Raw genomic sequence first — 56,884 nt, forward strand, 5'->3', positions numbered from 1 at the left:
ACAGTACGGCCGCGGCCACCAGGACCCGCAGGCGGGACTGTCCGCGTCGGGCCGCGAGCAGGGCGCCGGCCAGGGAGCCGGCCGCGATCAGGGTGTTGAAGAGCCCGTAGGTGCCCGCGTCCCCGTGGAAGACGTCGCTGACGTACGCCGAGAGCCAGATCGGGAAGTTGAAGCCGAAGGTGCCGATGAAGCCGACGAGTGCGATCGGCCAGATCAGCTCGGGGCGGCCGGCGACGTAGCGCAGGCCTTCGCGCAGCTGTCCCTTGGCGCGGGGTCGCGGCTCGACCGGGTGCAGTTCGTGCGTCCGCATCAGCAGCAGGCCGGCGAGGGGTGCGGCGAAGGACAGTCCGTTCAGCAGGAAGGCCCAGCCGGAGCCGACGGCGGTGATCAGTACGCCGGCGATCGCCGGGCCGACCAGTCGCGCGGACTGGAAGTTGGCCGAGTTCAGGCTGACGGCGTTTGCCACCTGGTCCTTGCCGACCATCTCGGAGACGAAGGTCTGGCGGGCCGGGTTGTCGACGACGGTGACCAGGCCGATGGCGAAGGCGGCGACGTAGACGTGCCACACCTGGACGTGTCCGGCCAGGGTGAGGACGGCGAGGGCGATGCCGGTCAGGCCCATCGCGCTCTGGGTGGCGAGGAGCAGGGGCCGCTTGGGCAGCCGGTCGGCGAGTACGCCGCCGTAGAGGCCGAACATCAGCATCGGCAGGAACTGCAGGGCGATGGTGATGCCGACGGCGGAGGCGGAGCCGGTGAGCGAGAGGACCAGCCAGTCCTGGGCGATGCGCTGCATCCAGGTGCCCGTGTTGGACACCACCTGGCCGGTGGCGAAGAGCCGGTAGTTACGGATCTTCAGCGAGCTGAACATGGAGCCCTTGCTCGCGGGTGCCGCGACGGGCGCGGCGGTAGCGGGGGTGGATATGTGGCCGGGTGCGGAATCTGCTCCGGTTCCCGTACTCAAAAGCGTTCGCCTCCTGGCGTCGTTCCTTACAGGTGCGCGAGCTTCTCCAGGACGGGGGCGGCCGCGCGGAGCTTGGCCCATTCGTCCTCGGTCAGCTCGGCCGCGAGCCCGGCCAGGAAGGCGTTGCGCTTGCGGCGGCTCTCTTCGAGCATCGCTTCGGCCTCCTCCGTCTGGCGGACCACCTTCTGGCGGCGGTCGTCGGGGTGCGGTTCCAGCGTGACCAGTCCCTTGGCTTCCAGCAACGCGACGATGCGCGTCATCGACGGCGGCTGGACGTGCTCCCGCCGCGCGAGCTCGCCGGGTGTGGCCTGGCCGCAGCGGGCGAGGGTGCCGAGGACCGACATCTCGGTCGGGCTCAGCGACTCGTCGACGCGCTGGTGCTTCAGGCGCCGCCCCAGCCGCATGACGGCGGAGCGGAGGTCGTTCACGGCGGCTGCGTCGTCGCCATGGGAAAGGTCATGCATGTATTTAGAGTAACTCATTACTCTCGCTAAGGAACACCACTTTTCCGGCTCACACCTGGGGTCACTCGTACGGGTGAGTCGGCGGCTGAAAGTGACACGCGCGCGCACCCTGTGCCCCGACCCTTTCGCCATGGGGACACATGTGCTGAGCATGCGCATAGACGGGGAGCTGCTCGACAGGCTCCGGATCCATGCCGCCAAACGCGGAATGAGCGTCCAGGACTATGTGGTCCGGACGCTCATTCGCGATGACTTCGACGAGCGCTTCAAGGCGGCCGTCGACGAGACAGAGAAGTTCTACGGGCTGACGTGAGCTACTGCGCGAGGCCGAGGGCGGGCATCGCGTAGTAGAAGACGAACACCGCCGACACCACGTACATGGCCACCGGGACCCCACGTCCCCGGCCGGTCGCCAGGCGCAGCGCGCAGAAGCTGATGAAGCCGATGCCGATGCCATTGGTGATCGAGTAGGTGAAGGGCATCATCACCATGGCCAGGAAGGCCGGGACGGCGATGGTGTAGTCGCTCCAGTCGATGTCCTTGACCGAGCCCGCCAGGATCATGAAGCCGACCGCCACGAGGGCGGGTGTGGCCGCCTGGGACGGGACCATGGTGGCGAGCGGGGTGAGGAACAGCGCCACGGCGAAGAGGCCGCCCGTCACGATGTTCGCCAGGCCCGTACGGGCACCCTCGCCGACACCGGCCGTGGACTCCACGAAGCAGGTGGTCGCGGAGGAGGAGGTGGCGCCGCCCGAGGCGACCGCGAGACCGTCGACCAGCAGGACCCGGTTGATCCCGGGGAACTCGCCGGTCTTCTTGTCGATCAGCTTCGCCTCGTCGCCGACGCCGAGGATCGTGCCCATGGCGTCGAAGAAGCAGGACAGCAGCACGGTGAACACGAAGAGGACGCCGGTGAGCATCCCGACCTTCTCGAAGCCGCCGAACAGGCTGACCTGACCCACGAGCCCGAAATCGGGCGCGGCCACCGGGTTGCCGGGCCACTGGGGAACGGTGAGGCCCCAGCCCGAGTCGGGCACCTTCGCGATCAGCTGGACCACGACGGCGACCAGGGTCATCGCCACGATGGAGATCAGGATCGCGCCCGGGACCTTGCGGATCAGCAGGGCGAACGTGAACAGCACGCCGATCGCGAAGATCAGGACCGGCCAGCCGTCCAGGTGACCGGTGCCGCCGAGCTGGAGCGGGACCGTGGTGTGCGCGGCGTCCGGGATCCGGGAGACGAAGCCCGCGTCGACCAGGCCGATCAGCATGATGAACAGGCCGATGCCGATGGCGATGCCCTTGCGCAGGCCCAGCGGGACGGCGCTCATCACCCGTTCGCGCAGGCCGGTGGCGACGAGCAGCATCACCACGAAACCGGCCAGGACCACCATGCCCATGGCGTCGGGCCAGCTCATGCGCGGGGCGAGCTGGAGCGCGACCACCGTGTTCACGCCCAGGCCGGCGGCGAGGGCGATCGGGACGTTGCCGATCACACCCATGAGGAGCGTGGTGAAGGCGGCCGTCAGGACGGTGGCCGTCACCAGCTGGCCGGAGTCGAGCTGATGCCCGTACATGTCCTTCGCGCTGCCCAGGATGATCGGGTTCAGCACGATGATGTACGCCATGGCGAAGAAGGTCGCGAGGCCGCCGCGGACCTCGCGGGCGACGGTCGAACCGCGCTCGGAGATCTTGAAGTAGCGGTCCAGCGAGCCGGAGGGTTCCTGGGCGGAAGGCTCCGGGGAGGTGGCTTCGGGGGCGGGGGCCGGGGTACTCATACGGTCCTCATTGGGTGGTTCATACGAAGAAAATGGGCCGCGCCCAAACCGTTTCAGTATGAACACATGAACGAAAGGGCGTCCATCTCCGCGCGTAGATGGCGTTTCGCGACGCCTAGACTTGCCGCATGGCGAAATGGACTGCGAAGCACGAGGCGCCCGAGCCCCTGGAGGGCCCGGTCGTCGCCACCGTCACAGGTGGCACGATCCTGTGGTTCGCCCTCTTCCTGGTCCAGCTGCCCTTCTACGGGTGGTTCGCCGACCGGGGCCAACTGTGGTGGGTCTGGACCTGCGCGGCCGGCGGCTTCCTCGGCCTGATCGGCATCTGGTACGTCCGCGGTCGCGACGCGGCCCTCAAGCGTCACGCTGAGGCTGCTGCGCAGGCCGAGGTCGCTGCGCGGGCCGAGGTCGCTGCGCGGGCCGAACGGGACGGGCAGACCGGGCAGCCGGGCTCGGGACCGCAGGCCTAGCGGCGGCGCGGGCGCGGGTCCGCGGGCTTCGGGGTGGGGCGGTGCCCCTCCGGGACGTCTCCTCGGCTCGCGAACCCTTGGCCGGGTCGGCCCGTGGTTCGGCGGTGGGTTCGCTCGACCTGCGGGGACGTCCCGGAGTGTCCCCGCCCCACGCGCGGTCGCCCGGCCTGCTGGACGTCCCCGAGTTGCGGGATGTCCCCGAGCGGGTCGGCCCCGCGGCGCTACCAGGGGACGATTCGGGTCATCCCGAAGTCGGATCTTCGGGCTTCTCGGCGGGTGAACAGTTCGAACCGCGCTTAACGTCGGAGGCATGACGCAGCGGGCTGGAACCGAATCCGACGGGCCGGAGCCGGGTGGCGGCACGGCCGCCCCCGCCATCGACGCGGGAGCGGAGCTGGACCCCGTACACCCGATGCGGCCGCCCGCGCCCCGCTTCAAACCGGGCGGGCTGAGCACCGCCGAGGTCGCCGAGCGGGTCGCGCGGGGCGAGGTCAACGACGTTCCCGTGCGCAGCAGCCGTTCCACCACCGACATCGTCCGCGCCAACGTCTTCACCCGCTTCAACGCGATCATCGGCGTCCTCTGGGTGATCATGCTCGTGGTCGCACCCATCCAGGACAGCCTCTTCGGCTTCGTGATCGTCGCCAACACCGGCATCGGCATCATCCAGGAACTGCGGGCCAAGAAGACCCTCGACAGCCTCGCCGTCATCGGCGAGGTCAAACCCAGCGTGCGCCGCGACGGCCGGACCGCCGAGATCTCCACCTCCGAGATCGTCCTCGGCGACGTCATCGAACTCGGCCCCGGCGACAAGGTCGTCGTCGACGGATCCGTCGGCGAGGCCGACGGCCTGGAGATCGACGAATCCCTGCTCACCGGCGAGGCCGACCCCGTCCTGAAGAAGCCCGGGGACCCGGTCATGTCCGGGTCCTTCGTCGTCGCCGGCGGCGGCGCCTTCACCGCCACCAAGGTCGGCCGCGAGGCCTACGCCGCCCAGTTGGCCGAAGAGGCCTCCCGCTTCACCCTCGTCCACTCCGAGCTGCGCTCCGGCATCTCCACCATCCTCAAGTACGTCACCTGGATGATGATCCCGACCTCGATCGGCCTGATCATCAGCCAGCTCCTCGTCAAGGACAACAACCTCAAGGACTCCATCGCCCGGACCGTCGGCGGCATCGTCCCGATGATCCCCGAGGGGCTCGTCCTGCTCACCTCCGTGGCCTTCGCGATCGGCGTCATCCGCCTCGGCCGCAAGCAGTGCCTGGTCCAGGAACTGCCCGCCATCGAAGGCCTCGCTCGCGTCGACGTGGTCTGCCTCGACAAGACCGGCACCCTCACCGAGGGCGGCATGGACGTCACCGAGCTCCGCCCGCTCGGCGGCGCGGACCCGGCCTACGTCAAGAAGGTGCTCGGCGCCCTCGGCGAGTCCGACCCCCGCCCCAACGCCAGCCTCCAGGCGATCATCGACGCCTACCCCGACATGGCGGAGTGGCGCTGCACCGAGTCCCTGCCCTTCTCCTCCGCCCGCAAGTACAGCGGCGCCAGCTTCAGCGAGGGCGACGGGGAGAACAACACCTGGCTGCTCGGCGCCCCCGACGTCCTGCTCCCCGCCGGGGACCCGGCCCTCGACGAGATCAACGACCTCAACGAGCAGGGACTACGCGTCCTGCTGCTGGCCCGTTCCGCCCGCGAACTCGACGACGCGGCCGTCGCCACCGGGGTCCGGCCGACCGCCCTGGTCGTCCTGGAACAGCGGCTGCGCCCCGACGCCGCCGACACACTGCGCTACTTCGAGGACCAGAACGTCAAGGCGAAGGTCATCTCCGGCGACAACGCGATCTCCGTCGGCGCGGTCGCCGGCAAGCTGGGTCTGCCGGGCGCGGAGAACACCGTCGACGCGCGGGGGCTCCCCACCGACCAGGCCGACATGGCGCAGGTCCTCGACGACAACTCCGTCTTCGGGCGGGTGAGCCCGCAGCAGAAGCGGGACATGGTCGGAGCCCTCCAGTCCAAGGGCCACACGGTCGCCATGACGGGCGACGGGGTCAACGACGTCCTCGCCCTCAAGGACGCGGACATCGGCGTCAGCATGGGCTCGGGCTCGGAGGCGACCAAGGCGGTGGCCCAGATCGTCCTCCTCAACAACAGCTTCTCGACCCTGCCCTCGGTGGTCGCCGAGGGCCGCCGGGTCATCGGCAACATCACCCGCGTGGCCACCCTCTTCCTCACGAAGACGGTCTACTCGGTGCTGCTGGCCATCCTGGTGGTCTGCTCGCAGGTCGAGTACCCCTTCCTGCCCCGCCACCTGACGCTGCTGTCCACGCTCACCATCGGCATCCCGGCCTTCTTCCTGGCCCTGGCCCCGAACAAGGAACGGGCGAAACCGCACTTCGTGAAGCGGGTCATGCGTTACGCGATCCCCGGTGGCGCCATCGCGGCCGTGGCCACCTTCGTCTCGTACCTGATCGCCCGCCACCACTACACCGGCCAGGGAGCCCTCGAAGCCGAGTCCAGCGCGGCCACGTTGACGCTGTTCCTGACGTCCATGTGGGTACTGGCGATCATCGCCCGCCCCTACACGTGGTGGCGGGTGGCCCTGGTCGGCGCGATGGGCGGGGCGTTCCTGATCGTCCTCCTCGTGCCGTGGCTGCAGACCTTCTTCCAGCTCAAGCTGGTGGGCGTCGTGGTGCCGTGGATCGCGGTGGGCGTCGCCGTGGGCGCGGCCGTGCTGATCGAGTTCACCTTCCGGTGGGTCGACCGCAAGTTCCCGGCGTAGGTCGTCTCTTTCGGATCTTGTCGGGCGGGCCGGGCCCGGCAAGATCCGAAAGAGACGGCCTAGCGGTCCCGGCTCCGCCGCCGGGTCCGGGGCGGCCCGGGCGGCGGAGCCGCGCCCGGACGGCGCGCCGGGCCCGTCAGTCGAACCAGCGGTCCCGGGCCAGTTCCGCGGTGCGCGACGGGTCCTCCAGCAGGGCCGCCACCTCGAAGCGGCGCGGCCACTGGCCCGCCGACCATGCGAGGCCGGCCGCGACGCCCTCCAGCGTCGACGCGTGGAGCGTGCCGTCGGGGGTGCGGCGCCAGTCGAGTTCCGTGCCGCCCGCGACCAGCTCCTCGTGCTCGACGTACGTCACCGGAGTGGCCGGACCCAGCAGCACGAGCACCGACTCCGGGACCTCGTGCTCCTCGCCGGGCGTGGTCACCTCCGCCGGAACCGTCTCCGAGAGGCGGCGCACCTGGAGCAGGTCCGCGAGATCCGCCGCGCGCGACGGAGGGACCGGCAGCAGCGGCAGGCCCGCCGTCAGCGGGAGCAGGTCCGGGGCGTCCGCGATCACCGCGTCCGCCGCGTCCACCACGAGCACCTCGCCGTCCACCACCGCGCGCAGCTCGTCCGGGAGGGTGACCTGCTCGGGGTCCAGATCGGCCAGCGCGCCGTACAGGCCGTGCAGCTGGTGGCCGGTGACCTCGCGGTCCGGATCGGCGAGGCGGCCCAGCAGTTCGGCGGCGCCGCCGGGCTCGTCCAGCAGGGCCGCCACGGAGGTCCGTACGCCCAGCGCCCGCAGGACCTGCTCGTCCTCGAAGCCCGTGGCGTCCGCCGAGGTGTAGAGGCCCGCCAGCAGCGGGTCGCCGCCCGCCGCGCGCAGGCCCGCCGGGCGGCGGCCGTCGAGCACCGGGTGGTCGCGCAGCCACCAGGCCGTGTACGGGCGCACCGACTGCGTGGTGCCGTCCGGCAGCAGGATCCGCACGGGCTGGGTCAGGGCGTCGCGCAGCGGCGGCTGCGCGAGCAGGGCCAGCGCCTGCGGCCAGCAGTCGTCGTCGACGAGGTCGAGGTCCCGGACGGCGACCAGCTCGGTCGCCACCGGCGGGACCGGCAGCTCCGGCAGCTGGTCCAGGACGTCCTCGCACCACACGTCCACCGCGTCCAGCAGGCCCGCGTCGTCGGGCTCGGCGAAGTCGCCCTCGCGCGGTTCCAGCTCGTCCGGGTCGAGGACCACGTCGGTGGCACGGACCAGCTGGAAGGTGGCCAGGACCCCGCACGCGGTGAGTGGGCCCGCGCCCCACCGCTCCGCGAGGTCCGCGTCCACGTACGGGACCTCGTCCTCGCGGATCACCGAGGCCAGCGGGCTGCCCGGCAGCAGGAGCTCGCCCGCCGGGACCAGTTCCCCGTCCTCGTCCGGCAGGGCCAGCGCGCCGAGCCAGGGCTCGTCGCCCGGCGCCAGATCGGCGTCGCGGACCAGCCCCAGGACCACCTCGGCCAGCTCGTCGGCGTCCAGGGTGTCGGCGTCCTCGTCCCAGATCTCCCCCGCGTCGAGGGAGGCGGCGACGGCCGCCCGCACCTGCGGGGTCGTCAGGACCGCGCGGGCCGTGGCCGGGAGGGCGCCGAGCTTCTCCAGCAGCGGGTGCGCCGCGTCCGGATGCGCCACCTTCAGCCCCAGCCGGGCCAGGCTCGTCGGCGTGTCCGCGCCGGGCAGCAGGATGTGCCGGGGGCCGATCGACGTACGGCCGTCGGCGAGCGGCACGGGCAGCCCGGACAGCCGGTCGGGGTCCACCCCGGCCAGGCTGTCGTACAGCCGGTGCCACCACTCGGGGGTCCGCTCGATCCCCGCGATCCGCTCGATGGCATCGCCCAGCGGCAGCCGGCCCACCCCCAGGGTGCGCAGCTCGGCCCGGCGCTCCAGGCCCGCCGGCAGCAGGGTCGGCAGGACCTCGGCGAGGACGCGTACGGTGTCGGCGCCCGCGCCCTCCACCACCTCGGCCTCGAAGGGGCGCAGGGCGTTGCGCTCCTCCGCGTGCTCGGGCGGAGCGGCCGGCGCGAGGAACGCCGTACGGGGCAGCCGCCGGAGGACGGCCGCGCGCAGGGCCCCGTCCAGCTCGCCCTTGCCGAGCGGGCCGGGCACCAGGTCCACCAGAGCGGTCGTCACCGGGTCCCAGGCGCCGAGGAGTTCGGCGTAGGCGTCGGCGGCGCGCTCCACGAGGAAGTCGAGCAGCGGACCCGGCGCGGGGTGCCGGCGGGTGGTGTCCAGCGGCAGGGTCGCGATGAGCAGCGCCGGAATGCCCAGCGGCTCGTCGGTGGGGGTCGGCGCGTGCACCACCGGGGCGGTGACCGGGCGCACCGGGGCGCCGTCGGAGTCGACGGGCACGGCCCAGGACACCGCCCAGGCGGGCCGCAGCCGCTCCTCGACGGGCCGGTCGGCGAGCAGCTCCCGCTCGATGGGGCCGCCGTGCCGGACGGTGCGCCAGCGGTGGGTGACCGTGCCGGAGGCGGTGGTGTCGTCGATGACCGTGTACGGGCCCTCGTCGCGCCGGTACAGGGTCCGCGTGCCGTCCGCCGGGGTCTCCACGACGACCTCGCGCAGACCGGGCAGGGTGAGCAGCAGGGCGTCGTCGACGCCCGCCAGCAGCCGCTCCACCAGACCCTCGGCGGCGGCGTCGCGCAGCGGGAGGACCACGACCGTGTCGTAGCCCTCGGGGGCGGTGCCCTCGGCGGGCAGTGGGAGGCGCAGCAGCGGAACGTGCCCGTCACGGCGGCGCAGTTCGTCGCCGAGGCCGGGGCTGCCGACGGCGGCGCCCCGGGCCAGCTCACGGGCCTCGGCCAGCGACCAGCGCACCCCGCCGTGCCGGCCGAGCACCGCCGGTTCGTCGGAGACGGCCAGGACGGCCGCGAAGCCGACGCCGAACCGGCCGACGCTGTCGCCGGACGGTTCCCGCTTGGCGGAGGCGCGCAGGGTGCTCAGCGACTCCACGCCCGTCGCGTCCAGCGGGGCACCGGTGTTGGCGACGGCCAGCAGCGCGTGCCCGCCCTCGGTCTCGTGCAGGGTGAGCCGGAGCCGGCCGGGCACCTTGGCCCGGGCCGCGGCGTCGGCGGCGTTCTGCGCCAACTCGATGACGAGCCGGTCCCGGTAGCCGCCGAGCGCGAGGTCCTCCTCGGCGTTGGCGTCCTCGCGGAACCGGGCCGGGCCCGCCCCCCACGCGTCGAGCACCCCGCGCCGCAGCCGGGCCGTGCCGAAGGGGTCCACACCGCTCTGGGCCGCCGTCACTCGCACGCTCACGCCGCTGCCTCCAAGAATCGCCGCCGGAGCCCTGAAGGTACCGCGTGCGGGGAAGCCCCCACGCCGGTGGCCTCGCGATGTCCGGGGAACGCCGAAGCCCCCGGCGACAGCAGGTCACCGGGGGCTTCGCGTCGTATCGGGCGGGCGATGGTCAGAGCTTCTCGATCACGTGGTCGATGCAGGCCGTCAGCGCCTGCACGTCCGCCGGGTCGATCGCCGGGAACATCGCGATGCGGAGCTGGTTGCGGCCGAGCTTGCGGTACGGCTCGGTGTCCACGATCCCGTTGGCGCGCAGCACCTTGGCGACCGCCGCCGCGTCGATCTCGTCCGAGAAGTCGATCGTGCCGATGACGGACGAGCGCTTGTCGGCGTCCACGACGAACGGGGTCGCGTACTTGGACGCCTCCGCCCAGCCGTACAGGTTGCGCGCGCTGGCCGCCGTACGGCCGGTGGTGAACTCCAGGCCACCCTGGCTGTTCATCCACCGCAGCTGCTGGTCCAGCAGGAACAGGGTCGACAGCGCCGGGGTGTTGTACGTCTGGTTCTTCAGCGAGTTGTCGATCGCCGTCGGCAGCGAGAAGAACTCCGGGATGTGCCGGCTGCCGGACGCGTGCACGCGGGCGGCGCGCTCCAGGGCGGCCGGGGAGAACGCGGCCAGCCACAGGCCGCCGTCCGAGGCGAAGGACTTCTGCGGCGCGAAGTAGTAGACGTCCGTCTCGGTGATGTCCACCGGCAGACCACCGGCGCCCGAGGTCGCGTCCACCAGAACGAGGGATCCGGCGTCGGCGCCCGCGACGCGCTCGATCGGCGCCGCCACACCCGTCGAGGTCTCGTTGTGCGTGTACGCGTACACGTCCACGCCCGCCTCGGCCACCGGCTCCGGGTGCGTACCCGGCTCCGAGGAGATCACGGACGGCGCGTCCAGCCACGGCGCGAGCTTCGCGGCCGTGGCGAACTTCGAGGAGAACTCGCCGAAGGTGAGGTGCTGGGACTTCCGCTCGATCAGACCGGCGGTCGCGATGTCCCAGAAGGCGGTGGAGCCGCCGTTGCCCAGGATCACCTCGTACCCCTCGGGGAGGGAGAAGAGGTCCCGGAGGCCCTGGCGCACCGAGCCGACCAGGTTCTTGACCGGGGCCTGGCGGTGTGAGGTTCCGAGCAGGGAGGTACCGGTGGCGGCGAGGGCGTCCAGCGCCTCGGTCCGCACCTTGGAGGGGCCCGCGCCGAAGCGTCCGTCGGCGGGCTTGATGTCAGCGGGAATCTGGATCTCAGCCACGAGCGGAGCGTATCGGGTCCCGGTCCGCGGCTCGGAAGCGCGTCCACCCGATGAGACGGCTCCGGCCGGTGGCAGGGTGGGGCCGTGACGTCACCCGGTGAACTCGAACGGACATTGCGGGAGAACCTGCGCGGGGAGATCGACTTCGGCGCCGCCGCCCGCGCCCTGACCACCATGGACGCCTCGAACTACCGGCGCGTCCCGGTGGGCGTGGTCGCCCCGCGCGACGCCGACGACGTGGCCGCCGCCCTGACCGTGTGCGCCGAGGCCGGCGTCCCGGTCCTCCCGCGCGGCGGCGGGACCTCCATCGCCGGCCAGGCCACCGGCGTCGGCGTCGTCCTCGACCTCACCCGCCACATGAACCGCCTCGTGTCGGTGGACCCGGTGGCCCGGACGGCCGTGGTCCAGCCCGGAATGGTCCTCGACCGACTGCGCGACGCCGTACGCCCCTACGGGCTGACCTTCGGACCCGACCCCTCCACCCACTCCCGCTGCACCCTCGGCGGCATGATCGGCAACAACGCCTGCGGGGCCCACTCGGTCGCCTGGGGCACCACCGCCGACAACGTGACCGAACTGGCCGTGACGACCTACGGGGGCACCTCCCACCGGATCGGCACCGGCTGGGCGGGCGCCCCCGACGGCCTGCGCGAGCTGATCACCGGACACCTCGGACCACTGCGCACCGACATGCCGCCCGGCTTCTCCCGGCGGATCTCCGGCTACGGCGGCCTCGACGCGCTGCTGCCCGAGCACGGGGTGCAGGTGGCGCGGGCCTTCTGCGGCAGCGAAGGCACGCTCGGGGTGGTGACCGAAGCCGTCGTCCGCCTGGTGGAGACACCCCGGGCGCCGGTCCTCGCGGTCCTCGGATACGCCGACGAGAGCGCGGCGGCCGAAGCGGCGGCCGGGCTGCTGCCCCACGGGCCACTCACGGTGGAAGGCATGGCCCAGGACCTGGTGGGCGACACCGCCGCGCGACTGCCCCGGGGCGGCGCGTGGCTGTTCGTGGAGATGCCGGACGCGGGCGCGGCCCGCACCCTGCTGCGAGCCGCCGACGCCGTGGACCGGGCGCTCGTCACCGACCCGGCCCAGCAGCGAGCCCTGTGGCGGATCCGTGAGGACGCGGCCGGCACCGCGACCCGGATGCCGGACGGCAGCATGGCCTGGCCGGGATGGGAGGACTGCGCGGTACCGCCCGCCCGGCTGGGCGCCTACCTGCGGGAATTCCGGGCGCTGCTCGCGGCGCACGGGCTGCGCGGATCCCCGTACGGGCACTTCGGCGAGGGCTGCGTCCACGTACGGATCGACTTCGACCTGGTGTCGGCGCCGGGCATCGCCCGCTTCCGGACCTTCTCCGAGGAACTGGCCGACCTCGTCGTCGCGCACGGCGGATCCCTGTCGGGCGAGCACGGCGACGGCCAGGCGCGCGCGGAACTCCTGCCCAAGATGTACGGGCCGGAGCTGATCCGGCTCTTCGGCGCCTACAAGGACGTGTGGGACCCGGCGGGCGGCATGAACCCCGGGACCCTGGTCAGACCGGCACGACTCGACGAGAACCTACGCTTCGCGGTGCTGCCCGCCACCCCGTTCGCGGGCGAGATCGCCCGCTGCGTCGGCGTCGCGAAATGCCGGACCACCGACCCCGGCGGCGCCTCGGTGATGTGCCCCTCCTACCGGGCCACGGGCGAGGAACGGCACTCCACCCGCGGCCGGGCCAGGCTGCTGCACGAGATGCTCGCCGGGGAGATCGTCACGGACGGCTGGCGCTCCACGGAGGTCGCCGAGGCGCTGGACCTGTGCCTGGCCTGCAAGGGCTGCCGCAGCGACTGCCCGGTGGGCGTGGACATGGCCACGTACAAGGCGGAGTTCCTGCACCACCACTGGGCGGGCCGGATCCGCCCGCTGTCCCACTACACCCTCGGCGGCCTACCGGAATGGCTCCGCCTCATCGCCCGCCTCCGGGCGGCGGGAACGGTCAACGCCCTGGCCCGACGCGTCCCCGTACCGGGACTGGACCGGGAGCGGGGCTGCCGACTGCCGGAAGTGGCCCGCGAACCGTTCACACGCTGGTGGGCGCGACAGCCGGGCCCGGCGCAGGGGGCGAAGGAGGTGAAGGGGGTGTCGGGGTCCGGGGGAGCCGTCACCCTCTGGCCGGACACCTTCACCCAGTACCTGAACCCCGCGGCGGGCCGGGCGGCCACCCAGGTGCTCAACGCGGCGGGGCTGAGCGTCCGGGTACCCACCGCCGGCCGGGTGTGCTGCGGCCTCACCTACGTCTCCACGGGCCGCCTCGACCGCGCCCGCACCGTCCTGCGCCGAACCCTGGACACACTGGGCGAGCCGGCAGGACCCGTCGTGGTCCTGGAACCGAGCTGCGCCGCGGCCCTACGCGCCGACCTGCCCGCGCTGCTCCCCGACGACCCCCGCGCGGCCCGCCTCGCAAGGGCGGTACGGACCTTCGCCGAGACCCTGGAGGAGTACGCCCCGGCCTGGCAGCCGCCGCACCTGGACCGCAAGGTGGTCGGCCAGACCCACTGCCACCAACACGCGGTGCTCGGGGACGGCCCCGACCGCAGACTGCGCGAGCGAGCCGGCCTGACCGGCGAACTCAGCGGGGGCTGCTGCGGCCTCGCCGGGAACTTCGGCTTCGAACCCGGACACCACCAGGTGTCGGTGGCCTGCGCGGAGGAACAGCTGCTCCCGGCCCTGCGCGCGGCCCCGCCGGACGCCCTGGTCCAGGCGGACGGATTCTCGTGCCGCACGCAGATCGCCCAGCTGGGCGGGGCCCGGGCCCGGCACCTGGCGGAACTCCTCGCGGAAGGGTTGTGACCGCCCGTCGCAAGAGCAGACAGTGGTAAGGAAGGACATACGGCAACACCCCTTACTGCCCCTTAGGCTGGAGAGATGCCCGCACCTTCCTCTTCGTCCTCCCCGGCAGCCTCGCCGGCCGTCGCCGCAACGGCGCCGGACCCGTCGCCCACCCAGGGCTCCGGTTCCGCTTCCGGCTCCGGCCTCCGGTCCGGCCTCGGTCCCGTCGCGCTGGTGATATCGGCGGGGATCTCGGTGCAGTTCGGCGCCGCCCTCGCGGTCATGATCATGCCGAGGGCGGGCGCGGCCGGCGTGGTCACCCTGCGCCTCGCGGCCGCCGCGATCGTGCTGCTGCTCCTGTGCCGCCCGAAGGTGCGCGGCTACTCCCGTGCCGACTGGGGCACGGTGCTCGCCTTCGGCGTCGCCATGGCCGGCATGAACGGCCTCTTCTACCAGTCCATCGACCGGATCCCGCTCGGCCCGGCGGTCACCCTGGAGGTCCTGGGACCGCTCGCCCTCTCCGTCATCGTCTCCCGACGTCTGGTCAACGTCCTGTGGGCGGGCCTCGCGCTCGGCGGCGTCGTCCTGCTGTCCGGGCACGGCGGGGGCGGACTCGGCTTCGGCTCCCTCGACCCGCTGGGCGCGGCCTTCGCCCTCGGGGCGGGCGCGATGTGGGCGGCGTACATCGTGTTCAGCGCGCGTACCGGCCGCCGCTTCCCGCAGGCGGACGGGCTCGCGCTGGCCATGGCGGTGGCCGCGGTCATCTCGCTGCCGCTGGGCATCGCCGAAGCGGGCTCGGACCTGCTGGTCCCGAGCACCCTGGCCCTCGGCATGGGCGTGGCCGTCCTGTCCTCCGTCCTGCCGTACACGCTGGAACTGCTCGCGCTGCGGCGGATGCCGGCCCCGACCTTCGCGATCCTGATGAGCCTGGAGCCGGCCATCGCCGCCACGGCGGGCTTCCTCGTCCTGAACCAGGCCATGTCCGCGCTGGACGCCCTGGCCATCGCCCTCGTGATCGCGGCCAGCATGGGCGCGGTCCGCTCGCAGATCCGGAGGAAGGCCGCCTGATGGATGTCGCCACCTACCTGGCCGAAGTCCCCGACACCCGACGCGAGGCCCTGGTCCGCCTGCGCGAGCTGTGCCTGCGGGAGCTGAGCGGGTTCGAGGAGCGGATCGAGTACGGGATGCCGGTGTACGTACGGGCGGGCGAGACGGCCGGCGAGATCGCCTGGGCGAACCAGAAGCAGTACATCTCCTTCTACCTGATGCGCACGGACGTCCGGGAGGCCTTCGCGGACCGCCTGGCCCCCCACGACATGGGCAAATCCTGCCTCCGCTTCCGCAACCCCACCAGGATCGACTTCACCCTCCTCCGAGACCTCCTCAGAGCGACGGCGGGGGCGGGGCCGGGGGCGGGGCCGGGGCGGGGGAAGGTCTGCTGAGGGGGGCTTCGTTCTCGTGGCTCCGCAATGGGGCCTCCGGCCACGCGGAAGGGGCGGCGCGCCGTACGGCACACCGCCCCTTCCGCGTGAGCTCAGATCTTGTTCCAGGTCCCGCTGTGCCAGAGCGCGCCGCCCTTGCCGGGGCCGCCGTCCGCCTTGTAGAGGACGAAGTTGCCGTCGTCCTGGAGCAGGGCGTAGGCACCGGGATTGCCGGCGGTACCGGTGCGCCAGGCCACCTTGTCCATGTCGAACCAGTCGCGCAGGGTCATGTCGCCGTCAACGCCGACGCGCAGATCGATCGTGTAGTAATCCGTGCTGTACGTCGCGCTGTTCCAGATGGCCTTGCCGTCGCTCTTGCGATAGATGACGACGTTGTTGTCCTCCTGGATGATCATCCACACGGTGGCGCTCTGGGCCCAGTCGCCGTCGAACCAGTAGCGGTACTGGTGCGCCGTGTCTTCCGCGCACAGCTTCGTGGTCTTCTCCCGCCTCAGGGGCGACCAGTGCGTCCCCCAGCGGTCGTCCTTGCGGCCGATGACCTTGAAGTTGCCGTTCGACTCCAGCTTCGCCACGGGCTTGAGGTCGTTGTGGCCACCGTAGGACGCGGTGTGCCAGATGCCGCCGCCGGTCTGGGGGCCGCCGCCCTGCTTGTAGATGACGAAGTTGCCGTCCTCCTGCATGGTGGCGTACGCGCCCGCGTTGCCGTACGTGCCGCTGTTCCACAGCGGGAGCTTGTAGCCGCCGGGGTTGCCCAGGGCGTAGAGCACCAGGTTGCCGTCGGCCTGCATGACCAGCTCGGTGTTCTCCGTCGGGCTGGTCATCTTCTGGCCCGGGGCGAGCTGCCGGCCGATGTTCAGGACCGTTTCGCGAGCGTCGTAGGGCTCGTCGCACTCGGCCATCCCGGGGCGGGTGGCCGGCGCGGCACCGGCCGTGCCCGGGACCAGGCCGGTCAGGGCCGAGGCGGCGAGCAGGGATATGAACGCACTGCGGAGCAGGCGGTCGTGCATGAGTGGTTCCCCCGTGATTCGTTTCGTCGGTCAGATCTTGTTGTAGGTGCCGCTGCTCCAGAGGGCGCCGCCCTTGCCGGGGCCGCCGTCCTTGGCGTAGACGACGAAGTTGCCGTCGTCCTGGAGCAGGGCGTACGCGCCCCGGTTGTTCTCGGTACCGGTGTGCCACGCCCACGCGTGCGTGTAGTACTGGCGCAGGCCCACGTCGCCGCTCGCTTCCACCTGCAGGACCACGGGCTTGTCCGAGCCGTACGACGCGCTGTTCCAGATGGCCGCGCCGTCCCGCTTGCGGTACATGACCAGGTTGCGGTCCTCTTGGAGCACGAGGTAGACGGAGGCCGACTGCGCGAAGGAACCCCCGAGCCAGTCCCGGTACGGTGCCCCGGGGCCGGGCGTGCACAGCATCGGGGACTCCTCGTGGGTCATGGAGGACCATTTCACCCAGGCCCCTTCGTTGCCCCACACGGTGAACTCGCCGTCGGCCTCCAGACGCGCCTTCGCCTGCGCGGTCCCCCAGGTCTTGGTGGCCCACAGGGCGCCGCCCTTGTCGGGGCCGCCGTCCTTCTTGTAGACGACGAAGTTGCCGTCCTCCTGCATCAGGGCGTACGCGCCCGGGTTGCCGTACGTACCGCTGTTCCACAGCGGGTGGCGGGTGCCCGTGCCCGAGGGGTCCTGGACGTAGAGCACCAGGTTCCCGTCGGCCTGCATCACCAGGGCGGTGGTCTTGCGGCTGCTGACCAGGCTCTGGCCGGGCTCCAGGCGCTTGCCGGTGTCCAGGTAGCGGACGCTGAGCGGGTCGTTGTACGGAAGGTCGCACGCGACCGGTTCGGCGGCCGGGGCGGCGGTCGCGGCCGGAGCCACGGCCCCCGCCAGGGCGGCTGCGGCGAGCAGAGTGGTCAGGGCTGCGCGGCCGGTAAGGCGTTTGTGCATGGTGCTGTTCCCCCTTGAACGGCCCCGGATCGCGGGCCCGTTGAGCGCGGTGGGGCGTACGGACGGGTCGTCCCGCCCGTACCCCCACCAGGACGGTTCTCGTCCGTCGGTCACATCTTGTTGTAGGTGCCGCTGTTCCAGAGGGCGCCGCCCTTGCCAGGGCCGCCGCTCTTCTTGTAGACGACGAAGTTGCCGTCGTCCTGGAGCAGGCCGTAGGCGTCCGAGTTGCCCCCGGTGCCGGTGCGCCAGCGGACCGTGTGGTTCGGGCCGTTCTCGTGCAGGGTCAGGTCGCCGTTGTCGCCCATCTCCAGGTTCAGGCCGTTGCGGTTGCCCCAGGTGCCGCTGCTCCAGATGGCCTTGCCGTCCCGCTTGCGGTACATGACGAGGTTGTTGTCGTGCTGGAGCACCAGCCAGGCGTTCGCGGACTGGGCCCAGTTGCCGCGGATCCAGGAGGCGTCGGTCGAGCACACCTTGTTGGGCTGCTCGCTGGTCTCGGTCGACCAGTACCAGTCCTCGCTGCGGCCGCTGACGCTGAACTCGCCGTCGTCCCTGATGGAGGCACGGATGTAGGAGTTGGCCCGGTCGCCGTAGGTCGCGGTGTGCCAGACGCCGCCGCCCGTCTGGGGGCCGCCACCCTGCTTGTAGATGACGAAGTTGCCGTCCTCCTGCATCAGGGCGTAGGCCCCGGGGTTGCCGTACGTGCCGCTGTGCCACAGGGGGAGCTTGGGCCCGCCGGGGTAGGTGGTCGCGTACACGACGAGGTTGCCGTCGGACTGCATGACCAGCTCGGGCTTGCCGGGCGTGGGGACCAAGCTCTGGCCGGAGTCGAGGCGCTGGCCGGGCCGCAGGTCCGAGGCGTAGCCGCCCTCGCTGGACCGGCACTGGCCGGGTACGACGGCCGACGCCGTGGCCGGGGCCAGGGCGGTGACGGCGCAGGCGGCGAGTACGGGCACGAGTGCTCTGCGGAGTGCGTGGATGCGCATGTGGTGGTTCCCCCCGTGGTGGTGCGTCATGTCGGTCAGATCTTGTTGTAGGTGCCGCTGTTCCAGAGGGCGCCGCCCTTGCCGGGGCCGCCGGTCTTCTTGTAGACGACGAAGTTGCCGTCGTCCTGGAGCAGGGCCCAGGCGTCCGGGTTCCCGCCCGTGTAGGTGCGCCAGCGGACCGCGCCGTCGTTGTTGAGGCTGGCGTTGGCGATCGTCAGGTCCCCGCGGTCCTTGTAGAGCATCTGCAGGGTCACCCGCTGGCTGCCGCCGTAGGTGCCGCTGTTCCAGATGGCCTTGCCGTCGCGCTTGCGGTACATGACGAGGTTGTTGTCCTGCTGGAGGACCAGCCAGACGGTGGCCGACTGGGCCCAGTTCCCCGACCCCCAGGCGTACCCGGCCCCCTCGAAGTCCGAGCAGAGCTGGTTCTGGCGCTCCACGGTCCGGCTCGACCACCGCGCGCCGGCGGCGCTGTTGCCGCGGCCGTCGACGGCGAACTCACCCCCGACGAGGTATGCCTTGGGCCGCCAGTCGGTCCGGGTGCCGTAGGTCGCGGTGTGCCAGATGCCGCCGCCGGTCTGGGGGCCGCCGCCCTGCTTGTAGATGACGAAGTTGCCGTCCTCCTGCATCAGGGCGTAGGCGCCGGGGTTGCCGTACGTGCCGCTGTTCCACAGCGGGAGGTCATAGGCGCCGGGGGTGCCGAGGGCGTAGAGCACCAGGTTGCCGTCGGGCTGCATGACCAGCTCGGTCCGGCTCACCTTGTCCGCCAGGCGGGCGCCCGACTCCAGGCGCTGGCCGGGACCGATCTCCGCGATCACACCCCCCGTGGAGTTGCGGCACTCGCCGGGGCCGGCCGCCGCGGCCGGGGTGGCCATCGCCGGGACCAGGGCGGTCACGGAGGAGGCGGCGAGCAGGGCGACGAACGTTCTGCGGAGCGCATGGGTGCGCATGGTGTGGTTCCCCCCAGGGTTCTTCAGGTTCATCAGGCTGGACAGGTGGATCAGATCTTGTTGTAGGTGCCGCTGTTCCAGAGGGCGCCGCCCTTGCCGGGGCCGCCGTCCTTCTTGTAGACGACGAGGTTGCCGTCGTCCTGGAGGAGGGCGTAGGCGTCGTCGTTGCCGGCCGTGCCGGTCCGCCAGCGCGTCGCGAAGTACGGGCCGTAGTCGCGCACGATCAGGTCGCCGCTCCGCAGCATCTCCAGGTACACGCGACCGTTGTCGGCTGCGGAGGTGTGCCAGGTGCCGCTGCTCCAGATGGCCTTGCCGTCGCGCTTGCGGTACATGACGAGGTTGTTGTCGTTCTGGAGCACCAGCCACACGGAGGCGGACTCGGCCCAGCCGCCCTGGTCCCAGTGCGGCTGCTGACCGCTCGGCGGGTTCGCGCACAGCTTCGCGTGCCGCTTCTTGGTGCCGCTGTCCCACGAGATGCGGTTGTTGCCGGTGCCGCGGCCGGTCACCCACAGCTCGCCGGAGTCGGAGAACCAGGCGCGGACGCTCGTGTCGGTCCGGTCACCGTAGGTGCCGCTGTTCCAGAGGGCGCCGCCCTTGTCGGGACCGCCGTCCTTCTTGTAGACGACGAAGTTGCCGTCCTCCTGCATCAGGGCGTACGCGCCCGGGTTGCCGTACGTGCCGGTGCTCCACAGCGCGAGTTGGGGCCCACCGGGGAGGCCGACCGCGTAGATGACGAGGTTGCCGTCCTCCTGCATGACGAACTCGGGCCTGAGCGGCGTGGGGACCACGCGGGTGCCCGGGGCGAGACGCTGGCCGGGGGCGAGGAACGTGCTGTTGCCGGTGGTGAAGTTGTCGCATTCGGTGGGGTCGGAGGCCGACGCCGTCGCCGGGACCAGGGCGGTCAGGGCGGAGGCGGCGAGCAGGGCGACGAACGTTCTGCGGAGCGCATGGGTGCGCATGGTGTGGTTCCCCCCAGGGAGCGAGCGCCTGGCCGGAAACGGCCGGGCATGCGTGATCCCTTTCTACCCTGCCGCCCCGGGACCGGTTCAACCGGTATATGCCTTGCCCCGCCGCATCCGGGCATGCGTGAGGGGCGACCGGTGGCTTAAAGGGACGAGTCGATCTCGATCGCCCACGATCTTCTCGGTGGCGCGGTACTGCTGGTGGCGGCAGACCACCTTGGCCGTCTTCGGCTCACCGGCGGACCTGGCCCGGCCGCCCGGTGTTCCAGCGCGGTCGCCGTCGTTGTCCATCGGCTTCTCGAACACGTAGTGCCGGACGATGCTGAGCAGGTTGCCGGGCCGCAGGACGCTCGCGGTGAGCCGCTGCTGGAGCGTAGGTGCCACCTTCGGCCCGAGCAGCCCCCAGCCGCGCAGTTCGCGACGCAGACTCTCCACGCCATCGTCACCGCCCCGCGTCCAGAGCCGGTCCGGCCGCCCGTACGCCCGGCCACCTGGGCCGGGCGTACGGGGCTACCGCGTCAGCCGAGCGGTAGGTCCAGGTAGGACGGGGTGGCCTCCGGGGAGGTGAACGCCAGGCTCGCGCGCGGCAGGTTGGCGTCGCCGTAGAACGGGTCGCGGGCGTCGATCACCAGCATCAACCGGTTGCCGCGCGGCATGTCGTAGGCCGTGGCCTGGAGTTCGATGTCCGCGCTGATCAGGCTGTCGGGCGGGGAGTCGAGGTCCGTGTACGGGGCGTGCGTGATGATGTGGGCCGCGCCGTCGGGTGCCGTGTCGAGGAGGTACGCGACGAAGGTGGATCCGGGGTTCGCCGCCCGGTACGTCACGCGCAGCCGCGGTATGCCGCGCAGCCGGGTGGTCTCGGCGGCCGGTTCCGCGGTCCATACGGCGGCGACGGTGCGGTCGATGTCCTGGGTGCGGTAGATCTTCGGGCGGCCCGCGATCTCCGCGTACCCGGACCGCACCACCTGGTCGGCGACGGTCGCGGGGGTGTCCATCCCGCACAGCACGATCGACGTCCAGCCGGCCTGCGGCTCCTCGCCGAGCTCGCCGTCGTCCGTCAGGTGCAGTCGTTCGAGGCGTTCGGTGAGGGAGGGCCAGGTGGGGCGGGGTTCGAGGGTCTTGCTCCACATGATCTCGCCGAGCACCTGACCCTCGGTGTCGATGCCGTTGTCGATGTCCTTGAGGTGGTGGTCGAGCCAGCGGTGGGCGTCCGTCCAGATCCGGTTGGGCAGGCCGAGCATGCCGGTCATCTCGGGGCCGGAGTGGTCGCCGATGGAGACGGCGAGGCGTTTGGGACCGGTCAGTTCGTTGAACATCTTCAGCGTCTGGTTGGGCGGGAAGAGCGTCTCGTGCCAGGCGTGCGAGAAGAAGACGGGCACCTGGCGGCGGTTGAGCTCCTTGATGTGGGTGAAGGGTGAGCGGGTCTCCGCCCAGCGCAGGGTGCCCTGCACGTCGCGGTTGGCGAGGACGTTGTCGAAGACGCTCTGCGTCTGCGGGCTCAGCCGGGCCTTCGCGGCCGCGTCGAGCAGGGCCCGTACGGCCGCGATGTGCCGGGTGGAGTTCTCGTAGAAGGCCTCGCCGAGGTCGCCCCAGGTGCTGAGCGCGACCACGGCGTCGACGCGCGTGTCGTGCGCGGCGACGAGCTGGCTGATCCCGGAGCCGTACGAGTCCCCGAGGAAGCCGATCTTCGTCACCGGGCCGGTGCTGCGCTCGATGAGGTGGTCCAGGGCCCGGCTGCCGTCGGCGACGTCGAGCGGGCCCGCCACGTCGACCTGGCCCTCGGAGCCGGCGAAGCCGCGGGCGGAGTAGGCGAGGACGTTGTAGCCGCGGGCGGCGAAGAGGGAGGCCTGGACGGCGTACGGGAGCCAGCCGAGGTCGGTCCACGGCGAGGGCATGACGATCGCGGGGCGCGGCTGGGTGCCGGTGTGCCGCCAGAGCGCGGCGTCGAGGAGGTCCCCGTCGGCGCCGGTCACCTTGCCGCGGGTGAAGACGGCGACCGAGCGGACCTCGGCGATCTCGGCGGCGCGGGCGGGGGCGAGGCCGGTGACGTCGCCGCTCTCCAGGGCGGTGACGAAGGCGGTCAGGGCGGTCGTGTCGAGTTCGGGGTAGAGGGAGATGGGGGTGCGGGCGGCTGGAGTCACGTCAGTCCATCCTCTGCGTCGTCTGCGTCGAGTGCGTCGAGTGACACGAACGTGGGTGCGCCCGCCCGGGCCCGGAGCGGAGCGTTCAGTATCGACGGGACATCCGGTGACGTATCGCGAGTTTCCGGCTTACGGCCTGAATCGCCCCCACTGTTCCCGCGGGCCGCCGCGCGGCGGGACCTGCGGCCGCTCGGCCGCGCGGCAACTGCCTTTCGGATGCGGTGGTTTGGCTCGGGTGGCGGGAAGGCGTCGCCACTCGAGAAAATCATGCAAGCGTGCTTGATTGTTTTGTCGGGTGCTGCCAGTCTTCCCCTCACGCCGAGAAGGGGAGCGCACCGTGCCCGATCCGTCCGCCGCCGACGCAGTCGTCGCCGTCTTCGCCGATCTGCGTGAGGAGGGTCGCGAACTGGATTCCCTGGTAGGGGAGTTGACTGACCGGGACTGGGGCAGAGCCACCCCCGCGCCAGGCTGGACCATCGCCCACCAGATCGCCCACCTGCACTGGACCGACCGGGCCTCGCTCCTCGCCCTCACCGATGCCACCGGCTTCGGCCGCATGGTCGAGGTAGCCCTCAAGTCCCCCGACACCTTCGTCGACGAGGGCGCCCGCGAGTACGTGGACCTGCCTCCCGCCGAGCTGCTCGCCCGCTGGCGCACCACGCGCGCCGCCCTCGACGAGGCGCTCGCCGCGGCCTCGCCCGACACCCGCTTCCCCTGGTACGGGCCGCCGATGAAGGCCGCCTCGATGGCCAGCGCGCGGATGATGGAGACCTGGGCCCACGGCCAGGACGTCGCCGACGCGCTCGGCGTGCTCCGTACCCCGACCGCGCGGCTGCGGCACGTGGCGCGGATCGGCGTACGGGCCCGCGACTACGCCTACGCCGTCCACGGACTGCCCGCGCCCGCCGAGGAGTTCCGGGTGGAGCTGACGGCCCCCGACGGCGCGCGGGTGTGGGCGTACGGCCCGCCGGACGCCCCGCAGCGGATCACCGGCCCGGCGCTCGACTTCTGCCTCCTGGTGACCCAGCGGGCCCACCGCGCCGACCTGGCCCTGACCGCGACCGGCCCCGACGCGGACCGCTGGCTGGACATCGCCCAGGCCTTCGCCGGCCCCGCGGGGGCCGGCCGCGAGCCGGGGGCCGCACGATGACCCGGCGCCCGCTCGTCATCGGCAACGCCTCCGGCTTCTACGGGGACCGCTCGGGCGCCCTGCGCGAGATGCTCACCGGTGGCCCGCTGGACGTGCTCACCGGCGACTACCTGGCCGAGCTGACCATGCTGATCCTGGGCCGCGACCGCCTGAAGAACCCGGACCTCGGCTACGCCAAGACCTTCCTGCGCCAGTTGGAGGAGGGGCTCGGGCTCGCGCACGAGCGCGGCGTACGGATCGTCGCGAACGCCGGCGGCCTGAACCCGGCCGGACTCGCCGACGCCGTACGGACCCTGGCGGCGAAGGTGGGCGTACCGGTGCGGGTCGCGCACGTCGAGGGCGACGACCTCACCGCGCGCGTGGACGGGGCGCTGACGGCCAACGCCTACCTGGGGGGCGCCGGGATCGCGGCCTGCCTGCGGGCGGGCGCCGACGTGGTGGTGACCGGCCGGGTCACGGACGCGGCGCTGGTCAGCGGCCCGGCCGCCTGGTGGTTCGACTGGGCCCCCGACGACCACGACCGACTGGCGGGGGCGGTGACCGCCGGCCACGTCCTGGAGTGCGGCACCCAGGCCACCGGCGGGAACTACTCCTTCTTCGCCCGCCACGACATCCGCCACCCCGGCTTCCCGCTGGCGGAGATCTCCGAGGACGGCTCCGCGGTCATCACCAAACACCCCGGTACGGGCGGCGCCGTCACCACCGGCACCGTCACCGCCCAACTCCTCTACGAGACGCAGGGCGTGCGGTACCTCGGCCCGGACGTGACCACCCGCCTGGACACCGTCCGGCTGACCGACGAGGGCGCCGACCGGGTACGCGTCTCGGGAGTGCGCGGCGAGGCCCCGCCGGCCACGCTGAAAGTGGGCGTCACCCGGATCGGCGGCTGGCGCAACGAGATCGTCTTCGTCCTGACCGGCCTCGACATCGAAGCGAAGGCGCGTCTCGTGCGGACCCAACTCACCGAAGTGTTGGAGGGCGTGGCCGACACCACGTGGACCCTGGCTCGTACCGACCACGAGGACGCCGACACGCAGGAGACGGCCTCCGCCCTGCTGCGGCTGGTGGTCCGTGACCCGTCCCCCGACCGGGTGGGCCGCGCCCTGACCTCGACGGCGATCGAACTGGCCCTCGGCAGCTACCCGGGCTTCCACGTCACCGCCCCACCCGGCCCGGCCCAGCCCTACGGCGTCTTCACCTCGACCCTGATCCCGTCGGACGAGGTCCCGCACGTGGCTGTCCTCCCGGACGGCACCCGCGTACGAGTCCCCCCGGCGGAGCCCCCCGCATTCCCAGCCCCGCCGGCGGAGCCCCCCGCACCTCCAGCCTCGCCGGCGTTCGAGGCGCGGGGGTCCCGGGGCGGAGCCCCCGAAGGGGTCGGGGGCGCAGCCCCCGCCGGGTCCGGGGCGGAGCCCCGGGAGACCGTCCGCGCCCCCCTCGGGGCACTGGCAGGGGCCCGCAGCGGCGACAAGGGCGGGGACGCCAACGTCGGCGTCTGGGTCGAGACCGACCCCGCCTGGCAGTGGCTGCTCCACACCCTCACCGTGGACGCCTTCCAGGCCCTGCTCCCCGAGACCGCGCGGCACACCGTGGACCGCCACGTCCTGCCCCACCTGCGCGCACTCAACTTCACCGTCACCGGCATCCTCGGCGACGGCGTCGCCTCCGGCCACCGCTTCGACCCCCAGGCCAAGGCCCTCGGCGAATGGCTCCGCGCCCGCCACCTCGACATCCCCGTCGCACTCCTCCCGGCCCCGGAGGCCACCTCATGACCCGCCTCGGCACCACCGTCGACCCGCACGCCCCCGAGCACGCGCAGGCCCGTACCGCGGCCCTGGAACGCCTCGCCGCCCTCGACGCCGAGCACGCCAAGGCCCTGGAGGGCGGCGGAGACAAGTACAGGGCCCGGCACAAGAAGCGTGGCAAGCTCCTGGCGCGCGAGCGCGTCGAACTGCTCCTCGACCCCGACACCCCGTTCCTGGAGCTGTCCCCGCTCGCCGCCTGGGGCAGCGACCACCCCGTCGGCGCCTCCATGGTCACCGGCATCGGCACCGTCGAGGGCGTCGAATGCCTGATCACCGCCAACGATCCCACCGTCCGCGGCGGCGCCTCCAACCCGTGGACGCTGAAGAAGGCGCTGCGCGCCAACGAGATCGCCCGGCAGAACCGCCTGCCCGTCATCAGCCTCGTGGAGTCCGGCGGCGCCGACCTGCCCTCCCAGAAGGAGATCTTCATCCCGGGCGGCGCGATCTTCCGCGACCTCACCCGGCTCTCGGCCGAGGGCATCCCGACCGTCGCCGTCGTCTTCGGCAACTCCACCGCCGGAGGCGCGTACATCCCCGGCATGTCCGACCACACCATCATGATCAAAGACCGTTCCAAGGTGTTCCTCGGCGGTCCGCCCCTGGTCAAGATGGCCACCGGCGAGGAGAGCGACGACGAGTCCCTCGGCGGCGCCGACATGCACGCCCGCACCTCCGGACTCGCCGACCACTACGCCCTCGACGAGTACGACGCCATCCGCCAGGCCCGCCGCGTCGTCGCCCGCCTGAACCACCGCAAGCACCACCAGGACCCGCCGAAGGCCGAGGACCCCCTCCACGACCCCGAGGAACTCCTCGGCATCGTCCCGCCCGACCTCAAGACCCCCTTCGACCCGCGCGAGGTCATCGCACGGATCGTCGACGCCTCCGACTTCGACGAGTTCAAGCCCCTCTACGGCCCCAGCCTCGTCACCGGATGGGCCACCCTGCACGGCTACCCGGTCGGCATCCTCGCCAACGCGCAGGGCGTGCTCTTCAGTGCCGAGTCCCAGAAGGCCGCCCAGTTCATCCAGCTCGCCAACCAGCGCGACATCCCCCTCCTCTTCCTCCACAACACCACCGGCTACATGGTCGGCAAGGAGTACGAGCAGGGCGGCATCATCAAACACGGCGCGATGATGATCAACGCGGTCTCCAACTCCCGCGTCCCGCACCTCTCCGTCCTCATCGGCGCGAGCTACGGCGCCGGCCACTACGGCATGTGCGGCCGCGCCTACGAGCCCCGCTTCCTCTTCGCCTGGCCCAGCGCCAAATCCGCCGTCATGGGCCCCCAGCAACTGGCCGGAGTGCTCTCCATCGTGTCCCGCCAGTCCGCCGCCGCCAAGGGACTCCCGTACGACGAGGAAGCCGACGCCGGCATGCGCGCCTTCGTCGAAGCGCAGATCGAGTCCGAATCCCTCCCCATGTTCCTGTCCGGGCGGCTGTACGACGACGGGGTCATCGACCCGCGCGACACCCGTACCGTCCTCGGCCTGTGCCTGTCGGCCGTCCACAACGCCCCCGTCGAGGGCGCCCGTGGCGGCTTCGGCGTCTTCCGGATGTGAGCCCGCACATGACGAACCTGACCTCCCTCCTCGTCGCCAACCGCGGTGAGATCGCCGTCCGGATCTTCCGCACCGCCCGCGCCCTGGGCCTGGCCACCGTCGCCGTCCACTCCGCCCCGGACGCCGACGCCCTGCACGTCCGCGACGCCGACGCGGCCGTACGCCTGCCCGGCGCCGCCCCCGCCGACACCTACCTGCGCGGCGACCTGATCATCAAGGCCGCCCTCGCCGCCGGCGCCGACGCCGTGCACCCCGGCTACGGCTTCCTCTCCGAGAACGCCGACTTCGCCCGCGAGGTCCTGGCCGCCGGACTGACCTGGATCGGCCCACCCCCCGAGGCCATCGAGGCCATGGCCTCCAAGACCCGGGCCAAGGAACTGATGCGCACCGCCGGGGTACCACTCCTCGACCCCGTCGACCCGGCCACCGCCACCCCCGCCGACCTGCCCCTCCTCCTCAAGGCCGCCGCCGGCGGAGGCGGCCGCGGCATGCGCGTGGTCCGCGACCTCGACCAGCTCAAGGAAGCCCTCGACGCGGCCTCCGCCGAGGCCCGCTCCGCCTTCGGCGACGGCGAGGTCTTCGCCGAGCCCTACGTGGAACGCGGCCGCCACGTCGAGGTCCAGATCCTCGCCGACACCCACGGCACCGTCTGGGCACTCGGCACCCGCGACTGCTCCCTCCAGCGCCGCCACCAGAAGGTCATCGAGGAAGCCCCCGCACCGGGCCTGCCCGAGTCCCTCCGGGAGACCCTGCACACCGCGGCCGTCGCCGCCGCCCGCGCGGTCTCCTACGAAGGCGCCGGCACCGTCGAGTTCCTCGTCACCGCCGACGGACGCCCGTACTTCCTGGAGATGAACACCCGCCTCCAGGTCGAACACCCCGTCACCGAAGCCGTCTTCGACCTCGACCTCGTCGCCCTCCAACTACGCGTCGCCGAAGGCGCGGCCCTGCCCCCCGCACCCCCGCAACCCACCGGCCACGCCGTCGAGGCCCGCCTCTACGCCGAGGACCCCGCCCAGGACTGGCGCCCGCAGACCGGCGCCCTGCACACCCTCGCCATCCCCGGCACCGTCCGCGTCGACACCGGCTTCACCGCCGGCGACACCGTCGGCATCCACTACGACCCCATGCTCGCCAAGGTCGTCGCCCACGCCCCCACCCGCGCCGAGGCCGTACGCGCCCTCGCCACCGCCCTCGCCGGAGCCCGCATCCACGGGCTCACCACCAACCGCGAACTCCTCGTACGGTCCCTGCGACACCCGGAGTTCGCCACCGGACAGCTCGACACCGGCTTCTACGACCGCCACCTCGACACCCTCACCGGCGACACCCCCGACCCCACCCCCGCGGCCCTCGCCGCCGCCCTCGCCGAAGCATCCCCCGGCCCGGACGCCCCCCTCGCCACCCGCCTCGGCGGCTGGCGCAACGTCCGCTCCCAGCCGCAGACCCGCCGCTACACCACGGCCGACACCGAGGTCGAGGTCCAATACCACCCGGTGAACCACCCGGGCGTTCGAGTCCTGTCGGTCGAACGGCACCTCGTCACGCTCGAACTCGACGGCATCCGGCGGATGTTCCACGTGAAACAAAATTCGAACGAGATCTACGTGGACTCCGCCCTCGGCGCCCACACCTTCACCCGAGTCCCCCGCTTCCCGGACCCCCAGGACCGCACGGAACCGGGCTCGCTGCTCGCCCCCATGCCCGGCACCGTCGTCCGCGTCGCCGAGGGCCTCACCCCCGGCACCCCCGTCACCGCCGGCCAACCCCTGCTCTGGCTGGAGGCGATGAAGATGGAACACCGCATCCTCGCTCCCGCCTCCGGCACGCTCACCGCGCTCCACGTCGCCACCGGCCAACAGGTCGAGTTCGGCGCCCTGCTCGCCGTAGTCCAGGAGGAACCGCAGTCATGAGCCCCACCATCGAATCCACCGAACACAAGGCCCTGCGCACCGCCGTCGCCGCCCTCGGACAGCGCTACGGCCGCGAGTACCTCGCCCGCGTCGCCCGAGAAGGCGGCCACCCCGACGAACTGTGGGCCGACGCCGCGAAGCTCGGCTACCTCGGGGTCAACCTCCCCGAGGAGTACGGCGGCGGAGGCGGCGGCATCGCCGAACTCTCCATCGTCCTGGAAGAACTCGGAGCCGCCGGCTGCCCCCTCCTCATGATGGTCGTCTCGCCCGCCATCTGCGGCACGGTCATCGCCCGCTTCGGCACGGACGACCAGAAGCAGGCCTGGCTGCCGGGCCTCGCCGACGGCAGCCGCACCATGGCCTTCGGCATCACCGAACCCGACGCCGGATCCAACTCCCACCGCATCACCACCACGGCCCGCCGCGACGGCGACGACTGGATCCTCACCGGCCGCAAGGTCTTCATCTCCGGCGTCGACATCGCCGACGCCACCCTCATCGTCGGCCGCACCCAGGACGACCGCACCGGCAACCTCAAGCCCTGCCTGTTCATCGTGCCGCGCGACGCCCCCGGCTTCGGCCGCACGGTCATAGACATGGAACTGGCCGCCGCCGAGAAGCAGTTCGAACTCACCCTGGACGACGTACGGCTGCCGTCCGCCGCGCTCGTCGGCAACGAGGACGCGGGCCTCCTCCAGCTGTTCGCCGGCCTCAACCCCGAGCGGATCATGACGGCCGCCTTCGCCATCGGAATGGGCCGCCACGCCCTGGCCAAGGCCGTCGACTACGCGAAGACCCGCCAGGTCTGGAAGCAGCCCATCGGCGGCCACCAGGCGGTGGCCCACCCGCTGGCCCAGGCCCACATCGAGCTGGAACTGGCCCGCCTGATGATGCAGAAGGCGGCCCGCCTGTACGACGAGGGGGACGACATGGGGGCGGGCGAGGCGGCGAACATGGCCAAGTACGCCGCCGGGGAGGCCTGCGTCCGCGCGGTGGACCAGGCGGTCCACACCCTCGGCGGCAACGGCCTCACCCGCGAATACGGCCTGGCCTCCCTCATCACCGCCTCCCGCGTGGCCCGCATCGCCCCGGTCAGCCGGGAGATGATCCTGAACTTCATCTCCCACCAAACCCTTGGCCTCCCCAAGTCGTACTGACCGTCCCCCTGCCGTGCCCCCTGCGGGGTTGCTCGGCGGTGTGCGGCTGGGGTCGGGCTGCGCCCGGGGCGGCGCCTCAATCGCCGGCGGGGCTGGGGGGTGTGGGTGGTGCGGGGCCCCGCAGGAGGGTCTCCTCGGCTCGGCGCGTGCGGGGAGTCTCGGCAAGGCGGCCGTGGTGACGCCTCGTCCTGCGGGGACCCTCCTGCGTGTCCCCGCCCACGCCGGGGCTTCGACGGTACGGCCGGAGGGGTGGGGGACGGGGTGGGGTGTCCCCGCAGGACGAGCGCGCAACCCCGCCCGACAGCCGAGACATGCCCGTAAGGCGCGAGCCGAGGAGACACCCCACCCCGTCCCCCACCCCGACACCCACCACGCCACAGGCCCGCACATCAAGCCCCGCCGGCGTTTGAGGCGCGGGTCCGGGCAGCGCCCGGCAGACGACCCGCACCGCCGAGCAACCCCGCAGGGGAACCGGCCCCGCCGGCGTTTGAGGCGCGGGTCCGGGCAGCGCCCGGCAGACGACCCGCACCGCCGAGCAACCCCGCAGGGGAACCGGCCCCGCCGGCGTTTGAGGCGCGGGTCCGGGCAGCGCCCGGCAGACGACCCGCACCGCCGAGCAACCCCGCAGGGGAACCGGCCCCGCCGGCGTTTGAGGCGCGGGTCCGGGCAGCGCCCGGCAGACGACCCGCACCGCCGAGCAACCCCGCAGGGGAACCGGCCCCGCCGGCGATTGAGGCGCGGCCCCGGGCGCAGCCCGACCCGCACCCCGCTCCGCCGAGCGACCCCGCAGGGACACGTACCCTCCCCGGAGGGGCGAAGTACCCCCATCCGCACACCACTCCGGAGGAGCCATGGCCCCACTCGTGCACGCCGCCCAGGCGACCGGCATCGCCACCCTCGCCCTGGACTCCCCGGGCAACCGCAACGCCCTCTCCGCCGACCTCGTCGCAGAACTCCGCACCGCCCTGGCCACCGCGGCCGCGGATCCCGCCGTCCGGGCCGTCGTCCTCACCCACACCGGCAACACCTTCTGCGCCGGCGCCGACCTCAAGTCGCCGTGCGATCCGGCCGACTTCCTCGCCCTGCTCCGCGAGATCGCCGAGCTGCCCAAGCCCGTGGTCGCCCGGGTCACCGGACACGTCCGGGCCGGTGGGCTCGGGCTGCTCGGTGTCTGCGACATCGCCGCCGCCGGACCGCAGTCCTCGTACGCCTTCACCGAGACCCACCTGGGCCTGGCCCCCGCCGTGATCTCCATGCCGCTGCTGCCGCGCCTCGACCCGCGCGCCGCCGCCCGCTACTTCCTCACCGCCGAGGCCTTCGACGCCGCCGAGGCCGCACGGATCGGACTGCTCACCCTGCACGGCGAGGATGTGGACGCGGCCCTGGAGCCCGTACTCGCCGGCCTGCGCAAGGCCTCCCCGCAGGGGCTGGCCGCGACCAAGACGCTGACCTCCGCCGCCGTACGCGAGGCCCTCAGCCGCGACGGCTCCCGCCTCACCGAGCTGTCCGCCGGACTCTTCGCCTCCGACGAGGCCCGCGAAGGCATCACCGCCCGCTTCGAGCGCCGGGAACCGTCATGGTCACTGTGACGGGCCCCAAGCAGGCGCGTAGCCGCGTCACCCGCCGCCACCTCCTGGAGGCGGCCGTGTCCTGCCTGGCGGAGCACGGCTGGGCCGGGTCGACCGTCTCGGTCGTCGCCGAACGGGCCGGGGTCTCGCGCGGCGCCGCCCAGCATCATTTCCCGACGCGCGAGGACCTGTTCACCGCGGCCGTCGAGTACGTCGCCGAGGAACGGTCCACCGCCCTGCGCGACCTCTTCCACGCCGGCCCGGCCGCCCGCCCCGTCGTGGTCGAGGCACTGGTCGACCTGTACACCGGCGCCCTCTTCCGGGCCGCGCTCCAATTGTGGGTGGCCGCCTCCAACGAGGAGCAGCTGCGGCCTCAGGTCACCGAACTGGAGGCCCGGGTGGGCCGCGAGACCCACCGCATCGCCGTCGAGCTGCTGGGCGCGGACGAGTCGGTGCCAGGCGTACGGGAGACGGTGCAGGGCCTGCTGGACATGGCGCGGGGGCTGGGGCTGGCCAATGTGCTCACGGACGACACGGCCCGCCGGGCCCGGGTGGTCGCCCAGTGGTCCCGGATCCTGGACGCGGCCCTCGGCTGAGTCGGCGGGAACGAGAAGGGCGCCGCACCCCGCTCGCGGGATACGGCGCCCTGTGCGTGCAGCTGTTACGCGGTCTCGGCGATGTCCGCGTACCCCTCGATCTCCTGCGGGTTGCGCCGGCCCGGCCCGATGTAGCGGGCCGAGGGCCGTACGAGGCGGCCCGTGCGCTTCTGCTCCAGGATGTGCGCCGACCAGCCGGCGGTCCGGGCGCAGCTGAACATCGACGTGAACATGTGCGCCGGGACCTCGGCGAAGTCCAGCATGATCGCGGCCCAGAACTCCACGTTCGTGGCGAGGACCCGGTCGGGGCGGCGCGCGTGCAGCTCCTCCAGGGCGGCCTTCTCCAGCGCGGCGGCGACCTCGTAGCGCGGTGCGTCGAGTTCCTTGGCCGTGCGCCGCAGCACGCGGGCGCGGGGGTCCTCGGCGCGGTAGACGCGGTGCCCGAAGCCCATCAGTCGCTCGCCCTTGTCGAGGGCCTTCTTCACGTAGGCGACGGCGTCGCCGGTGCGCTCGATCTCCTCGATCATGCCGAGGACGCGGGAGGGTGCCCCGCCGTGCAGCGGTCCGGACATGGCGCCGACCGCGCCGGACAGAGCGGCGGCGACGTCCGCGCCGGTCGACGCGATCACCCGTGCGGTGAAGGTGGAGGCGTTCATGCCGTGCTCGGCGGCCGAGGTCCAGTAGGCGTCGACGGCCTTGACGTGCCGCGGGTCCGGCTCGCCCCGCCAGCGGATCATGAACCGTTCGACGACGGACTCGGCCTTGTCGATCTCCCGCTGCGGCACCATGGGTAGGCCCTGGCCGCGGGCGGACTGGGCGACGTACGACAGGGCCATGACGGCCGCGCGCGCGAGGTCGTCGCGGGCGGTCTGCACGTCGATGTCCAGCAGCGGTTTCAGACCCCACACGGGGGCGAGCATCGCGAGCGCGGACTGGACGTCGACGCGGATGTCACCGGAGTGGACCGGGATGGGGAAGGGCTCGGCGGCCGGCAGGCCGGGGTTGAAAGCACCGTCGACCAGCAGGCCCCAGACGTTCCCGAAGGAGACGTGGCCGACGAGGTCTTCGATGTCGACGCCCCGGTAGCGGAGCGACCCGCCTTCCTTGTCGGGCTCGGCGATCTCCGTCTCGAACGCGACGACCCCTTCGAGCCCGGGTACGAAGTCGGACATCAGGCGGCTCCTCAGATAGTGCGAACACGCGCGGCTCCCGGCGTGACTCGCGGTCCGGCGCGGTCATCCCCGTTGATGCCCGGCACGGCCGTCGGTCACCCGCTCGGGGACCTACGGACCGGCCCCAAGATTTTGGCCGTTCCGCCCCGACTGCGGAAGCGTGACATACGGCACACCGTCACGGGTCCGGCTGCGGCAGGATGGCGAGCGTGACCGATCAGGACATTGACCCCGCCATGATGCGTAAGCAGTACCGCTCGGAGATCGTCGACGAGGGGAGTCTCGCCGAGAATCCGATGGACCAGTTCGCCCTCTGGTTCCAGCAGGCCGCCGACTCGCACCTCTTCGAACCGAACGCGATGGTCGTATCGACGGCCACGCCCGACGGGCGGCCCAGTTCGCGGACGGTGCTGATGAAGCAGTTCGACGGCCGGGGCTTCGTCTTCTTCACCAACTACGCCTCCCGCAAGGGCCGCGAAGTGGCCGAGAACCCGCACGTCGCGCTGCTCTTCCCGTGGCATCCGATCGCCCGCCAGGTGATCGTCACGGGTACGGCGGCCCGGATCGGCCGCGACGAGACGGCGGCGTACTTCCGTTCCCGCCCGCACGGCTCCCAGCTGGGTGCCTGGGCGAGCGAGCAGTCCAGCGTGATCGGATCGCGTGCGGAGCTGGACGGGCGCTACGCGGAGCTGGAGGCCCGCTACCCGGAGGGCGAGCAGGTGCCGGTGCCGCCGGAGTGGGGCGGCCTGCGGGTGGTCCCGGAGGCGGTGGAGTTCTGGCAGGGCCACGAGAACCGCCTGCACGACCGCCTGCGCTATGTCCTGGACGGGGACACGTGGCACGTGGAGCGGCTCTGCCCGTAGGGCCGGCGGGACGGCGTGGAACGCAGACGACCCGCGGGCTCGGGTTTCTCTCCTGCAGTGAGAGAAGCCGGCCGGACGTACCGGCGAGCCCGCGGGTCGGGTGACTGCTTGGGATTGGCGCCGGGCGATTCCGCCGGGCACCGCACTGGGTGCGCTACTGACGACGGGCCCTAGCCCGCAGCCACCTCACGCGTCCGGTTTCCGTACATTGCGGCAACCACCTCCCTTCTGTGTAAGTCAGAGCCTAGGCAGGCACCGCGGTCGCCACAACCGCTTTATTTCTCCGGCGGGGGACCCGCTCCCACGGCGCCTGAGCGGATTTCTCGCCCCCAATCCGTCGAAAGCGGTGTGGGGTGCGTCACGTTCCAGTTCAATGATCTGACGTGCCGCACACGCGAACACCTGCGGGGGGTGCCAGGTGAGTGCTTACGGACGTGACGAGACCGCCGACGATCTGCTCGCGGCGCTGTTGGACGGGATGGACGCCGCCTTGTGCGCGTTCGACTCCGACGGCGTGATCACCCACTGGAACCGGGAGGCCGAGCGGATCCTCGGGTGGACCGCCGCCGAGGCCGTGGGGCGCAAGGGGTTCGAGGGGTGGGCGGTGCGGGCCGCCGACGCGCACGACGTCCAGGAACGGCTGATGTCCGCCCAGCACGTGCCCGGCCGGCAGGTGCACGAGTTCGCGCTCCTGACCAAGGACGGCGGGCGCGTCCTCGTACGGACCCAGTCCGCCGGGGTGCCGGGCGCGGACGGGAAACCCGCCGGCGTGTACTGCGCCTTCAGCGAGGCGCACGCCCAGATCGACCTGGAACGCTCCATCGCGCTGAGCGAGGCCCTGATGGAGGACGCCTCGTGGGGTGTGGTCCTGGTCGACGTCGACCTGCGGCCCGCCGTCGTCAACGCGCACGCCGCACGGGCCTTCGGGACCGGCCGCACCGCACTGCTCGGGCGGCCCCTGGGAGAACTGCTGACCCAGGGCGTCGAGGAGCTGGAGGGTGCGCTCCAGCACGTGCTCGCCGAGGGGGCGCCGCCCGCCCCGGTGGAGATGTGGGTGTCGGTGCGCACGGCGGAGGGGGTGCGGCGCAGGTGCTGGCGGTGCGGGTTCCTGAGGCTGGCCTCGCCGCTCGCGGAGGAGCCGGTGCCGTTGGGGGTCGGCTGGCTGTTCCAGGACGTCACCGAGGCCCGGCAGGAGCAACTGGACACCGCGCAGCTGCGGTTCCGTTCGCACCAGCTCCACCGTGCGGGGCGGGCCGCCGCCGAGTGCGAGGACCCGGCCGAGGCGGCCGCCGTCCGCCTGGACTTCGCCCTCGCCGGCTTCGCCGAGCACGCGCTGCTGGACGTACTGGACCCCACGGCCGACCCCGAGCGGCACAGGCTCGTACGGTCCGCGGCGTCGCCGCCGGCGCTGCCGGGCCCCGGTTCGATCCCCGTCGGGTACGTGGCCGGGCACCCGGCGCTGCAGGCCCTGGACCGGATCGGTTCGGTGCGCACCAGCGCCCCGCGGGGGGAGGCGGACGCGGAGTGGGCGCGCCTGCGCCGGTGGCCCGAGGGCGCCGCGCACGTGCTGTGCACGGTGCTGCGCAGCCGGGGTCGGACCCTGGGGGTGCTGACGTTCCTGCGCGGGCCCTCGCGGGTGGCCTTCGAGCGTCCGGACGCGGCGTACGCGGAGGAGGTCGCGGCCCGGGTCGCGGCCGACCTGGACCTGGCGGCGGGTCCGGGTGGCCGCCACCCGGAGGGGACGGACCGAGGGGCGGACTGAGGGACGGGCCGTCAGGTCGACGGGCCGAGGACGGCTCAGTGCCGGAAGAAGATCCGGTCGCCGTACTCCTGCATCACGCGGCCGTTCCATTCGTGGCCGCCGTCGACGTTGCCGGAGCGCAGCAGCGGGGGCTCGACCCCGCGGGCGGCGAGCTCGCCGGCCGCCGCCGCCATGACCGCCTGCATGATCGCGCTGGTCACGACGGTGGAGGCGGGGGCGAAGGGCGCGTCGATGCCGTCGATGCTCAGCTCGGCGTCACCGACGGCGATCTTGCTGTCGAGGACGACGTCGCAGTGGTCCTTGAGGAAGGTGCCGGACAGGTGCCGGGACTTGGTCTCGGTCGCGTACGCCACCGAGGTCACGCCGATGACCTTGAGGCCGATGGCGCGGGCGTTCATCGCCATCTCGACGGGCAGGGCGTTGCGCCCGGAGAGGGAGATGATGACGAGGACGTCGCCGTCGGCGGCGGGGCTGCTGTCGAGGACGGCGCCGGCCAGGCCGTCGACGCGTTCCAGGGCGCTGCCCAGGGTCGCGGGCATGACGTCGATGCCGACCGTGCCCGGGACGGCGAGGAAGTTCATCAGGGCGAGGCCGCCGGCCCGGTAGACGACGTCCTGTGCGGGCAGCGAGGAGTGTCCGGCGCCGAAGGCGAAGAGCCGGTTGCCGGTGGCGACCGCGTCGGCGATGAGGGAGCCGGCTTCGGCGATGTGCGCGGCCTCCTCGTCCCGTACCCGCTCCAGCAGACCGATGGCGGCATCGAAGAACTGACCGGCCAGCTTGCTCTCGCTCATACGCCGATGGCCCTTCCAGAGGTGGGGGAGCGTCCGTGTCCGCCGCTCACCGTGCGGTCTGGACCAAGGGCGTGTCAATACGAACGTCAATCCCGCGCCGAAAGCTCTGGTCGCGGGGCCCGGACATCCCCGGACGATCTTCTCGGGGATGTCCGGGAGATGTCCGGGAGCGGTCTTGACCGACGGCACGGGACGGTTGTCGGCCCGATGCGTCAGAATTGGGGGCAGGGCCAGCGCACGCAATCCGAGGGGCACGAATGTCCGGACTGATCGATACCACGGAGATGTATCTCCGCACCATCCTCGAGCTGGAAGAGGAAGGCGTGGTCCCCATGCGCGCCCGTATCGCGGAGCGGCTCGATCAGAGCGGTCCGACGGTGAGCCAGACGGTGGCGCGCATGGAGCGCGACGGCCTGGTGGCCGTCGCCAGCGACCGCCACCTGGAGCTGACGGACGAGGGGCGCCGACTGGCTACGCGGGTCATGCGCAAGCACCGACTCGCGGAGTGTCTGCTCGTCGACGTCATCGGCCTGGAGTGGGAGCAGGTGCACGCGGAGGCCTGCCGGTGGGAGCACGTGATGAGCGAGGCGGTGGAGCGGCGGGTGCTGGAGCTGCTGCGTCACCCGACCGAGTCGCCGTACGGGAACCCGATCCCGGGGCTGGAGGAGCTGGGTGAGAAGGCCGAGGCGGACCCGTTCCTCGAAGACGGGATGGTCAGTCTGTCCGAGCTCGACCCGGGCACCGAGGGCAAGACCGTGGTCGTCCGGCGGATCGGCGAGCCGATCCAGACGGATGCCCAGCTGATGTATACGCTCCGGCGGGCGGGCGTGCAGCCCGGCTCGGTGGTGAGCGTGACCGAGTCCCCGGGTGGTGTGCTGGTCGGCAGCGGCGGTGAGGCTGCCGAGCTCGACGTGGAGGTCGCCTCGCACGTGTTCGTGGCGAAGCGCTGACCCCCCGGCGCGTCGGCGTTCGCGTCGGCGTGGAGCGGATGTGTCCGATGGACGGTTCTGTACGAGCCGTGACCCGGGGGGTCCTGCCCCACGGGTCGTGACCCGTACGGATGACCAGCCCTTGGTGTGGGCGGTCCCGGCGCCTTTCGGCGCCGGGACCGATCCTCCCCTTGGTGACCTGGAGCCCCGAGCTCTCAAGGTCGTCCCCTCGGACCGTCTTCCCCGAGCGGCCCGCCTCCCTGTTGAAAGGATCTCCATCGGCAGGGGCGGCCAATCCTTGAGCAAGGTCACTCGAAAGAGCGGTGTTGTGGGCGAGAAACCCGTTTTCGAATACGGGTTCGATAGTCTGGCGGGGAGCGAAGGGGGTGCATCTGCGGTGGTACAGCGCGTCGATGTGACAGGGGCCGACGGTGTCCGCCTGGCCGCCTGGGAGTTCCGCGAAGCAGAGGCAGAACCCGACACCCGCCCCGGGGTGCTGTTACTGCACGGCCTGATGGGCCGCGCCTTCCACTGGGCCGGTACCGCCCGCTGGCTCCGTGAGCGCCGCCGCGTCGTGGCCTTGGACCAGCGCGGGCACGGCCAGAGCGGCCGCCCGCCCGCCGCCCCCGACGGCACCCCCACCGCCCTGGGCCGCGAAGCCTTCGTGGCCGACGCCGAAGCGGTCGTCGAGCAGCTCGGCCTCGCCCCCGTGACACTGATCGGCCACTCGATGGGCGCCCTCACCGCCTGGCAGCTCGCGGCCCGCCGCCCGGAGCTGGTCGAGGCCGTGGTCATCTGCGACATGCGCGCCTCCGCCCTGGGCGCGGCCTCCCAGCAGGAATGGGAGGAGTGGTTCCACCACTGGCCGCTGCCCTTCCCCACCCAGGACGCGGCCCGCCGCTGGTTCGGCGAGGACGACCCCCGGGTGGAACGCCCCGACCCCGGCCGCGGCGCCTTCTTCGCCGAGGTCATGCACGAGGCCGCGGACGGCTGGCGCCCGGTCTTCTCCCGCCGCCAGATGCTGACGGCCCGCGAGACCTGGGTCCACGACGCGCACTGGGAGGAGCTCGCCCAGGTCCGCTGCCCGACCCTGGTGGTCCGCGGCCTGGACGGCGAACTGGGCCGGGCCGAGGCCCAGGAGATGGTCCGCGTCCTCCCGGCCGGCCAGTACGCGGAGATCCCCGACGCGGGCCACTACCTCCACTACGACCAGCCGACGGCCTGGCGCGAAGTCCTGGAACCCTTCCTCGACGGCATCAAGGCCGAAGCCCCCTGACCGCCCGCCTACCCCGCCCCGGCGCCTGCCGTCCCACCGGCAACGGCCCCGGGGCTCTTTCTCGGCGCCGGGGGGATGACTCCCGCGCACCGGCTCGAAGGCCCCGGCACCGTCATCTGTGACGACATGCGCAAACCGCCCGGTCTCCTCACCGGTCCGTGACCGCCGTCCACCCGGCCTCACCGTCCACAGGCTCGGATGCGGGGCTGTGTCAGCGATCTGTCAGCGGGCTGTCCGGGGCCTGTCAGGGGGCGGCTCCATGGTGACGGCGTCGCCAGGCAAGCACCGAGAAACGAGGTACCCCCGATGGACGCCGTCGCCGCCCTGCAGCTCCTGATCGCCGTCGCCTTCCTGAGCATCCCCGTCGTCCGCAGCCGCTACGGCGCCCGCGCCCAGGCCGCCGTCGAGGCCGAGTTGGGGCGGCAGGGGGTGCGCGCCACCGTCATGGCCGAGAACGGCATGCGGCTCGACGCCGGCGGTCACGAGACCTGGGCTCCCGTCGGGATCGCCGTGTCCCTGGCCGTACCCGCCGTGCTCGGGCTCGCCGGGAACGCGTGGGGCGAGACGCTCTCCTGGGTCGTCCAGCCGCTCGTCCTCCTCGTGAACTGCGTGATCCTCTACTCGAACCTGACCGCCGTGCCGTCCGTCACCGCCGCCTTCGCCAAGACCGGGGACGCCGAACTCCAGCGCATCGACGTCAGGTCCATGCTCGCTGCCGCGGAGAAGGGCTTCCCCCGCTGGGTCATGCCCTACCTCCAGAACCTGCGGCACGCCGTCGTCTTCGCGGGCTCCATCGCCGTCCTCGCCGTCCTCGCCGCAGGCTGACCCGGCGCGGGCGCCCTCAGCCCGCTCCCGGGGTGCCTGCGGAGGCCCGTCCCGGGCCGGGCCGACTACTCGGCGCTCGGGAGCCAGCCGCGCTGGACCGCCCGTACGCCGAACTCGAATCGGCTGCGGGCGTTCAGGCGTTCCATCAGATCGGTGGCCAGCCGGCGCGCGGTGCGGGGGGAGACGGCCAGGCGCTTGGCGATGGCCTCGTCGGTCATGCCCTGGGCGAGGAGCCGGATGACGGTGTTCTCCTGGGCGCTGAGGCCGCCCTCGTCCCGAGAGGTCTCCGCGGTGCCCAGCGGGCGGGCGGCGGTCCACACGGTGTCGAAGAGTGCGCACAGTGCGGTCAGGGTGCCCTGCCCGGTCAGGACCACCGCGCCGGCTGCGCTGTCGTCGCTGCTGACCGGGATGACGGCCGTCGACCGGTCGAAGATCATCAGTCGGGTGGGCAGCTCCGGCGCGGTCCGCACCTCGCCGCCGAGTTCGCCGAGCCAGGCCGCGTAGGCCACGGTGGTGTGGCTGTTGCGCACGCTGTCCAGGAAGAGGGAGCGCATCCGTACCCCGCGGCCCAGCAGGGCGAGGTCGTTGGGCTTCGACGCTTCCAGGCTCTCGGGGCGGTGGCCGCCACCGGGTGCGAAGGTCATCAGCTCGGTGCGGACGTTACGGGCCAGGCACGCGATCCGGTCCCGGATCGCGTCGAGGCCCAGCAGCTGGTCCACGCCGGGGCTGGAGGCGCTGGGGGTCAGGTCGGCGAACTCGGCGATGAGCTGGGTGGCGGCGGCGCGGGAGGCTTCGATGCGCAGCTGCTGGGCGGCGAGTTCGGCCTGCTGGCGGGCCATGAGGACTTCCATGCCGACCTCGGGCGAGACCGCGCGCAGCCGGCCCTCGCGTTCGTAGGACGGCCGGACCAGGGCGAGTTCGCTGAGGATGTCCAGGCTGTGCCTGACGTCCGCCTCGGGCGCGCCGAGGCGCTCGGAGAGGCCGCTCACGCCCTCCTGCGGGTACGCGAGCATGGCGCGGTAGACAGCCTCTGCCGTGGCATCGAGGCCGAGAGTGGCGAGCACAGCGGTTCCCCCCGTGTGAGCCCTTATCGATCAAGGTAACCGAATGGTCGCACGTGGCGAGGGGTGCGACCAGCTCGTGGACGCTTCCGGCCACGGACCGAACCGTCCAGCTTGATGCACTTTGTTCAGGCTCGCCTGCTCGGAAGAGTTGCGCACATGTATCTCATCCACGCCGCGCTCCGGGCTCCTTCGGCCGATGACCGGCTTCCCCCGCACATCGCCGAGCTCGTCCGGGCGCTGGCGCACTCCGACAGCCCCGTGGAGCACGTCTCCGCGCACCTGCGGGCCGAGCCCGACCCGGTGCTCGGGGTCTACCTGCTCGCCGGGAGCCTGAGCGAGGCGGAGCGGCGTACGGATGCCCTCTGCCGACGCGCCCTCGACGTGCTGCCGGCGCTGCGCGGCTGGACGGCCACGCGCGCTTGCGCCCCTCTGGTCGCTCCGTACTACGAGCGTCTCCTGACGGCCGCTTCCGGACTCGATGGACGGAATCGTCCAGGACCGTTTCCGTCCAGCCGAATGCCCTTCCACCCGCGCTGAGCTGCGACGAAGCTAGTGATCGCCAGCAGGGAACAGCACAAGGCCCGGCAGGCGAAACCGGAGAAGACGTCACCGCGGGACGTGGATCCGGAAGGTCACCGCTTCACTCCAGCCATCGCAAAGGATCACTGCCATGCTTCGCACCCACCTCACCCGGGCCGCCGCGGTCAGCACCCTCGCCCTCGCCGCCTTCACCGCGGTCCTGGCCGGCCACACCGGCGCCGACCAGTACACCCGCACCACCGCCACCACCGCGTGGGAGACCGCCCCGGCGGGGAAGTTCACCACCGTCTGGGAGTAGCCGGGCCGCCCGCCTCGCCGGCCGCCGGTCCCCCTGTGACCGCCGTGCCCGCCGAGAGCCGGCCCTGACCGCGCGTCACCTCGCATCACACCGCGTCGCAGCGCGCGCCCCGCGTCCCCGTGTGCCCCCGTCCGACAGCTGCTCCTGCAGGGCAGCCGTCCGCGTGCCACGACATGCGCCCACAGTCTTCCGGCCTTGATCAGGCCATTCTGCGGCCCGCCGCAGCACTCACCCGAACCTTCTTCGCACTCCTGGAGCCTTGTCATGTCCAAGTCCATCAAGACCACCGCGATCCGCCTCGTCTCCGCCTCCGCCCTCGCGGTCTCCGTACTCGCCACGGCCGTCGTCACTCCGGCCAACGCCTCGCCGCTCACCGACGGCATAGCGGCCACGGCCCGCGCCGAGAACGGCAACTCCTACTGCGCCCACGGCGGTTACGTCGGCGGTCCCAACCAGTCCAGCAGCTGCACCGGCGGCACCACCCGCACCCACGCCTGGTGCGCCGACTTCGCCGGCTGGGTCTGGGCCCGCAACGGGGTCACGGGCCTGGGCACCCTGGACGACAGGGCGGCCAGCTTCATCGACTACGGCAAGAAGTACGGCACGCTGTCGAACACCCCGCACGTCGGCGACGCCGTCGTCTACAACTACAACGGCGGCAGCTACGCCGACCACGTGGCCGTGGTCACCGGAGTCTCCGGCGACACGGTCACCATCACCGGCGGCAACCAGGGCGGATACCCGGGCCACGTCTCCACCAACTCCACCACCAAGTGGCGCGTGGGTCAGTCCCCCTGGGGCCAGTCGATCAGTGGCTACATCTCCCCGGCCGGCAGCAACACCCCCTCGTACCCCAACCCGGCCTCGCTGCCCTCCGGGACGCTCGTGAAGTCGCCGAACGGTGCGGACGTGAAGGTGATGATCTCCGGATCCGGCGTTCCGGTGGCTGCCTCCGACGTCACCCCGGGCAAGTACGACCTCAGCAAGATCGTGCTGATCGACGACTCCGCCTTCCGGTCCCTGCCGAGCGCGCCTCCGGCCGGCACGGTGGTCCACGACCAGGCGGGCGGTGCCAAGCGCTACGTGGTCATCGACAACGCGGCGCTGCTGATCGGCGGCGAGGACTGGGTCGCGGCGGGTTACAACACCCGCGCCGACATGGGTGTTCCGACCGCCTGGCTGCAGGCCGCCGCCCAGCGCACCGTGCCCACCGGCACGGTCGTGATGGACCAGACGGGTACGGACCCCGGCCGCTACGTGATGGTGGACGGTGCGGCGCTGCACATCTCGGCCTCCGAGTGGACCGCCGACGACTACAACACCCAGATGCTCATGGGCGTCCCGGGCCAGTGGCTGAAGGCCGCCGTTGCCAAGACCCCGCCGACCGGCACCGTCCTCATGGACCAGTCGGGCACCGACAACAACCGCTACGTGATGCTGGGCGGCGCGGCCGTGCACATCTCCGGCGTGGAGTGGACCGCGAACGGCTACAACCTCCGCTCCCTGATGGGCGCACCGGGTGAGTGGCTGGGCTCCACGGTCGCCAAGCAGGTGGCGAACGGCACCGTCGTCAAGGACGCCTCGGGCGCCGACGCCAGCGTGTACGTCATGGCCGGCGGCGTCGCCGTCCCGCTGACCTACGCCGACTTCACCGGCCTCGGCCACGACAAGCGTCCGCTGGAGGGCGCCCCGGGCGAGTGGCTGAAGACGGCCGCGGCGAAGGCCACCCCGGCCGACGGCACCATGCTCCTGTCGCCCGACAGCAACACCGTCTGGCAGGTCACCGGCGGCAAGAAGAAGGCCCTGACCGCCGACGCCTTCGGCCCCGGCAAGCTGAGCTTCGACGACGTGGTCAGCGTCCCGACCGCCTTCACCGCGAAGCTCCCGACCGTCACCGGTTGAGCAACTCCCGGCTGATCGCCGCCTGATCGCCGCCTGAGCACACCCCACCGCCCGGTCCCCACCGGCCGGGCGGTGGGGTGTGCCGCGCCCCACGCCGACTCCCGCACCTGCCGCCCGAAGGACACCTCCATGCGCTCCGCCGTCGCCCGCCAGAAGTCCGCACTCGCCGTCACCGCCACCGCCCTCCTCGCCCTCGCAGCCCCACTGCTCACCGGCACCGAAGCCTCGGCCGCCTCCGTCTCGACGTGGGACAAGGTCGCCCAGTGCGAGGCCGGCGGCAACTGGAGCATCAACACCGGCAACGGCTACTACGGCGGTCTCCAGATCTCGATGTCGACCTGGCGCGCCTTCGGCGGTACGCAGTACGCCTCCCGCCCCGACCAGGCGACGAAGCAGCAGCAGATCCTGACGGGCGAGAAGATCCTGGCGGGCCAGGGTCAGGGTGCCTGGCCCTCCTGCGGCGCTGCGGCCGGCCTCGGCGCCGACCGCGCGAACCCGTACCCCACCGCCCCCTCCTACCCGGACCCGGCCTCGCTGCCCGCCGGGACGCTGGTGAAGTCGCCGAACGGCGCGGCCGTGAAGGTGATGATCTCCGGGGCGGGCATCCCGGTGGCGGCCTCCGACGTCACGCCCGGCCACTACGACCTGAGCAAGATCGTGCTCGTGGACAACGCGGCGTTCAACGGCCTGCCGAGCTCGCCCCCGGCAGGCACGGTGGTCCACGACCAGGCGGGCGGTGCCAAGCGCTACGTGGTGGTCGACGGTGCGGCGCTGCTGATCTCCGCGGCCGACTGGACGGCGGACGGCTACAACGTCCGCGCCGACATGGGCGTTCCGACCACCTGGCTGCAGGACGCCGCCCAGCGCACCGTCACCAACGGCCGCGTGGTCATGGACCAGTCGGGCAGCGACCCGGCCCGCTTCGTGATGGTCAACGGCTCCGCGCTGCACATCTCGGCCGCCGAGTGGACGGCGAACGGCTACGACACCCGCTCGCTGATGGGCGTTCCGACCGACTGGCTGAAGGCGGCCGGCACCCGCCAGGTGCCGAACGGCACCGTCGTCAAGGACGCCTCGGGCGCCGACGCCACCGTGTACGTCATGGCGGGCGGCGTCGCCGTCCCGCTGACCTACGCCGACTTCACCGGCTTCGGCTACGACAAGCGTCCGCTGGAGGGGACCCCGGGCGAGTGGCTGAAGACGGCCGCCGCCAAGGCCGCCCCGGCCGACGGCACCATGCTCCTGTCGCCGGAGAGCAACACCGTCTGGCAGGTCACCGGCGGGAAGAAGAAGGCCCTGACCGCCGACGCCTTCGGCCCCGGCAAGCTGAGCTTCGACGACGTGGTCAGCGTCCCGACCGCCTTCACCGCGAAGCTCCCGACCGCGGTCTGAGCCGACCGCAGTCCGAGCCGGCCTCCGCACGAAGGCCCGCCTCCACACGAAAACGGGCCGGCCTCCGCTCCTCACAGGAGCGGAGGCCGGCCCGCCGTGCGTTCGGGCCCGTACGGCATCGACCGGGTCAGCCCTTGCTGACCGCCCAGAGGATCTCCGGAAGCTGCCGCGCCACTCTCGGGGCCGAGAGCCGCAGGCCCGCCCACGTGGCCAGCACACCCCACACGACACCCAGCGGGAGCACGATCCAGGAGAGGCCCTGGTGGTCACCCACCTCGAACCAGACCGTCAGGGCGATCACCGGGGCGGAGATCACCGCCGAGACCAGCAGCCCGGCGAAGATGCCCGCCCAGGCCAGCCCGCCCTGACCGGGGGCGACGTTCTTGAAGGCGCCGTCCGACGGGATCGAGTACGGGAAACGGGCCGAGGCCAGGGCGCCCGTGCAGAGCATCGAGCCCAGCAGCGCCAGGGCCAGGCCGGTGGCCGCCGGGAGGGCCGACCAGTCACCGATCACCGCGGCCGTGACCACGGTGACCAGGACCGTGAACGGAACGGTGACCAGGGCCAGCGCGGCGGCCCGCGCCCGCAGTTCCACGTACGCGTCCCGCGTGGAGGAGATGGTCTGCGCGACCATCCAGAAGGCGGAGGTGTCCTGGCCGAACTGGTTGTACATCTGCATGCCGAGCATGCCCGCGCCGAAGCAGCCGAGGTAGACGGATCCCGCGCCCTGGAGGGCGTTGAAGACCGGGATGATCATGCCGATCGCCAGCGCGGTCACCCAGGCCGCCTTGGTCTTCGGGTCGCGGACGGCGTAGCGCAGCGTGCGCTGCATGGTCGCGCCCGTCCGGCCGCCGGGCAGCAGGGACCACAGCCCGCCCGCCCCACGGTCCTTCATCGGCCGGGCGGCCGTGATGGTCGAGCCGTCCGGGGTGACCATCAGCTTGGTCAGGCTCCGCTCCCAGAACCACAGGAGCCCGGCCAGGGCGGCCAGGGTCAGGGCCAGTTGGGCGGCCGCCACCCCGTACGCACCCTCGCTCGCCGAGTCCACCATGCCGACGGCGGTCGCCGGCGGCAGCCAGCGCACCACGGCCTCGACGGGCTCCAGGGAGGCGAGCCCGCCCGACTGGAACAGGCTCTGGCTGGCGAAGTTGGCCAGCTGCCCGCCCACGGCGATCAGCAGACCGCTGAGCACGGCCAGGTCGCGCCCCTTGCGGCTGGTCAGCAGCCGCACGTTGGCCGTGGCCATGGCCCGCGCGAGGGTCACGCAGCCGAGCACCAGCAGGGGCGCGGCCACCACGGCCGCCACCGCGCCGGCGGCGCCGCGCGCGACGGCCAGGACGGAGCCGACGGCCAGGCACAGCGTGAACAGCGGCCCGATGCCGACCAGTGAGGAGGCGAGGAGGGCCCGTACGAGCGGACGCGGGCGCAGCGGCAGCATCACCAGCCGGCTCGGGTCGAGGGTCTCGTCGCCGGTGGGGAAGAACAGCGGCATGAAGGCCCAGCCGAGGGCCAGGACGGCGGCCAGCAGGACGACGACGGTGCCCGCGTGGGCGTTCCCGTGCAGCAGGGCCAGGCCGAGCGTCACGAAGAATCCGACGATCAGGGCGAAGGCGAGTGTCGAGAAGTAGGCGGCCTTGCGCTTCGAGGAGCCCTTCAGGCCGTTGCGCAGCAGCGACAGCTTGAGGCGGACGAAGACCGAGGTCAGGGAGATCGCCGCGGCGGACGAGGCCCCGGCGGTTCCGGCGGTTCCGGTGGCGGAGGCGGTCACCGTGCCGGCCGGGCCGGCGGCGCGGTCGGCGGGCGAGGCGGGCGAGGTCATCGCGATCCCGCCCCGGAGCCGCCGCCGAGCCACTCCAGCGAGTCCCCGGCCGCGTCGCGCCCGTGCGCCCCGACCAGTTCGAGGAAGGCGGCCTGCAGCGAGGGCGCGGAGCCCCGTACGTCGGCCAACGGGCCCGCGGCGCGGATCCGACCGGCGGCCATCACGGCCACCCAGTCGCACAGCGACTCGACGAGCTCCATCACGTGGGAGGAGAAGATGACCGTGGCACCGGAGGCGGTGTAGCGCTCCAGCACCCCGCGGATGGTCTGCGCCGACACCGGGTCGACGCCTTCGAAAGGCTCGTCCAGGAAGAGCACTTCGGGGTTGTGCAGCAGGGCGGCCGCCAGCCCGATCTTCTTGCGCATACCGGTCGAGTAGTCCACGACCAGCTTGTGCTGCGAGCCCGCGAGGTCGAGGACGTCCAGCAGCTGCGTCGCCCGCTTGTCGGTCTCCTCGCCCGGCAGCCCCCGCAGCCGGCCCATGTAGCCGAGGAGTTCGCGGCCCGACAGCCGCTCGAAGAGCCGCAGACCCTCGGGCAGTACGCCGATCCGTGCCTTCACCTCGGTCGGGTCGGCCCACACGTCGTGCCCGGCGACGTGGACCCGCCCCATGTCGGGGCGGAGCAGGCCGGTCACCATCGACAGCGTGGTCGTCTTGCCCGCCCCGTTCGGGCCCACCAGTCCGATGAACTGTCCGGCGGGCAGCTCCAGGTCGATCCCGGCGACGGCCACCTGCTCGCCGAACCGCTTCCACAGACCTTCCACCCGCACGGCGGGCGGCGCGGATCGCGCGCCACCCGTTCCGTATGTCCCACCCGTCGCATCGCCCTGGTCCGGCATGCGCCTGCCTCTCATCACGTCCCCGTTGGTCTTTCCTGCTTCACGATAGGAGGAGGGGGAGAGGCTTGAGCAGTTACTTATGTCATCAGTTTTCGCCCTGATTTCGCATGCCCGGCGGGCGGTTCGGGCGGTTCTGGCGGGCCGTTGAGGAGGGTGGTCGCGGCGGGCGCGGGCCGCGGCTCGGTCAGCCCTGGCGGCGCTTGCGTTCCGCCGCGGCCTCGCTGCCGCACGCGTACGCCAGCGCGTCGATCAGCTCCTCCGTGTCCGGCAGCCACCGGTTCGCCGGCGTGGGCCGCCGCGCCCACTGGACCGAGCCCCGGCCGCCGAAGCGGGTGGGCGGCGCCGCCACGTACTCACCCTCGCCCCGCGTCACCAGGTCGATCGTGGCGGCCGGCCAGCCCAGCTTGCGCACCAGGTCGGGCACCTTGACCCCGGCACCCGGCAGGACGAAGAACAGCATCCGGTGGTCGGGGGTGAGGGTGACCGGCCCGAGGGTGCGCTCCATCCGCTCCAGCCGGGCCAGCGCGAGGAATCCGGCCGACTCGGGCACGTCCAGCGCGTCGAACGTCCGGCCCGTGGGCAGCAGGATCGAGGCCAGCGGGTGCTTCGCCCAGATCCGTCGGACCTGCACGGCGCTGCCGGTGGCCTGCGCCGCCCAGTCCTTCACCGCCGGGTGGGCGCCGGGTGCCGGGCAGTCCGCGGCCCCGCAGGAGCACAGCTCGCGGCCGTCCGCGGGCTCCAACCAGGTGCCGGCGAAGACATCCCAGTGCCGTTCTTCCGCGTACCGCACGGCATGGTCCAGCAGCTGCTCGCCGCGCTGCTTGGGGATGGGTGCGGTCTCCGTGACTCCGATGGTCTCTTCCACGCCCATCACAACTCCTCGGGTCACCCGGGGTTACGGGCGTAAACCAAGGGGCGGGCGGAGCATCGATCCTGCATACGGGGCGCACTGGTGCACGTGTGGGGGCGCGTAGGAGGTCGGGGCGCCTGAGTTGGGTAGCGACACGACGCAGAGCGGAAGATTCTCCGCACATCAGGCGGGAAGTGATCATTCCAACGGATCACCCGCGGTCAGCAGGGGGTTTTCATGGCAGCCAGGCCTCTCGTCGCCCGCCAGCCGAACGAACGGCTGCAGGCGCTCATCCAGGAAGCCGGGTGCTCCAACGCCGGGCTCGCCCGGCGCGTGAACATGTGCGGGGCCGAGCACGGCCTCGATCTCCGCTACGACAAGACCTCCGTGGCCCGGTGGTTGCGCGGCCAGCAGCCGCGCGGCCGGGCTCCCGGAATCATCGCCGAGGCGCTCGGGCGCAAACTGGGCCGGACCGTCACCATCGACGAGATCGGCATGGCCAACGGGAAGAACCTCGCTTCCGGCGTCGGCCTGCAGTTCTCCCCGACCGTCATCGGCGCCATCGAGCAGGTCTGCGAGCTGTGGCGCAGCGACGTCGGCCGCCGCGACTTCCTCGCCGGCTCCAGCGTGGCCGCCTCCGCGCTCGTGGAGCCGAGCCGCGACTGGCTGATCACCGGGGCCGACACCCAGGTCGCCCGCAGCGGCGGTTCGCGGGTCGGCATGTCGGACGTGGAGGCGGTCCGCGCGACCACCGAGGCCCTCAAGGACCTCGACCACCGCTTCGGGAGCGGGCACGTGCGGCCGGTGGTCGTGCACTACCTCAACTCGGTGGTCTCGGGGCTGATCGGCGGCTCGTACCGGGAGCCCGTCGGGCGGGCCCTGTTCGCGGCCGTGGCCCGGCTGACCGAGCTGGCCGGCTACATGGCGGTGGACACGGGCCAGCCGGGCCTGGCCCAGCGCTACTACATCCAGGCGCTACGCCTCGCCCAGGCGGCGGGGGACCGGGCGTACGGGGGCTACGTGCTCGCGGCGTCCATGAGCCACCTCGCCGCCGAACTGGGCAACCCGCGGGAGATCGCGCAGCTGGCGCGGGCCGCCCAGGAGGGGACGCGCGGGCAGGTCACCCCGCGGGTCGAGGCCATGTTCTACGCGGCCGAGGCGCGCGGGCACGCCCTGCTCGGGGACGCCCGGGCGACGGCGGTGCTGTCGGGGCGGGCGGTGAGCGCGCTGGAGCGGGCGGAGCCGGAGTCGGGCGACGACCCGGTGTGGATCCGCCACTTCGACGCGGCGTACCTGGCGGACGAGCTGGCGCACTGCCATCGCGACCTGGGCCAGGCGGACGCGGCGGCCAGGCGGGCGGAGGAGGCCCTGCGGGGCCTGCCGGCGGGCAAGGCGCGCCGCCGGGCCATCGGGCTGCTGCTGCTGGCGGCGGCGCAGGTGCAGCAGCGGGAGGTGGAACAGGCCTGTCTGACGGCGACGCAGGCGGCGGAACTGCTGGAGGGGCTCCGCTCGAACCGGGGGGTGGAGTACCTGGACGACTTCCGGGCGAGGCTGGAGCCGTACCGGGAGGAGGCGGCGGTGCGGGAGTTCGCGGCGCGGCTGGAGGTGACGGCGTAGGCGGGGTGTCCCGTCGGTCGGGTCCGGCCCGATCGGCGGGACACCCGTAGGGCGAGGCCGGACGGGGTTCGGGGTGCTCTCACGGTGGCGGTGCGTGACGGGGTAGCGTGACCCGACGGTTCCGTAGGGTCGGGCGAGTCGGAGAAGGAGTCCCGGTGACGCAGAGCGGACAAGGGGGCGCCCCCCAGCCGGGTGGCCCGTGGGGTCCGGACCCGGCGTCCGGGTACCCGGCGTACCCGGAGCAGCAGGCACCCCAGCAGGCGATGCAGCAGCCGGAACAACAGCAGCAGCTGCAGCAGCAGCCCGGGGCCGCGTACGGATATCCGCAGGCCTATCCCGGCCCGGAGGCAGCGCCCGGTCATGTGGTGGGGCCCGGCTACGAGGGTCCGGGCGATCCGCACGGCTACGGCTACCCGCCGCTGCCCGAGGCGGCGACCCAGTACATTCCGCCGGTCCCGGCCGCGCCCGGCCACGACGAGGCGGCGACGCAGTACATCCCGCCTGTGCCGGCCGCGCCCGCGCACGAGGAGGCGGCGACCCAGTTCATCCCGCCTGTGCCGGCCGCGCCCGCGCACGAGGAGGCGGCGACCCAGTTCATCCCGCCGGTCCCCGCCGACCGCGCCGTGGACGGGTTCGACGGGCTCTTCCGGGGAGACGACTCCGCCGGGCACACGCAGCACCTGCCGCCCGTGCAGGAGCCCGTGCTGCGCCGGCCGCCGCAGCGCCCCCAGCCGCAGCGCCCGCAGCAGGCCCAGTACCAGCAGCCGCACCCGCAGTACCAGCAGCCCCACCCGCAGCAGCAGTACGCCCCGCCCCCGCCGCCCCCGGAGACCGGGCGCAAGGTCTCGCCCGCGATCATCGCCGCGGTGGTGATCGGCCTGGCCGTCGTCGGGCTCGGCGTCGGTTCGCTGCTCGCCGACGACAAGCCGCAGAACAACGACCCGGGCGCGGTCGCCGCCGCCCCGACGGCGAGCGGTGGTTCCGCGGCCCCCGGCGGCGAGGCGCCGGTCGACCCTGCCCGCCCGCAAGCCGTCCAGCTGGACAAGGTCCTCGCGGACAGCAACGACAGCCGAGCCGCCGTGATCAAGGCCGTGGAGGACATCAAGGGCTGCAACAACCTCGACCAGGCGGCCGCCGACCTGCGCGACGCGGCCCGCCAGCGCGAGGAGCTGATCACCCGCCTCCAGGAGCTGAAGGTGGACCAGCTCCCGGACCACGCGAAGCTGTCCGCGTCCCTGACCAAGGCCTGGCAGGCCTCCGCGGACGCCGACAACAGCTACGCGGCCTGGGCGGACGACGTCGACGACGACAAGTGCAAGGACGGCAAGGCCAAGTCGACGAAGAACGCCTCGGACGGCAACCGGTCGAGCGGCGAGGCCACGAAGGCCAAGGAGTCCGCCGCGACCATGTGGAACGCGATCGCGGGCAAGTACGGCCTCACCAAGCGGGACAAGTCCCAGCTCTGAGCCAGGCCCGGAGCCCGCGGACCCGGGGTCCGCGGGCCGGGGCCTCCGGGTCCGCGTCAGGCCATGGGCGGGGCCGTCACCAGGGTCGGGGTCATGTCCAGCGACCGCTCGCCGGGCTGCGCCACGAGCCGCCCGGCCTGCACGATCTGGAAGGTGACCTGTCCGTTGACGATGCGGGGGAAGCCGGCGACGGCGCGCATGTCCTGGTAGCGCCAGCTCAGGTTCGGGGTGAGACCGCCGGTGTTGACCGGCTGCGACTCGTTCAGGGCGCGCTTGACCTTGTGGCCGGTGATCGGCTCGCCCTCCTTGAACCGCTTGAGGATCTCGCTGAGCACCGTGTACGCGATCCAGGTGGTCTGCGCCCCGCTGTCGTCGGGGTCTACGGTGTCGTCCCCGAACGCGAAGTCGGAGACCACCTTCCGCATGGGCTCCCAGAGCGGATCGGCGGCCACCGGGTACCAGCTGGTCAGGTACGCGCCCTCGAAGGGGCTCTCCTTGCCGCCCGTGCGGTCCACCAGGGACTGGCTGACGCTGCCGAGCACGGAGGAGATCTGCGGCTTCTTGCGCTGGGCGTCGGTCCGGCGGAAGGCGTCGAAGAAGGTCTCGGTGCGCTCGCCGAGGACGGCGGTCACGCAGCCCTTCTCCTTTTCCTTCTCCTTGCCGGTACCGCTGGTGTGCGCGAGGGCCTCGCGGGCCTCCGGTCCGAAGTCGGCCGAATCCTCGGCGGCCCGGATGTCGGAGGCGTCCGCCATCTTGTTGGCCCGCAGCCCCGCGTTGAGGAGGACCGGCAGGGTGTCGCCCGCGAGGGTGTCGGGGCGGACCAGGGCGACCTGGTTGCAGGCCCGTCCCAGCTGGTGACCGGCGCCCGCGATCAGGACGGGCTGGCCGCCGTTGACCGGGTAGGACAGGGGTGACTGGAACTCCTCGGAGGAGACTCCGTAGCCGCCGATGAAGGGGATGCCCTCGGCCTCCAGCGGTGCCATGAAGGCGCGGCCGTGCTGACTGTAGGAGCCGACGACGGCGATGGCCTTCTCGGCGACGGCCTTGCGGGCGCAGTCGGCGGCGCCGGACGCCGTGTTCTTCTCGTTGCAGGTCAGTACGCGAAGCTTGCGGCCGTTGATCCCGCCCTTGGAGTTCACCCAGCGCTCGTACGCCTTGGCCATGCCGGTCATTCCGGGCATGTTGGTCGCTTTGGTGTCTTCCGGCGCGAAGGTCAGGACGGTGACGGTGTCCTCGGAGCCCCCCGAGCCCCCGGGGATCGTCCCGCATCCGGCGATGAGACACGTACCCAGCGCCGTGGCCACGAAGGTGCGGGAGAGGGACACGACACGTCGCGAGTTGGTCATGTCCATGCACCATTCCGCCCCACCGGTAACTGTCGAGTGAGATGGACACAACATCGGGTGACGTCCAGGTGAATTACGGGGGCGCGATCCCCGTGGGTGGGCGCCTGAAGATCGCGCTGACCAGGAACGTACGATCGAAAGCGTGACATTCGCCCAAGGTTCGACGAACCCTTCCCGACGCGGTGGCCGCTCCTCCACCATGGGCGGCATGCCCCTCAACGACATGCCCTGGTGGCGCTGGCGCTGCAACGTGCGCTCGGCGCTGCACATGCTTTCCGACCCGGTCTTCCACGAGGACACCTGGCTGACCGGCGACGAGGCGTACGGCGACATCACCGACGCCGTGTACCGGCTCGTCGAGGACACCTGGCTCGACAGCTGGTCCGCCGAGAAGTACGTCGGCACGATCTTCCGCGACTCCCAGGAGGCGGCCGTCGTCGACCTCGCGGTGCTGCGGGTGCTCCGCATCCTCCACCAGGTCGGGCCCGACGCCCCCGTCTCCGCCTACCTGGAGCACCACGCGTGGCCCGAGGCGGTACGTGCCGCGCGCGAGGCCCACGTACGGCTCGCGGAAGCCGACGGCGACGACCCCGACGTGCGACCCACGTCGCTCGATGCGTTGAAGATCCTCACCCGCGCGGTGTGAAAGGCTGTGCGGTCATGAGCGACCCGCACACCGAGGCCCAGGCCCAGCCCCAGTACGTCCTGACCATGTCCTGCCCCGACAAGCAGGGCATCGTGCATGCCGTGTCGAGTTACCTCTTCATGACCGGATGCAACATCGTGGACAGCCAGCAGTTCGGAGACCGGGAGACCGGACTCTTCTTCATGCGGGTGCACTTCGAGGCCGAGCCCCCGGTGACGGTCGAGAAGCTGCGCGCCAGCTTCGCCGCGATCGGCGACTCCTTCAAGATGGACTGGCAGATCCACCGCTCCGAGGAGCGCATGCGGATCATCCTCATGGTGTCCAAGTTCGGGCACTGCCTGAACGACCTGCTGTTCCGTTCGAGCATCGGAGCCCTGCCGGTCGAGATCGCGGCCGTGGTCTCCAACCACACCGATTTCGCCGAACTGGTCGGCTCCTACGACATCCCGTTCGTGCACATCCCCGTCACCAAGGACACCAAGCCGGAGGCGGAGGCGCAGCTGCTGGAGCTGGTGCGCGCCGAGAACGTCGACCTGGTCGTCCTGGCGCGCTACATGCAGGTGCTCTCCGACAAGCTGTGCACCGAACTGAGCGGGCGGATCATCAACATCCACCACTCGTTCCTCCCGAGCTTCAAGGGCGCGAAGCCGTACCACCAGGCGCACGCGCGAGGTGTGAAGCTGATCGGCGCGACCGCGCACTACGTGACGGCGAACCTCGACGAGGGCCCGATCATCGAGCAGGAGGTCGAGCGGGTGGGCCACGAGGTGACGCCGGACCAGCTGGTGGCGATCGGCCGGGACGTGGAGTGCCAGGCGCTCGCGCGCGCGGTGAAGTGGCACAGCGAGCACCGCGTCCTGCTCAACGGCGCCCGCACGGTCGTCTTCGCGTAGCGAACGGCGGCCTCGCCGACGGGTGGCGCCCACGGCGGTGGCAGCGCGCGCCATCCAGCCTCGCCGGCGTTTGAGGCGCGGGGTCCGGGGCGGCGCCCCGGGAAGCCGGGCCGCAGGGGCCGGTGAGAGGTCGCGCGTAGCCCCGGTACCGGCCTCGGCCCTGACCCCGACGCCGGCTGCGGGGGGCGGGGCCGGGCCCCGCCGTCACCTGCCGAGCCCGCCGCAGGCGCTACGCGTCGGGGGCCTCCACGCCGCAGTAGCCCGCGAAGGCCGCCAGGATCTCGTCCTCCGAGATGCGGCCGTCGCTGTCCGAGTCCAGGGCGGCCGCCACCTGGGTGGCCAGCTCCGGGGCGGTGCCCAGGACGCGCAGCACCCGGGCCGCGTTCGGTGGGGTCGCGCCGCCGCCGTCCTCGTCCGCCACCGCGATCACGGCCCGCAGGAACGGCCGCGCGATCTCCGCGAACCGCTCCGGGTTGTCGCGCAGCCGCTTCGCGGCCCCGGTGATGAACTCCTCGCGGGACACCCGCTGGTCCCCGTCGACGTCCGCGATACCGGCCATGCCCTGCCAGAAGGCCTCGGCGCCCGCGAAGACGGCCTGGCCCTTGTCCGACCGGGCGGTGGTACCGAATTCGGCCAGGACGGCCTTCGCGGCAGCGCTGAAGTCCTCCCGGTCGATATAGCCGGACCCGTCCTGGTCGAAGGTGGCGAATCGGGCGGCGATCTTGCGCTCGTATTCTGCGCTGTCCATATTCGGCGTTCCGCCTTCACGTGTGCAGTGGGGTTCAGATCAAGACAAGGCAGGAGCGTAAGGCCTACGTGGCCTGTGCGTTAAGCGAAGTGGTCAAGGAGGCGGCCGCATCGAACCCGCGCACGGGGAGCGCGGTGGGGCGCGTACACCTGTCCCCATGTGCCGTCACCCGTACCACCGTTCACGCCCTGCCACGCACCTATCACGCAGGGCGCACTTCCAGGGTGAGGTTCTTCCAAAACAGGCGCGATCGGCCATGTGCCCACTACATTCGATGCGTCGACACACGGCTGGGGGCATTCATGCCGAAGGACGCACCACCGCGCTGGGACCGTCGCATGCAGCAGCGACTCGCCCGTGGCGAGGCCGCCGCGCTCGGGGAGCTGTACGACCGCTTCGCCTCGCTCGTGCACAGCCTGGCGCACCGGGTACTGGGCGACGAGAAGGCCGCGGACCGGATCACCCGCGAGGTCTTCGGGTACATCTGGGAGAACCCGGACGCCTACGACCCCAAGCAGGGCTCCATGCGCTCCTGGGTCGCCCGGATCACCCAGGGCCAGGCGGTCGCCCGACTGCGCCAGGCCGAACTGGGCCGGGGCTCCCGCGAGGAGCTGGAGCAGAAGGTGCGCAGCGCCAACGCGGCCGCCCGCGCCGACTACATCGTCACCTCGATGCCCGCGCCCCTGCGCGCCGCGCTGGAACTCGCCTACTTCAAGCGGCGCGACTACCGGCAGGCCGCCGCCGACCTGCAGATCAGCGAGGACGAGGCGCGGCGCAGGCTGCGCCTCGGACTGCAACTGCTGTCGACCGCCAACACCCTCCCGCAGGAGGACACCGCCCGGTCCGGATATGGAACGCCTCGATGAACGGCCCTCCCCAGTCGCCCGATGACGGATACGAGCGTCTCGGCGGGCAGGCGCGGATACCCGGTCCGCGCGGGGCCGCCGACGACCTCGACCCGGGACACGCACCGCGGTCGCTACCGCCGCTGCCGCCGATGCCGTCGACCCCCGTCGAGCTGACGGCGGTCGCGCCGCCCCCGGTCACGCCGCCTCCGCCCTCCCACGCCGTGCTGAAGTCCCTGCTCGGGGCGTGGGCACTGGCGGCCTGCTCGGCCGAGGAGACCCAGGCGGTGGAGGACCACCTCACCGAGTGCGCGCCCTGCGCGGAGGAAGCCCTGCGCCTGCGCGACGCGGTGGGGCTGCTGCACCCGGAGGAGAACCTCGACCTGAAACCGCTGCTGCGTTCACGCGTCCTGGAGGACTGCCTGGGCAAGCGGCCGGCGCGCATTCCGGTGCCGGTGTGGGCGAGTCCCTACGACACCGAGACCGCGCGGCTCGACGCGCTGCTGCAGGACTTCGGCGACTCGGAATGGCACACCCCGGTACGGCTGAAGTGGTTCGAGGAGGAACGGCGCCGGTCGCAGCGCACCACGGTGGCCGGGGTGATCGGCCATCTGCTGACGGTCGACGGGCTGATCGCCTCGGCACTCGGACTCGACGACCCGCTCGGGCCGGACGCCCCGAAGGGCGGTCCGACCGTGCGGACGGAGCACTTCTGGGGCGCGTCGGTGAACCCGATCACGCGGCAGGTCCGAGACCCGTGGCGGGAACAGGGCCACACGCTGGTGCGTACGGTCTCCTTCGCAGGCCGCGGAGTCGCCGAGCTGGCCGTGGACTACGGAGGCTTCGCACTGCCGCTCGGCGACGCGTTCCTGGAGCGCGCCTTCGAGTGCTGGGTGCACGCGTGGGACATCGCGGAGGCGGTGGACTACCCGTACGAGCCGCCGGCCGGGCCGCACCTGCACGGGATGATCGACCTGGCGGCGCGGCTCCTGCCGGGCGCACTGGCGCAGCGCAGGCGCGCGGGTCTGGCGGCTCCGGTG

General features: G+C 72.3%; 48 protein-coding genes (2 of these 48 only partly in view). 28 read left to right on the forward strand and 20 right to left on the reverse strand.

The annotated features are described in order from the left end of the window. Positions 1-961: the 5' portion of an MFS transporter gene (locus tag ACWG52_RS21035; RefSeq protein WP_389816080.1), read on the reverse strand. It extends 398 nt beyond the left edge of the window; the window shows 961 of its 1,359 coding nt (coding positions 1-961); it begins with the start codon at positions 959-961; the stop codon falls past the left edge of the window. A 26-nt stretch (positions 962-987) separates the two neighbouring features. Beyond that, complete coding sequence (locus ACWG52_RS21040; RefSeq protein ID WP_030010566.1) at positions 988-1,425, reverse strand: MarR family winged helix-turn-helix transcriptional regulator; 438 nt, start codon at positions 1,423-1,425, stop codon at positions 988-990. A 130-nt stretch (positions 1,426-1,555) separates the two neighbouring features. On the opposite strand from ACWG52_RS21040, the gene ACWG52_RS21045 reads away from it, so the two are divergent. Beyond that, entirely contained in the window at positions 1,556-1,738 is a 183-nt protein-coding gene (locus ACWG52_RS21045; RefSeq protein ID WP_030010567.1) for a hypothetical protein, read from the forward strand. 1 nt (position 1,739) lies between these two features. Here the strand turns inward: ACWG52_RS21045 and ACWG52_RS21050 are convergent, their stop codons facing one another. Next, positions 1,740-3,203 (reverse strand): NCS2 family permease, encoded by a 1,464-nt coding sequence (locus ACWG52_RS21050; RefSeq protein ID WP_389816083.1) that lies wholly within the window; start codon positions 3,201-3,203, stop codon positions 1,740-1,742. A 128-nt stretch (positions 3,204-3,331) separates the two neighbouring features. Here ACWG52_RS21050 and ACWG52_RS21055 point away from each other — a divergent pair, with 128 nt between their 5' ends. Further along, positions 3,332-3,673, forward strand: a complete 342-nt coding sequence (locus ACWG52_RS21055; RefSeq protein WP_389816085.1) for a DUF2530 domain-containing protein — start codon at positions 3,332-3,334, stop codon at positions 3,671-3,673. 310 nt (positions 3,674-3,983) lie between these two features. Then, positions 3,984-6,449 carry a cation-translocating P-type ATPase gene (locus ACWG52_RS21060; RefSeq protein ID WP_389816089.1) on the forward strand — a complete coding sequence of 822 codons (2,466 nt, stop codon included), beginning with the start codon at positions 3,984-3,986 and terminating at the stop codon, positions 6,447-6,449. A 136-nt stretch (positions 6,450-6,585) separates the two neighbouring features. On the opposite strand, the gene ACWG52_RS21065 is transcribed toward ACWG52_RS21060, so the two are convergent. Both ACWG52_RS21065 and serC read right to left on the reverse strand, forming a co-directional pair. Further along, positions 6,586-9,717 (reverse strand): sacsin N-terminal ATP-binding-like domain-containing protein, encoded by a 3,132-nt coding sequence (locus ACWG52_RS21065; protein WP_453125583.1) that lies wholly within the window; start codon positions 9,715-9,717, stop codon positions 6,586-6,588. Positions 9,718-9,868: 151 nt separating this feature from the next. Beyond that, complete coding sequence (gene serC / locus ACWG52_RS21070; protein WP_389816095.1) at positions 9,869-10,990, reverse strand: phosphoserine transaminase; 1,122 nt, start codon at positions 10,988-10,990, stop codon at positions 9,869-9,871. Between the two features lie 84 nt (positions 10,991-11,074). On the opposite strand from serC, the gene ACWG52_RS21075 reads away from it, so the two are divergent. The 3 genes from ACWG52_RS21075 (at position 11,075) to ACWG52_RS21085 (ending at position 15,240) form a co-directional block, all read left to right on the forward strand. After that, the gene (locus ACWG52_RS21075; RefSeq protein ID WP_453125585.1) at positions 11,075-13,819 is read left to right on the forward strand and encodes an FAD-binding and (Fe-S)-binding domain-containing protein; all 2,745 of its coding nucleotides are present in this window, start codon (positions 11,075-11,077) and stop codon (positions 13,817-13,819) included. Positions 13,820-13,894: 75 nt separating this feature from the next. Continuing rightward, on the forward strand, positions 13,895-14,866 hold the full coding sequence (locus ACWG52_RS21080; RefSeq protein WP_389816100.1) for an EamA family transporter: 972 nt from the start codon (positions 13,895-13,897) through the stop codon (positions 14,864-14,866). Beyond that, positions 14,866-15,240: a DUF1801 domain-containing protein gene (locus tag ACWG52_RS21085; RefSeq protein ID WP_453125588.1), complete on the forward strand. Its 375-nt coding sequence runs from the start codon at positions 14,866-14,868 to the stop codon at positions 15,238-15,240. The genes ACWG52_RS21080 and ACWG52_RS21085 overlap by 1 nt, the downstream gene beginning before the upstream one ends. 92 nt (positions 15,241-15,332) lie before the next feature. On the opposite strand, the gene ACWG52_RS21090 is transcribed toward ACWG52_RS21085, so the two are convergent. From ACWG52_RS21090 to ACWG52_RS21120, 7 genes are all read right to left on the reverse strand, one after another. Continuing rightward, on the reverse strand, positions 15,333-16,247 hold the full coding sequence (locus ACWG52_RS21090) for a hypothetical protein (protein ID WP_453125590.1): 915 nt from the start codon (positions 16,245-16,247) through the stop codon (positions 15,333-15,335). A gap of 30 nt (positions 16,248-16,277) precedes the next feature. Continuing rightward, complete coding sequence (locus ACWG52_RS21095) at positions 16,278-17,177, reverse strand: hypothetical protein (protein ID WP_453125592.1); 900 nt, start codon at positions 17,175-17,177, stop codon at positions 16,278-16,280. Positions 17,178-17,287: 110 nt separating this feature from the next. Then, positions 17,288-18,160 carry a hypothetical protein gene (locus tag ACWG52_RS21100; RefSeq protein ID WP_453125593.1) on the reverse strand — a complete coding sequence of 291 codons (873 nt, stop codon included), beginning with the start codon at positions 18,158-18,160 and terminating at the stop codon, positions 17,288-17,290. 35 nt (positions 18,161-18,195) lie between these two features. Beyond that, the gene (locus ACWG52_RS21105) at positions 18,196-19,107 is read right to left on the reverse strand and encodes a hypothetical protein (RefSeq protein WP_389816112.1); all 912 of its coding nucleotides are present in this window, start codon (positions 19,105-19,107) and stop codon (positions 18,196-18,198) included. A 50-nt stretch (positions 19,108-19,157) separates the two neighbouring features. Further along, positions 19,158-20,066 (reverse strand): hypothetical protein, encoded by a 909-nt coding sequence (locus ACWG52_RS21110; RefSeq protein ID WP_453125595.1) that lies wholly within the window; start codon positions 20,064-20,066, stop codon positions 19,158-19,160. Positions 20,067-20,153: 87 nt separating this feature from the next. After that, positions 20,154-20,504, reverse strand: coding sequence for a hypothetical protein (locus ACWG52_RS21115; RefSeq protein WP_389816118.1), 351 nt, complete (start codon positions 20,502-20,504; stop codon positions 20,154-20,156). 83 nt (positions 20,505-20,587) lie between these two features. Beyond that, positions 20,588-22,210, reverse strand: a complete 1,623-nt coding sequence (locus ACWG52_RS21120; protein ID WP_389816121.1) for an alpha/beta fold hydrolase — start codon at positions 22,208-22,210, stop codon at positions 20,588-20,590. A 337-nt stretch (positions 22,211-22,547) separates the two neighbouring features. Between ACWG52_RS21120 and ACWG52_RS21125 the strand changes: the two genes are divergently transcribed. The 7 genes from ACWG52_RS21125 to ACWG52_RS21155 all read left to right on the forward strand — a co-directional run bounded on the left by ACWG52_RS21125 (position 22,548) and on the right by ACWG52_RS21155 (position 31,961). Then, on the forward strand, positions 22,548-23,360 hold the full coding sequence (locus ACWG52_RS21125) for a TIGR03084 family metal-binding protein (protein WP_453125597.1): 813 nt from the start codon (positions 22,548-22,550) through the stop codon (positions 23,358-23,360). Beyond that, on the forward strand, positions 23,357-25,132 hold the full coding sequence (locus tag ACWG52_RS21130) for an acyclic terpene utilization AtuA family protein (protein ID WP_389816127.1): 1,776 nt from the start codon (positions 23,357-23,359) through the stop codon (positions 25,130-25,132). The genes ACWG52_RS21125 and ACWG52_RS21130 overlap by 4 nt, the downstream gene beginning before the upstream one ends. Further along, positions 25,129-26,727: an acyl-CoA carboxylase subunit beta gene (locus ACWG52_RS21135; protein WP_389816130.1), complete on the forward strand. Its 1,599-nt coding sequence runs from the start codon at positions 25,129-25,131 to the stop codon at positions 26,725-26,727. The genes ACWG52_RS21130 and ACWG52_RS21135 overlap by 4 nt, the downstream gene beginning before the upstream one ends. A gap of 8 nt (positions 26,728-26,735) precedes the next feature. Further along, on the forward strand, positions 26,736-28,640 hold the full coding sequence (locus tag ACWG52_RS21140) for an acetyl/propionyl/methylcrotonyl-CoA carboxylase subunit alpha (RefSeq protein ID WP_453125599.1): 1,905 nt from the start codon (positions 26,736-26,738) through the stop codon (positions 28,638-28,640). Then, positions 28,637-29,797, forward strand: a complete 1,161-nt coding sequence (locus ACWG52_RS21145; RefSeq protein ID WP_390140913.1) for an acyl-CoA dehydrogenase family protein — start codon at positions 28,637-28,639, stop codon at positions 29,795-29,797. Before ACWG52_RS21140 ends, ACWG52_RS21145 begins: the two co-directional genes overlap by 4 nt. Positions 29,798-30,648: 851 nt before the next feature. After that, positions 30,649-31,386 carry an enoyl-CoA hydratase family protein gene (locus ACWG52_RS21150; protein WP_389816547.1) on the forward strand — a complete coding sequence of 246 codons (738 nt, stop codon included), beginning with the start codon at positions 30,649-30,651 and terminating at the stop codon, positions 31,384-31,386. Continuing rightward, complete coding sequence (locus tag ACWG52_RS21155; RefSeq protein ID WP_033223702.1) at positions 31,374-31,961, forward strand: TetR/AcrR family transcriptional regulator; 588 nt, start codon at positions 31,374-31,376, stop codon at positions 31,959-31,961. The genes ACWG52_RS21150 and ACWG52_RS21155 overlap by 13 nt, the downstream gene beginning before the upstream one ends. 65 nt (positions 31,962-32,026) lie before the next feature. Here the strand turns inward: ACWG52_RS21155 and ACWG52_RS21160 are convergent, their stop codons facing one another. Continuing rightward, complete coding sequence (locus ACWG52_RS21160) at positions 32,027-33,133, reverse strand: citrate synthase 2 (protein WP_030009579.1); 1,107 nt, start codon at positions 33,131-33,133, stop codon at positions 32,027-32,029. A 200-nt stretch (positions 33,134-33,333) separates the two neighbouring features. On the opposite strand from ACWG52_RS21160, the gene pdxH reads away from it, so the two are divergent. Together pdxH and ACWG52_RS21170 are read left to right on the forward strand one after the other, a co-directional pair. After that, a complete protein-coding gene (gene pdxH / locus ACWG52_RS21165) occupies positions 33,334-33,996 on the forward strand; it encodes a pyridoxamine 5'-phosphate oxidase (protein ID WP_389816543.1) in 663 nt (220 codons plus the stop codon). A gap of 478 nt (positions 33,997-34,474) precedes the next feature. Next, on the forward strand, positions 34,475-35,758 hold the full coding sequence (locus ACWG52_RS21170; protein ID WP_453129073.1) for a PAS domain-containing protein: 1,284 nt from the start codon (positions 34,475-34,477) through the stop codon (positions 35,756-35,758). 35 nt (positions 35,759-35,793) lie between these two features. Here the strand turns inward: ACWG52_RS21170 and ACWG52_RS21175 are convergent, their stop codons facing one another. After that, positions 35,794-36,549 (reverse strand): SIS domain-containing protein, encoded by a 756-nt coding sequence (locus ACWG52_RS21175; RefSeq protein ID WP_033223703.1) that lies wholly within the window; start codon positions 36,547-36,549, stop codon positions 35,794-35,796. A gap of 257 nt (positions 36,550-36,806) precedes the next feature. Here ACWG52_RS21175 and ACWG52_RS21180 point away from each other — a divergent pair, with 257 nt between their 5' ends. The 3 genes from ACWG52_RS21180 (at position 36,807) to ACWG52_RS21190 (ending at position 39,579) form a co-directional block, all read left to right on the forward strand. Beyond that, positions 36,807-37,499, forward strand: coding sequence for a metal-dependent transcriptional regulator (locus tag ACWG52_RS21180; RefSeq protein ID WP_375944209.1), 693 nt, complete (start codon positions 36,807-36,809; stop codon positions 37,497-37,499). Positions 37,500-37,875: 376 nt separating this feature from the next. Beyond that, a complete protein-coding gene (locus tag ACWG52_RS21185; protein WP_389816532.1) occupies positions 37,876-38,754 on the forward strand; it encodes an alpha/beta fold hydrolase in 879 nt (292 codons plus the stop codon). A 306-nt stretch (positions 38,755-39,060) separates the two neighbouring features. Then, positions 39,061-39,579: a hypothetical protein gene (locus tag ACWG52_RS21190; protein WP_390168232.1), complete on the forward strand. Its 519-nt coding sequence runs from the start codon at positions 39,061-39,063 to the stop codon at positions 39,577-39,579. A gap of 65 nt (positions 39,580-39,644) precedes the next feature. On the opposite strand, the gene ACWG52_RS21195 is transcribed toward ACWG52_RS21190, so the two are convergent. Then, on the reverse strand, positions 39,645-40,643 hold the full coding sequence (locus ACWG52_RS21195; RefSeq protein ID WP_389816528.1) for a LuxR C-terminal-related transcriptional regulator: 999 nt from the start codon (positions 40,641-40,643) through the stop codon (positions 39,645-39,647). A 156-nt stretch (positions 40,644-40,799) separates the two neighbouring features. Here ACWG52_RS21195 and ACWG52_RS21200 point away from each other — a divergent pair, with 156 nt between their 5' ends. From ACWG52_RS21200 to ACWG52_RS21215, 4 genes are all read left to right on the forward strand, one after another. After that, on the forward strand, positions 40,800-41,180 hold the full coding sequence (locus ACWG52_RS21200; RefSeq protein WP_389816526.1) for a hypothetical protein: 381 nt from the start codon (positions 40,800-40,802) through the stop codon (positions 41,178-41,180). A 133-nt stretch (positions 41,181-41,313) separates the two neighbouring features. Further along, positions 41,314-41,481, forward strand: coding sequence for a hypothetical protein (locus ACWG52_RS21205; protein WP_389816524.1), 168 nt, complete (start codon positions 41,314-41,316; stop codon positions 41,479-41,481). Between the two features lie 264 nt (positions 41,482-41,745). Further along, positions 41,746-43,383, forward strand: coding sequence for a CHAP domain-containing protein (locus ACWG52_RS21210; protein ID WP_453125604.1), 1,638 nt, complete (start codon positions 41,746-41,748; stop codon positions 43,381-43,383). 129 nt (positions 43,384-43,512) lie between these two features. Continuing rightward, the gene (locus ACWG52_RS21215; protein WP_389816518.1) at positions 43,513-44,775 is read left to right on the forward strand and encodes a transglycosylase family protein; all 1,263 of its coding nucleotides are present in this window, start codon (positions 43,513-43,515) and stop codon (positions 44,773-44,775) included. Positions 44,776-44,902: 127 nt separating this feature from the next. Here ACWG52_RS21215 and ACWG52_RS21220 read toward each other — a convergent pair whose 3' ends face one another. The 3 genes from ACWG52_RS21220 to ACWG52_RS21230 form a co-directional block, all read right to left on the reverse strand. Further along, a complete protein-coding gene (locus ACWG52_RS21220; RefSeq protein ID WP_389816515.1) occupies positions 44,903-46,594 on the reverse strand; it encodes a transporter in 1,692 nt (563 codons plus the stop codon). Continuing rightward, entirely contained in the window at positions 46,591-47,433 is an 843-nt protein-coding gene (locus tag ACWG52_RS21225; protein ID WP_030732403.1) for an ABC transporter ATP-binding protein, read from the reverse strand. Before ACWG52_RS21225 ends, ACWG52_RS21220 begins: the two co-directional genes overlap by 4 nt. 184 nt (positions 47,434-47,617) lie before the next feature. Further along, positions 47,618-48,298, reverse strand: coding sequence for a bifunctional DNA primase/polymerase (locus ACWG52_RS21230; protein WP_375944705.1), 681 nt, complete (start codon positions 48,296-48,298; stop codon positions 47,618-47,620). Between the two features lie 222 nt (positions 48,299-48,520). Here ACWG52_RS21230 and ACWG52_RS21235 point away from each other — a divergent pair, with 222 nt between their 5' ends. Both ACWG52_RS21235 and ACWG52_RS21240 read left to right on the forward strand, forming a co-directional pair. Beyond that, on the forward strand, positions 48,521-49,900 hold the full coding sequence (locus ACWG52_RS21235) for a transcriptional regulator (protein ID WP_389816512.1): 1,380 nt from the start codon (positions 48,521-48,523) through the stop codon (positions 49,898-49,900). Between the two features lie 155 nt (positions 49,901-50,055). Then, positions 50,056-51,366 (forward strand): hypothetical protein, encoded by a 1,311-nt coding sequence (locus tag ACWG52_RS21240; RefSeq protein ID WP_453125608.1) that lies wholly within the window; start codon positions 50,056-50,058, stop codon positions 51,364-51,366. 56 nt (positions 51,367-51,422) lie between these two features. On the opposite strand, the gene ACWG52_RS21245 is transcribed toward ACWG52_RS21240, so the two are convergent. Continuing rightward, positions 51,423-52,712, reverse strand: a complete 1,290-nt coding sequence (locus ACWG52_RS21245; protein ID WP_389816506.1) for an ABC transporter substrate-binding protein — start codon at positions 52,710-52,712, stop codon at positions 51,423-51,425. Positions 52,713-52,911: 199 nt separating this feature from the next. Here ACWG52_RS21245 and ACWG52_RS21250 point away from each other — a divergent pair, with 199 nt between their 5' ends. Both ACWG52_RS21250 and purU read left to right on the forward strand, forming a co-directional pair. Next, positions 52,912-53,358, forward strand: a complete 447-nt coding sequence (locus tag ACWG52_RS21250) for an SCO4402 family protein (protein ID WP_030732423.1) — start codon at positions 52,912-52,914, stop codon at positions 53,356-53,358. A gap of 14 nt (positions 53,359-53,372) precedes the next feature. Next, positions 53,373-54,251 carry a formyltetrahydrofolate deformylase gene (gene purU / locus ACWG52_RS21255; protein ID WP_030732426.1) on the forward strand — a complete coding sequence of 293 codons (879 nt, stop codon included), beginning with the start codon at positions 53,373-53,375 and terminating at the stop codon, positions 54,249-54,251. Positions 54,252-54,480: 229 nt separating this feature from the next. Here purU and ACWG52_RS21260 read toward each other — a convergent pair whose 3' ends face one another. Beyond that, entirely contained in the window at positions 54,481-54,999 is a 519-nt protein-coding gene (locus ACWG52_RS21260; protein ID WP_389816502.1) for an EF-hand domain-containing protein, read from the reverse strand. A 302-nt stretch (positions 55,000-55,301) separates the two neighbouring features. On the opposite strand from ACWG52_RS21260, the gene ACWG52_RS21265 reads away from it, so the two are divergent. After that, on the forward strand, positions 55,302-55,865 hold the full coding sequence (locus ACWG52_RS21265) for a sigma-70 family RNA polymerase sigma factor (RefSeq protein ID WP_386019400.1): 564 nt from the start codon (positions 55,302-55,304) through the stop codon (positions 55,863-55,865). Next, positions 55,862-56,884 carry the 5' portion of a zf-HC2 domain-containing protein gene (locus tag ACWG52_RS21270; RefSeq protein ID WP_389816499.1) on the forward strand. The gene runs 270 nt beyond the window's last position, so 1,023 of the gene's 1,293 nt are visible here — the first part of the coding sequence; it begins with the start codon at positions 55,862-55,864; the stop codon falls past the right edge of the window. Before ACWG52_RS21265 ends, ACWG52_RS21270 begins: the two co-directional genes overlap by 4 nt.

It is taken from the genome of Streptomyces sp. CLCI03, from assembly GCF_053615355.1.

Excerpts from the sequence above, each read along its gene's own strand:
- ACWG52_RS21040 (WP_030010566.1), bottom strand. The coding sequence starts at position 1,425 with ATGCATGACCTTTCCCATGGCGACGACGCAGCCGCCGTGAACGACCTC.
- ACWG52_RS21045 (WP_030010567.1), top strand. The coding sequence starts at position 1,556 with ATGGGGACACATGTGCTGAGCATGCGCATAGACGGGGAGCTGCTCGAC.
- ACWG52_RS21050 (WP_389816083.1), bottom strand. The coding sequence starts at position 3,203 with ATGAGTACCCCGGCCCCCGCCCCCGAAGCCACCTCCCCGGAGCCTTCC.
- ACWG52_RS21055 (WP_389816085.1), top strand. The coding sequence starts at position 3,332 with ATGGCGAAATGGACTGCGAAGCACGAGGCGCCCGAGCCCCTGGAGGGC.
- ACWG52_RS21060 (WP_389816089.1), top strand. The coding sequence starts at position 3,984 with ATGACGCAGCGGGCTGGAACCGAATCCGACGGGCCGGAGCCGGGTGGC.
- ACWG52_RS21080 (WP_389816100.1), top strand. The coding sequence starts at position 13,895 with ATGCCCGCACCTTCCTCTTCGTCCTCCCCGGCAGCCTCGCCGGCCGTC.
- ACWG52_RS21085 (WP_453125588.1), top strand. The coding sequence starts at position 14,866 with ATGGATGTCGCCACCTACCTGGCCGAAGTCCCCGACACCCGACGCGAG.
- ACWG52_RS21090 (WP_453125590.1), bottom strand. The coding sequence starts at position 16,247 with ATGCACGACCGCCTGCTCCGCAGTGCGTTCATATCCCTGCTCGCCGCC.
- ACWG52_RS21095 (WP_453125592.1), bottom strand. The coding sequence starts at position 17,177 with ATGCACAAACGCCTTACCGGCCGCGCAGCCCTGACCACTCTGCTCGCC.
- ACWG52_RS21100 (WP_453125593.1), bottom strand. The coding sequence starts at position 18,160 with ATGCGCATCCACGCACTCCGCAGAGCACTCGTGCCCGTACTCGCCGCC.
- ACWG52_RS21105 (WP_389816112.1), bottom strand. The coding sequence starts at position 19,107 with ATGCGCACCCATGCGCTCCGCAGAACGTTCGTCGCCCTGCTCGCCGCC.
- ACWG52_RS21110 (WP_453125595.1), bottom strand. The coding sequence starts at position 20,066 with ATGCGCACCCATGCGCTCCGCAGAACGTTCGTCGCCCTGCTCGCCGCC.
- ACWG52_RS21130 (WP_389816127.1), top strand. The coding sequence starts at position 23,357 with ATGACCCGGCGCCCGCTCGTCATCGGCAACGCCTCCGGCTTCTACGGG.
- ACWG52_RS21135 (WP_389816130.1), top strand. The coding sequence starts at position 25,129 with ATGACCCGCCTCGGCACCACCGTCGACCCGCACGCCCCCGAGCACGCG.
- ACWG52_RS21140 (WP_453125599.1), top strand. The coding sequence starts at position 26,736 with ATGACGAACCTGACCTCCCTCCTCGTCGCCAACCGCGGTGAGATCGCC.
- ACWG52_RS21145 (WP_390140913.1), top strand. The coding sequence starts at position 28,637 with ATGAGCCCCACCATCGAATCCACCGAACACAAGGCCCTGCGCACCGCC.
- ACWG52_RS21150 (WP_389816547.1), top strand. The coding sequence starts at position 30,649 with ATGGCCCCACTCGTGCACGCCGCCCAGGCGACCGGCATCGCCACCCTC.
- ACWG52_RS21155 (WP_033223702.1), top strand. The coding sequence starts at position 31,374 with ATGGTCACTGTGACGGGCCCCAAGCAGGCGCGTAGCCGCGTCACCCGC.
- ACWG52_RS21160 (WP_030009579.1), bottom strand. The coding sequence starts at position 33,133 with ATGTCCGACTTCGTACCCGGGCTCGAAGGGGTCGTCGCGTTCGAGACG.
- pdxH (WP_389816543.1), top strand. The coding sequence starts at position 33,334 with ATGGCGAGCGTGACCGATCAGGACATTGACCCCGCCATGATGCGTAAG.
- ACWG52_RS21170 (WP_453129073.1), top strand. The coding sequence starts at position 34,475 with ATGGACGCCGCCTTGTGCGCGTTCGACTCCGACGGCGTGATCACCCAC.
- ACWG52_RS21175 (WP_033223703.1), bottom strand. The coding sequence starts at position 36,549 with ATGAGCGAGAGCAAGCTGGCCGGTCAGTTCTTCGATGCCGCCATCGGT.
- ACWG52_RS21180 (WP_375944209.1), top strand. The coding sequence starts at position 36,807 with ATGTCCGGACTGATCGATACCACGGAGATGTATCTCCGCACCATCCTC.
- ACWG52_RS21190 (WP_390168232.1), top strand. The coding sequence starts at position 39,061 with ATGGACGCCGTCGCCGCCCTGCAGCTCCTGATCGCCGTCGCCTTCCTG.
- ACWG52_RS21200 (WP_389816526.1), top strand. The coding sequence starts at position 40,800 with ATGTATCTCATCCACGCCGCGCTCCGGGCTCCTTCGGCCGATGACCGG.
- ACWG52_RS21205 (WP_389816524.1), top strand. The coding sequence starts at position 41,314 with ATGCTTCGCACCCACCTCACCCGGGCCGCCGCGGTCAGCACCCTCGCC.
- ACWG52_RS21210 (WP_453125604.1), top strand. The coding sequence starts at position 41,746 with ATGTCCAAGTCCATCAAGACCACCGCGATCCGCCTCGTCTCCGCCTCC.
- ACWG52_RS21215 (WP_389816518.1), top strand. The coding sequence starts at position 43,513 with ATGCGCTCCGCCGTCGCCCGCCAGAAGTCCGCACTCGCCGTCACCGCC.
- ACWG52_RS21220 (WP_389816515.1), bottom strand. The coding sequence starts at position 46,594 with ATGACCTCGCCCGCCTCGCCCGCCGACCGCGCCGCCGGCCCGGCCGGC.
- ACWG52_RS21225 (WP_030732403.1), bottom strand. The coding sequence starts at position 47,433 with ATGCCGGACCAGGGCGATGCGACGGGTGGGACATACGGAACGGGTGGC.
- ACWG52_RS21235 (WP_389816512.1), top strand. The coding sequence starts at position 48,521 with ATGGCAGCCAGGCCTCTCGTCGCCCGCCAGCCGAACGAACGGCTGCAG.
- ACWG52_RS21245 (WP_389816506.1), bottom strand. The coding sequence starts at position 52,712 with ATGACCAACTCGCGACGTGTCGTGTCCCTCTCCCGCACCTTCGTGGCC.
- ACWG52_RS21250 (WP_030732423.1), top strand. The coding sequence starts at position 52,912 with ATGGGCGGCATGCCCCTCAACGACATGCCCTGGTGGCGCTGGCGCTGC.
- purU (WP_030732426.1), top strand. The coding sequence starts at position 53,373 with ATGAGCGACCCGCACACCGAGGCCCAGGCCCAGCCCCAGTACGTCCTG.
- ACWG52_RS21260 (WP_389816502.1), bottom strand. The coding sequence starts at position 54,999 with ATGGACAGCGCAGAATACGAGCGCAAGATCGCCGCCCGATTCGCCACC.
- ACWG52_RS21265 (WP_386019400.1), top strand. The coding sequence starts at position 55,302 with ATGCCGAAGGACGCACCACCGCGCTGGGACCGTCGCATGCAGCAGCGA.